The sequence below is a fragment of the Eubacterium sp. BIOML-A2 genome (genome assembly GCF_009680135.1).
GTDB lineage: Bacteria > Bacillota > Clostridia > Lachnospirales > Lachnospiraceae > Faecalicatena > Faecalicatena contortus_B.
The window spans coordinates 1-57,671 of the sequence record NZ_WKZK01000021.1 but is presented as its reverse complement, the minus strand read 5'-3'; the positions used below and the strand labels follow the sequence as shown (position 1 = coordinate 57,671).

The following is a 57,671-nucleotide window of genomic DNA, read 5'->3' as shown; positions in this document are numbered from 1 at the left end:
CTATGTCAGACGGAAAGAAACTGCAGTTTGCAAGGGGAAGCATCGGATGTGTCATGGACAATTCCCTGGTGCAGATGTACTGCGAGGCACTGCACAGAAGCGGGGAGCTTTACGTCTCTGTGGAGTGGTTTTCAGAATATATCTGCAATATGCATGTGTCAGCCTGCGAAGAGGTGGTATATGTGACGGATCATTCCAATAAGCTGTCGGCAAACATGGCGGATCTGATAAAAGATTTACTGATGGATACGATTGTACCTGATTATTATGACGATATGCTGTAACAGAGTAACAGTTCAGACAGGTCAGCGCAGACCGTACGAAAACATGGTAACTGCAGGCATCCAGCTCTTCGCCGCTGGCGAATTTAGATGAGCTGGATGCGTAACAGATAATCCACAGGAGGGAGAAAAATGGAGAATAAAATAAAAATACTGCCCGGTACGCCGGATGATGACAACAGGGAATATCTGCCGGAGGCGATCAAAGGCTCGGACATCGTTGTGAATGAAAACGGAAACAATTCACAGCCCTATCCAAAGAACCTTCAGGAATTCCATGGGATTATGGGCAATGAAACGGAAGACGAATGGTATGAATATGTCCCACAGTGCTACGATCCGTCCAGGAAGACGCCCCTGGTACTTGCCATGCATGGAGGCCTGATGACAGGCTGGGGGCAGGCGGTCTATACATCGTGGACAATGGTGGCGGACAGAGACAATATTATCGTGGTATTTCCAAATGCCCATACAAGAAGATTATGGACCATGGAGGCTACGGAGGTTGAGCGGAGGGTGGATGAACAAATGCCCGATGATATCAAACAAAATCTGTCGGATAATGAGAACAACCCGGATATAAAAATGGTATTTGCCTTACTGGAATATCTCAAGGAGAAATACAATATTGATGAAGAGCGGATTTTTATGCAGGGCATGTCCAATGGAAATATGTTTACCTCCCAGTTTGCCAGATATTATGGAAACCTACTGACAGCGGCATCCGGGGCCGGAGGGGGCACACCGAACCCACGCCTTCTGTATGAGGATGGGAAGATAAAAAATGAGGCCGGTCCGGTGGGGATGTGGACCTCCATCCCAGAAACAAATGGGTGCCCGCCTTGGTGCGAATTTGATGACCAGACGATTTATAAATACACAAGAGTGTATTGGAATGAAGTAAATGGCTGCCGCCAGGACCCCGAAATCAGTATTATTGGCGAGGATGCTTTCGCTTTTTATAAAGGGGATAAGGCAGACACGGTATTTTTTGAAATTAAAAACCGAGACCATGGACAGACATTGGATGAGGCCGCGATTGTGTGGGACTACTATTTTTCAGGGCTTAGAAGAAAAGCAGACGGAACGATTGTGGATGAAGGATCCAGAATTCCTCGGACCGGAGATGCATTTGCCATAGCTGTTGCAGAAGGCTGCAGGACAGCATGGGTTAGCAACCAGAGAGTCGAAATGAAAACGTCGGCAGTAAAATGGCAGAAGTTAAAATACCATGGCCTGAACGGAGGCCAGAAGGTCAGGGGAGAGTACCTCTGTGTTCCGGTTTCTTTGATCGCACAGGCGTTTGGCGCGGAATATAAATATGAAGCGGACGGGGCAATTGCCTATCTGTATCTGGAAGATAAAAGAGTGCTGCAGTTTGCAAGAGGCAGCATTGGATGTGTGATTGACAATGAGATCAGATGTATGTACTGCGAGGCCCTGCACCGGGATGGAGAATTGTGTGTTTCACTGGAGTGGTTTGCACGTTTTATCATGAATATGTGTGCATCAAAATGCGGTGATGTCCTTTATGTCACGGATCATCACGCAGAATTAGGCGTGAATATGGCGGATCTTATCCGCAATCTCCTGCGCGGCGTGAAAGAGCAGATTGTGATTGATTAAAGGGAAGGGGAGGGAGCGTGAAATAAAAGCTATACTTTCCCCAAAACCCCATGTGAAAGGAAAAGCAATATGGCAGATATCAGAATTCTGCAGGGAACACCGGATGATGATAACCGGGAATACCTGCCGGAAAAAATAAGAAATACAGATATTGTTGTCAATGAAAACGGCAACAATTCGATCGTGTATCCGAAAAGACTTCAGGAATTCAAAGAGGCAGTCATAGACGGGGTGGAAGATGTCTGGTATGAATATGTTCCGGAAAGCTATGATCCATCCAAAAAGGTTCCGCTTATCATCGGGCTGCATGGCGGCCTTATGACGGGATGGGGCCATGCGGTCTATACCTCATGGACATTGGTGGCGGACAGGGAGGGATTTATCTGTCTTTTCCCCAATGCCCATGAAAAAAGAATGTGGGCAAATTACGGAGTATTCGATGATTTTGATCCTGCAGCAGCACCGGATCTTCCGATCGTGCAGCCGCCCAAGGATATTGAGAAAAATCATGATATGAATATGATTCTTGCGCTGATCGACAGGATGAAGGAAAAGTACAGTATTGATGAGGGCAGAATCTTTATGCAGGGCATGTCCATGGGCAATATCATGACCGGGCAGTTTGCAAGGCAGTACGGCGATATCCTGGCAGGCGCGGCGGGGTCAGGCGGTCCCTGCGAGCTCAGGAACATCTTTGACCGGGACGGGAAGATTATCAACAGGGCGGGACATCTTGCAGTCTGGCAGTCAAGACCTGAAAAGAATGGCCTCCCTCCTGGAAAAGAATACGATGAATATACGGTCAATAGGATGAACAGGATCTACTGGATGAAGCTGAATGACTGCGGACTGATCCCACAGATCCGGATAATCGGAGAAAATAATTTTGCATTTTATAAAGGCAGCAAGGCAGACCTGGTTTACCTGGATATTAAGAACAGGGACCATGGACAGACTCTGGATGAAGCATTTTTGTATTGGGATTATCTTTTCTCCGGTACCAGGAGGAATCCAGACGGAACTATCACCCATGAGGAAAGTAAACTTCCAAGAACAGGCGATGAATTCGGGATCGCCGTGGCAGGAGGATATGACAAAGCCTGGTTTAAAAACCAGGTGATGGAGTTGAAGACCAAAGCGGTCCAATGGGATAAGCTGAAGTACCATGGACTGAACGGAGAACAGATTGTCAGAGGATCCTACCTTTGTGTTCCACTGTCGTTTATCGCGGAGGTATTTGAGGCGGACTATGAGGCGGAGGATCATGCGGCATCGGTTGTCCTGATCCTGAAAGACGGAAGAAGGCTGCAGTTTGCAAGGGGAAGCATTGGGTGCGTTATTGATGATACGGTCAGATGTATGTACTGTGAGGCACTGCACCGGGATAACGAGCTGCTGGTATCCATCGAATGGTTTGCTAAATATTTCTACGGCCTTCAGGTCTCAAGCTGTAATGGGGTTACATACATCACAGACCATTTTGCGGATCTGTCGGCGTTTATGGCGGATATCATGAAGGATCTGTTTAAGGGAGAAATGGTTCCGTGCAATTACGGTGACCTTTTGTAAGCGTTTATGCTTTTGCCTGGTACACTATCTATTTGGCAGAGGTGAAAAGAGACAAGATTTGTGCCGCCGGCCAAAGGCGGCGGAATGGAGATGAATATGAAAAAAATCATTGCATATGTGCATATAGGAGATTATGGTCAGGCTGTTGACAACATAAAGTTTATCACCGATAATGAAATAATTATGAGTCATGTATCGGTTGATATAGAAGGACATTTCTGTGATTTGAGCGGAAAAGCCCTTTCCAAAGGCGTATTATCTGTGGAACAAACCGAGGGCTGTGTTGTGGCTGCGTTTGATCCGTTTTTATACAGGTATGATTTTAGAATCACTGGTAAGATCGGCGGGGAAGACATAGAGGTTACAAAAGATAACATTGATGAAGTAGTCGTAAAGGATTTAGACACATTTACTGCCAGGAAGGAAAACGGCGTTATCTACAGGCTATATGAACCGGAGGCGGCTGCGGCAAGACCCCTGGTGCTGTTTCTCCACGGCGGGGGTGAATGCGGGGAAGACAATGTGCTCCAGATGACGGGGACGCTGGGCGCCCTGAGGCTGGCCGAGAAGTGGCCGGATATGTATATTATGGCTCCCCAGGCGCCAGCGGGTTCCCTGACCATGCAGGAGAACTTTGAAGTCATGAGAAAAAGAGGCAACCCATTCCGTGTGGAGATGGGAATGACCCCGTTTGCGCTCAAGGGAGAGAGAGGCTGGAACCGGGACTATCTGGGAAAGGTCACAGATATCATACGCCGGATGATAGAGGAAGGAAAAGTAGACGCAAAAAGAGTCTATGTCATTGGCATGAGCATGGGCGGAGGCGGAACGATCAATGCCGTTTCCACGGCTCCGGATCTGTTTGCGGCAGCGCTGCCGATTTGTCCGAGCATGAATGGGGAGAGCTATCCCCAGCTGCTGCACTGGCCTAAGGTGCCCGTATGGATCTCAACGGCTTATATGGATCATCAGCATGGCCGGCATGCATACATCTTAAATGCCTGCAACAAGCTTTGGGGCGAGGGCAGGACGGATGTGAAGTATACCATGTATCTTCCGGAAGAACTGGAAAAGTACGGAATTGGCAGCACGGAAGGGATTAATGATAAAGAATTGGATGCAGAAAATCATAACAGCTGGATCCTTACCCTGCACAACGAAAATGGGATTCTGGACTGGATGATTTCACATGTAAAGGAATGAGTTACTATGCGCGGCCCATAGGCCGTGAATCGTAACAGGAATGTGGATAAAAGAAGGAAAAAGGGGATTGACAAGATGCCGACAATCAAAGATGTGGCGAAACATGCAGAGGTCTCTATAGCAACGGTTTCGAGAATAATCAACAATAAAGGGCCAATCAGCGAGAAAACGCGGAAAAAGGTTTATGAGTCCATGAAGGAGCTGAATTACCTGCCAAATGAAATGGCCAGGGCGCTGCAAAAGAAAAAAAGCAATATAATCGGCCTGATTGTGCCGTCAATTCAGTATGAGTTCTTTGGCAGACTGGCCGAAGCGGTAGAAGAGACATGCCATGCAAATGGCTATAAGTTAATGCTCTGCCGCTCCGACGAGAATGAAGACCGGGAAATCGAGATGGTATCCATGCTGGAGGGAAATAAGGTAGACGGGATTATCCTTTGCAGCAGGCTGGGAGACACCCGAATATATGCAGGGAAAACCACGATGCCGATCGTCAGCATAGACAGAGAGATTGAGGGCTTTTCCACAGTGATGTCAGATAACTATCAGGGGGGAACGCTGGCGGCCAGAGTATTAATTGAATCAGGCTGTTCGCATCCGGTCCTCTTTGGAGATCATATTCCAAAATATATGCCTATGAACGACAGGAATACCGGATTTTTTGAGGAGTGCAGAAGACTGGGGAAAGAACCGGGGCATATCCTGGCTTCCGAGCGCCGAAATGATGAAGGCGCGGCAGCAGCAGAGTTTTTACGCGGTTTTGAGAAGCACCGGAATATGGATGGATTATTTGTAACCAGTGATGCGCTGGCCTCGAGTATTATCTGCAGCCCTGAGGTACAGGAAACAGGGATACTGGATCAGATGCCGGTCATTTCCTACGATGGTCTGGAAATATCCAAACTGCTCCAGATAAGCTCTGTTGCACAGCCTATTGCAGAAATGGGAACGGCTGCTGCAGTCCAGCTTATGAAGGAAATTGAGGAACAGGCAGGCAGCAGGCGTTTTGTCTTTCCGGTAAGCTTGATCGAAAGAAAGAGTACGATAAAATATAAGAGGGAGCTTAAAAAAATGAATTTTGATAAGCTGACAGAATATATGGATTCATTGAATAAAGAATATGGCATTCCGGCAGCAGACTGTAAGATTACAAAAGGCCATGAAGTCATTTACCGCCATATGGTGGGACATGCGGATTATGAAAAGAATAAGCCGATAACGGAACAGACATTTTTCAGATTTTTTTCGGCTACCAAGCTGATTACGATGACAGCCGTGATGCAGCAGATCGAACGGGGGAACCTGGGGCTGTATGACGAAGTAAGAAAGTATCTTCCGGAATACGGGATTATGAAAGTGGCAGATGAGTTTCAGTTTGAGTTTCCCATAAGATGGCCGAAGTCATCAGACCCATGCCACTACGCCCACAATCCCATACGAATTATAGACCTTATGACGATGACAGCGGGGCTGTCCTATGATACCGATTCAGAAGAAATAACGGCGGTCCGGGAAAAGAGCCGCAATCAGGCTTCCACAAGAGAAGTCATTGCTGAGATCGCGAAGATGCCGCTTGTTTATGAACCTGCCGCCAGATATTCCTACGGGCTCGGGCATGATGTTCTGGCTGCGGTAGTCGAGGTTATCACAGGCCAGAAGTACTCAGACTACTTGAAAGAAAATATTTTTGAACCTCTTGGCATACAGGATCTCTATTTTCATAAGAGCCAGGAGCGGAGCCAGGCAGACCGGGTCTGCGCACTGCATATGGGGGTTTTTGGCACGGATGAGATCGTGCCGGATAACGGGGCCTTGTCAGAAGGGTTCCAGATCACAGCCAATTATGAAAGCGGCGGGGCCGGCCTCGCCGGAACGGTGGATGCGTACAGCATATTTATCGATGCACTGTGCAATGGAGGAGAAGGGGCAAATGGGGCCAGAATTCTCTCAAAAGAATCCGTAAAGATGTTCACGGTGCCATATACAACCGGGCAGATGAGCCGGGATTTTGCCATGTGCGGCAAGGCCGGATACGAATACGGCCTGGGGGTAAGAGTACTTGTGGATGGCAGAATGTCAAAATCACCGGTCGGTGAGTTTGGCTGGGATGGGGCGGCAGGAGCATATGTGCTGATTGATACGGTGAATAAGGTCAGTATCTTCTATGCACAGCATGTTGTTGGGTATCCAAAAGCTTATCATGAGATACATCCAAAAATCAGAGATCTTGCATATGAGGGGATGGAGGGGAGGTGACACGCTTTAGACTTGGCGGGGGGATGAGGGGCGCTCCATAAAGGGATAGCCGAAAACCTCCCGGAGAACATCCATGTTCTTTCAAAAACGCGGCCGCGGATCTAAGAAATTCTAGGCGGGAAACAGCCCTGAAAATGGAGCACCACTGACACATCACGAGAAATCCGATGATTTCTCGCGCTGGGTCAGCTGCTTTCTGGATTCGGAATCCAAAAATTTCTCCATTTTCCGGGCTGTTTCCCACCAAGAATTTCTAAGGTCCGCTTTGAGCGCTTTTGAAAGGACATGGATGTTCTCCGGGAGGCTTTCAGCTATCCCTTCATGGAGCTGGCGCATCCAACCGGCAGGAAAGAGTGTCAACTGGGGAGGGGATCTTTAACGGGGGCGGCGTATTGAGTCGTTTGGGGGAAGTTATGCAATTGATTAACATTCAGAATGAAAAAAGTGAATAAAATGCCAAACCTATACACACGGCCGTCCGATCATGATCAAGGGCGGCTCTTTTGTATAGATGCTTTGATGCTGTCTTTCGTTAGTAAAATTAGGATTTACCTTTCCGGTCATTAAAGATATAATAAATCTATGAGTTGGAAAAAGTCTCCACTACTCAGACTTTTATTTTTAGGAAGGAAGACAGATATGGAAAAAGCAAAAGTATATTTTACCGATTTTCACACAGTAGCATTCGGAGACGGCCTGCCTGCGAAGTTGAAAAAGCTGATTAAAAAAGCAGGAGTTCAAGATCTGGATATGGAGGAGAAATTCGTCGCCATTAAGATGCATTTTGGCGAGATGGGTAATATCAGTTATCTCCGCCCTAACTATGCAAAAGCAGTGGCGGATGTTGTAAGAGAATTCGGCGGCAAACCCTTTCTGACGGATTGCAATACTCTGTATCCGGGCAGCCGCAAGAATGCCCTGGAGCATCTTTACTGTGCCTGGGAAAACGGATTTACTCCTATGACCGTCGGGTGCCCGATTATGATAGGAGATGGGCTGAAGGGGACGGATGATGTCGATGTGCCTGTCAGGGGAGGCGAGTACATAAAAGAAGCTAAGATTGGGCGCGCCATTATGGATGCGGATATATTTATCAGCCTGACGCATTTTAAAGGGCATGAACTGACAGGGTTTGGCGGGACAATTAAGAATATTGGCATGGGGTGTGGCTCTCGTGCCGGGAAGAAGGACCAGCATTATAACGGGAAGCCGCATATAGATGCAGAAGCCTGCAGAGGATGCGGCTGCTGCCAGGCGCAGTGCGCTAACAATGGACTGGTGTTCGATAAGGCTGCGAATAAGATGCATGTGGATACAGAGCATTGCGTTGGATGTGGGAGATGTATCGGAGCGTGTAATTTTGATGCGATCGAATTCACAAATGGATCGGCGGTGAGTGAGCTAAACTGCCGGATGGCTGAGTATACGAAAGCGGTTGTGGATGGGCGGCCGAATTTCCATATCTCCCTGGTGGTGGATGTTTCACCGAACTGTGACTGCCATGGAGAGAACGATGTGGCGATATTGCCGAATATTGGAATGTTTGCTTCTTTTGACCCTCTTGCATTGGACCAGGCGTGTGCAGATGCCTGCCTAAAGGCAGCGCCAATTCCAGGAAGCCAGCTTGCGCATAATATGGAAAGCCCGGATTTCGTGGATCATCATGACCATTTCAAGAATTCTACGCCGGAATCCGAGTGGCGTGTCTGTCTGGAACATGCAGAGAAGATTGGGCTTGGGACACGTAAGTATGATTTGATTGAGCTTTAGGGGGATAGAAGAGCTGCGGACTATATCGGGAGTTAGTTAACGAGCTTTAGACTCATTGACGGATGGCGGACACGAATGACGAGGTGAGTCCGGGAGCTGGCGGGGCAATGTCTGCTGGTGAAATGTCCTGACACTTCGCGAAGAAGCTGTAGAAGAAAACGGAACGGGAAGGGAGGTACATGCCGCATTTGGCCCGAATGCCGATGCATTCGCGCCGCAGGCGGCATCAGAATTTGCCTGGTAAGGCAAATTCTGCCCTCCCTTCCCGTTCCGTTTTCTTCAACAGCTTCTAATCGCTCGCTTTATGGACTTTTCACCAGCAGACATTGCCCCGCCAGCTCCCGGACTCACCTCGTCATTCGCTGTTGCATCCAAACGGTAGTTAAGAGCTCATTCCCCAGACGGTCCCTCGTACGGTAGCAACGGATGGAACAGAATTGGTGATTCGTTTATATAAGTGTAAGTGTTAGATCGCCTTGTTACCCGTAAATATACTGGATTTAAAAAATTGTATGGTTCATGAATAAAAAAAATATGGAGTTACACACGATAATCGTTACTAAATAAATATTATTTTTTCAAAAACAGTCCCAAAGCTCCCATACATAAAAGCCTTAAAATCCATTTAATCAAGATGCATGATACGCATAGCCAATTCCATCCGCCTCCCCCGTCTCGGGCTCCACCTTAGGAACGAGTCTTTGCCTACCGGTCGGATGAACCAGCCAAGCGGACTGTAAGCGGCAAGCCCTACGACCTGTATGGTCGGTTTAAAACGCCTTATAGCGGACGATTAGAAGCTCTTAGAGAGCCGGAGGCATCCGGAAGGGATGAAAATTGATTCTCCGAAATCAATTTTCAATCCGGCCTGTGCTGAAAAAATATCAATTTTTTCAGCGCATGCCGGATGTGCCCTTCCGGGTGCCTCCGGGTCTCTTAGAGCTTCTTCGTTAAGCGGTCAGGATTTTAAACCGACCATACAGGCCGGAGGGCTTGCCGCTTACAGTCCGCTTGGCGTCCCCCCATCCGCACCCAGACTAAATCTCGTCACTATCCCCCGATTCATTTAAGAATTTCATAATATTTTTTCGATTTCTTTAATATTTATAACATACTTTGGACACATTTTTCTTTTATACTAAAGTCAGATAGTTGATAAACAACTATCTCCCCCCTCATAAAGTAAAGACATCTTGGGGCAACCCAGGATGTCGCACTTTACTCTCATTCCTTTAGATAACTATAAAAACAACCAGAGGCCCGGACAGCCGATACTGTCCGGGCCTTCTGCTTTTCCTTTTTCTCCGGCCTTGCCTACACCTGTCTCATCTTCACGTCGAAGGCTTCTTTACGGGCATTGTGTTCCTGGTTTTGATTCTCCGGTTTCTTCTTTTCCGTAACGCTGTTGAACTTATTTCTGTTCTTCTGCCCATTGATTTCTTCCTGTTTCTTCTTATCCATATCGTCACCTCACAGTTAGTATGTTCACTAGACACAGTCATATACACACTTAATGCATTTGCTGTAAAAGAAAAAAGAGCCGGTATGATTTCCGACTCTTCTGAAATACACTTTCATGATATCTAAAAAATGAAAAATTATATTTTACTTTCCAGCCACTCGTACAGATCTTCATACACCTGATTCCTGTCAGTCTCATTAAGCAGTTCATGCCTGTCTCCGGCATATAAGCGCAGTGTAACATCCTTTATTCCTGCTGCCTTGTACTTCTCATAAATCTTTCTGACGCCCTTGCCGAAATCTCCGACCGGATCTTCTGATCCTGCGGCTATCATCATGGGAAGCGTCTTAGGAATCATGTAGATGCTCTCTTTCTTCTGCATCTTCAACATACCGCAGAACATATGATAATAAGCATTTACGGTAAATACAAAAGAGCAGAGAGGATCCGCCACATATGCATCCGCCATCTTCGTATCGCTTGTTACCCAGTCCGCCCTGGTTCTCGGCGGCTTATAGCCCTTGTTGTATCCTCCGATCGCCAGATTATCAATCAGTTTACTGCGGTAATGCCATCCTTTGAAAGCAGCTATAATACGACAAAGCCTCTTGGCAGTCTTCAAAGTGACCCGTTTCTTATCCGCGACCACACCAATGATAATCACACCATTCAGGCCATTGCCATACATCTGGATATACTGGCGCACAAGGGCTGATCCCATACTGTGCCCCAACAAGAAATACGGAACCCCGGGGTACTTCGCTGCAGTCTTCTGACGCAGCGTATGCATGTCCCCCAGTACACAGGCATTGCCGTACTTCTCGTTGAAATAGCCATATTCTGTTTTTCCCTGTATGGACTTTCCGTGGCCAAGATGATCATTGCCCACCACGTAATAGCCCTTGCTGCACAGGAAGTCCGCAAACTCATCATAACGGTTAATATACTCAACCATTCCATGGCTGAGCTGCAGAACTGCTTTTACTTCGCCTTCCGGCTTCCATTCAATTGTATGGATCTCTGTATTACCATCTTTTGATGGGAAGTAAAATTCATCTTTCATCTTATCCTCTACCTGTCCTCTAATTTTATGTAATCACGGTGAGGCGCGAGTGGTTTATACGCCGGTCGGATAATCTTATCCACGTTCTTAAGCTCTTCCAGTCTGTGCGCACTCCAGCCGACGATACGCGCTGCTGCAAAGATCGGAGTATACAGTGCAGCCGGAAGATCCAGCATACTGTAAACAAGTCCGCTGTAAAAGTCAACATTGGCGTTAACACCCTTATACATCTTACGCTTCTCACTGATAATCTCAGGCGCCATATGTTCTACCTTCTCATAAAGAGCATACTCTGCATCATAGCCCTTTTCAGTAGCCAGCTGCTTAACAAACTTCTTGAAAATGTCAGCTCTTGGGTCGGAAACAGAGTAAATTGCATGCCCCATTCCATAGATCAGACCCTTTTGGTCAAATGCTTTCTTGTCCAGAAGGTCTGTCAGGTACTGGCGGATCTGATCATCGTCATTCCAGTCTGTCAGATTCTGTTTCATATCATCAAACATCTGCGTAACCTTTACGTTCGCACCGCCGTGCTTCGGCCCCTTCAGGGAAGCCATCGCCGCAGCGATCGTGGAGTAAGTATCCGTTCCGGAAGATGTAACAACATGTGTTGTAAATGTTGAGTTATTACCGCCGCCGTGATCCATATGAAGCACGAGGGCCATATCAAGGATCTTGGCCTCCAGTTCGGTATACTTTCTGTCCTCACGCAGCATCATCAGAATGTTCTCCGCTGTTGAAAGTTCCGGATACGGTGCATAGATATAAAGGTCTTCGCCTCTTCGGTAATTATATGCATGGTAACCGTAAACCATTAACATCGGGAACTGGCTGATCAGATTCAGGCACTGGCGGAGTACATTCGGTATGGATGTATCGTCCGCTTTCTTATCGTACGTATACAAATTCAGTATGCACCGGGAAATCATGTTCATCATGTCCTTGCTCGGCGCCTTCATAATAACGTCCCTTACAAAATTCGGAGGAAGCATTCTTCTCTCCGCGATCATTGCCTGAAATTCATTCAGCTGCGCCTCTGTCGGCAGACTTCCAAATAACAGCAGGTAGGCAGTCTCTTCAAATCCAGAATGCTTTGCTTCTAAAAAGCCTCTTACAAGGTCTTTGATGTTGTAACCACGGTAATAGAGGTTGCCTGCACAAGGGACTTCCTTTCCGTCCACGATCTTAGTAGCGCAAACATCGGAGATATTCGTTAAGCCTGCCAGTACCCCTTTACCATTTACATCACGGAGGCCTCTTTTCACCTCGTACTGTGTGTAAAGTTCTTTCTCAATTGCATTGTTGTCCTCACAAATCCGGGCTAACTCTTCAATCTTCGGGGTGTTTTCAAAAAAGATGTTATCAATGTCTTTAGGTATTCTTGCCATAAAACCTCTCCCTTCCTCTTAAATATTCACTTGTCTGATCCCTCTATTATACTAAAAAAGTGGGTTTTATACAATGAAATGTCTATTAAATATTTATGAACTGCCTAAAAAGAGTGTGATACAGACATGTGTGTCCTGTTGAACTTTGGGAGACCGGCACCGGCGGGCACTGCCCTGCCAGATACCGGTCTCACCGTCATTTGCAACCCTGATCCGCAGCATTCTAATTACTTTCCCTGATCAGCGAATTCGTAAGCGCCGCGAATTCTTCCAGGTTCAGCACTTCCCCCCGCACACCGGCCCCTTTTCCGAGGCTTTCTATCGCCGCTTCGATCTGTTCTTTTGTGTAATCCAGCTCGGGAGAATTTTTCATGCCGTTTGCAAGTGTTTTTCTCCTCTGGTTAAAGGATGCACGGATAATCCGAAACATCAGCTTCTCATCCTCCACCCATACCGGCGGTTCCCCGTACCGCTCCAGCCGGATCACGGCGGAGCCTACCTTTGGTCTCGGCATAAAACAGTTCGGCGGTACATTTGCCACGATATAAGGCTTTGCATAATACTGCACTGCCAGCGACAGGGCGCCGTAGTCCTTTGTCCCCGGTCCTACCTGCATACGCTCGGCCACTTCCTTCTGCACCATGACTGTAATGCTCTTTACGGGCACATGCTTCTCAAATAACCCCATAATGATTGGTGTTGTAATGTAGTACGGCAGATTTGCAACCACCTTAATCGGGCGTCCACCGTTCTCACGCTCTGCCAGCTCTGCAATATCCACCTTCAGTATATCCTCATTGAGCACGGTCACATTGTCAAAGCCATTGAGGGTTTCCTCCAGGATAGGGATCAGCGCCTTATCAATCTCCACCGCAATCACTTTTCCTGCCGCACACGCAAGATACTGCGTCATGGTTCCGATTCCCGGACCGATCTCCAGCACCATATCTTCCGGCGTGATCTCTGCCGAGCGGATAATCTTATCCAGCACATGCGTATCTATCAAAAAATTCTGTCCGAACTTTTTCTGAAAAGCAAAGTTATATTTTTGTAAAACAGCAATTGTATTCTGCGGGCTGCCTAGTGTCGGCTCCTTCATAAGCTCCTCCTCGTTCATGTTGTTGAACTTTTCCTCTAAACAGTATAATATACTTTCCCATGACCGGCAACGATTATCAAAAACTTTCTCTTCCTGTCGGATTAGCAGAGTAACCGTCCCGGCCGTCCTCATCCCGCAGAGACAGCGCACATTCAATCGTGCCGATAGACGAAGCCGACATCGCGATCTGCCGGAACCAGTCGATAATACATGCGCTGTGCGGGCTGGCAAACAACTGTTGGCTGAACTCCTCCGCATACTGTGCCCGGTCCGTCTTGATCTGGCAGATGATCTCATCCACCGCTTCTCTTGTCAGCCCATAAGGAAATCCCGGACGCTGTGTCCAGCATGGAGCCGCGGCGGCCAGCAAAGTTCTATGTCTTCTCGCCCATCTTCCGGAGTCCCATGTATGACCATGCCATCTACAGTAAGTTGTAAAACCTTCTGGCATTTTTTTCCGTCTGTTCTACCACCTCGTCATAAGATAGCTGCTTCAGTTCTGCGATCTGCTCCGCCACATAGACCAGGTTTAAAGAAGAATTTCGTTTGCCCCTGTTCGGAACCGGTGCAAGATACGGACAATCCGTCTCAAGCAGCAGGTATTCCAGCGGAGTCTCCTCCACCACTTCCTTTAGTTTTCTGGAATTCTTAAATGTGACAACGCCCCCCACGCCAATGAAGAACCCCATCTTCACGTATTCCCTTGCCATCTCAGCCGAATAAGAAAAACAGTGGATCACTCCCTTAAGTCCCCTGGCATGTTCCTTCATAATCTGAAGCGTATCCGCAGCCGCTTCCCGACTATGGATAATGACCGGCATTTCCAGCTCCCGGGCCAGTTCCAGCTGGCGGATAAACCATGTCTTCTGAACCTCATGGCTCTCATTGTCCCAGTAATAGTCCAGCCCGATCTCTCCTACAGCAACCATCTTTTCTTCCCGGAGAACCGCCCGGAGCCTCATAAAGTTCTCTTCATTCAGTTCCCCCACATCATCGGGGTGCACTCCTGCCGCCCCGTATATGAAAGGATATCTTGCAGTCAGTGCCCTGACATCCTCCCAGGACGCCACATCGGAACCTGCATTAACAATCGTCCCAACGCCGCCCTCCTGCATGGAACATAAAAGCGCATCCCTGTCCTCATCAAACTGTTCATCATCATAATGTGCATGTGTATCAAAAATCATAGGTGACCTCCCTGGTACATTATATCATATAAAAACCGGACCCTGCATAAGAGGGTCCGGCCCCAATCGCTTCCACGATTATAGCACAATATCATCCACCTTTTCAAATGTATCCATCCGGAAAGATTCTACTGTATTGCCAGCCACAAGATAGAAAGTATCTTTGCTGAACAATCCCCGTCCTTCCGAATATCCACTCAGTTCCCGTTCAAAAATACACTGGAACCCTTTTTCCTTGTCGTAGGAGAACAAGTAATACTTCTGACTCTGTCCGTATGCAGCAAATCCGATCAGATTCCTGTCCGTATTGATCAGAGCCGCTTTGTAGTTGTAAGAAACGTTTGTTGAGTAACAATCCTCCATCACATACTTCTCGATCTCCTTCACATCGGACGGATCCGAGATATCAAACATGGATAGCTTCACGCCCTCCGTAGTGGTTCCTGTCTCATCCACATCCATCCCGATCCCGAGCAGCAGCCCTTCACCATATGGATGAAGATAATCCGAGAATCCCGGGATCTTCAGGGCCCCGATCACCTCCGGCTTCTCCGGATCGGACAAATCTACAGAAAACAGCGGATCAACCTGCTTAAATGTCACAAAATATCCCGTGCTGCCCATAAACCTCGCCGAATATACCTGCTCATCTTCTGCTAGCCCTTCAATTTTTCCCAGTTCATTCAATTTTTCATCCAGGACATAGAGTGAATTGCTGTCTTTCTTTGTGGATTTGGAAGAAAACGGGGACTCTCCAAACGTTACGATCGGAAACGGACTTGCACCGCCTGTAGGGCTGACCGTAGTTACCAGCCGCAGATTTCCCTCATACTCATCAATACTGAACGAATCGTTTAATGTGCCATCGATCCGCGTCTGTCCCACTGCCTCCAGAGTACCGTCCTTATAAGCCACCTTACGGATACATGTCTGTGTTACATCGGACTCCTCGGAATTGTAATAAGACTCACAGACATAGATGCTGCTTCCGCTAACATACACAAGCCCGGAACTTCCGAATACTGCTTTGCTGTCCAGCTTCCTGCCGGGATCCTTCAGAGAAAAAGCAGAGATCACGGTATACTGGTTTCCCCGCACATACTGTGGCAGCAGAATGCTTCCGCTGTCAATGGCCTTTCCCTGCACCTGGGGAATGTATAAATCAATATCATTCCTTGCAGCCGACACCTCGGCGTTAAAATTGCTGAACAGGTATACATAGTCTCCCGTTACACGTACCGTATAAAAGCTGCCGCTCTGTGTAATCTTTCCCACAGATTTGGGCTTCTCCGGGTTGCTCACATCATATGTCTCCGCCACAGTGTACTGCTTGTAAGTACCGTCATATCCCTCGTTGCCGTCATTGTACTCGGTCTTCGTGTACACAATAAGCAGTTTATCGCCTTTTATATAGATCTCAGAGATGTACTGGTCATCCTCCAGTCTGATGGATGCCATCTCCTTCATCTCTTTATCCTCAATGTTGACAATCTGCACCTTCTGCCCATTCAGAATATAAAGGTTTTTACCGTCCGTCTTAACGATATCCCCTTCCTCAACGCCCTCTTCCCTGATATTTGTATCCGAATAGGACGCACCGCTGTCGGCAGCCCCCGCCGCAGATGTATCGGCTTTGCTCTCGGCAGATTCCGTGCGTGCGAAATTCGATGCACTGCCGTCGGCGGCACTGTCCACGCTATACTGCTTCTGGAGCTCCTCCTGGCTCTCCTTCTCCGCCTCGATATATTTATAAATTTCATCATAGTCCCCGGCGGAAGCTATAACCGTATCGGTCGTGCCCGAGGACTCCGTATCCGCCTTCGCTTCATTCGTTCCTCCCGCATCGGCGGCAGAAGTACTCTCAGTATTTGACGTATCTTTATGTCCCCCAAGGCCGCCGAAAGCGGCAATCCCCACTACGATCACACAGCAGGCAGCTGCAGCCACCGCACTATACGCTGCCTTCCACCGGAAAGGTTTCTTCCCGCCTTTTTCAGTCAGCATCTTTTCTATATTCTCCGGTTTCAAAGATTCGGGGATCTCCACATCATCTGCCATCTCCCGGATCTGCTCCTCCACAGCCTGTTTTTCCACCCGTTCTTCTATTCTATGCTCATCGGTCTTCTGTTCTTCTGTTTTGTTTCCCTCCGGATTCTCTCTCCCATTCTTCCCTTTTAAATCTTTCCCATCCAAACTCATATCTACACCCCTTTCTACTGCAGCACACGGCGCATCTTATCCAGCGCCCGCGTCTTCTTCGAGCGGACTGTGGCCGGGTTCATCTCCATCATGCCGCCGATCTCGTCGCTCTGATACCCGCCAAACACGGAAAATGCCACAATCATCCTCTCGTCTTCATTCAATATCCGGAATGCTTCACGCACATCATGAGCGCCTGCATAATCCCTCTCTGTCGCCGGCATCTCCGCTTCCAACTCTTCTGTGCGCCCCGTATCCCTTAACTTTTTCCTGCACCGGTTACTCAAAATCTTAAAAATCCAGCTCCGGAAAGACTCCTCTTTCCTCAGGCTCCCAATATTCTCATAGGCAGCTATCACAGCCTCGCTGACCGCATCCTCCGCATCCTGCGGATGTTTCAGCATATAAAGTGAAAATTTATACAGATCCACATAAATTCTCGCATACAGTTCAGAGAAAGCTTTCACATCACCTCTGCGGGCCTTCCTGATCAAGATCAGTTCCGAACAGCTCTCATAATCATACATCTGCACCCCTCCTCTCCTGCTCCGCATCGCAGGAGCAGTCATAAACATTCATGAATGAGAACGAAATGAATTTATATTCCGTTCATACATATAAGAGTATCATAAACCATGGTTTGTTGCATTGGAAATGTTTTTTTTGCTGCGGGCGGTGAACGAAAGGGGGACGCCTGTGGGGAGCGGGAGTTCCGGACGGCAGGGATTGTATTTCCATTGAGGGGATTCTTACGGTGGCGGCGGATTGAGTTGGTTATACGTATTAGCCTGGAAGAAGCAAGTATTTAAGCCATCACCAGACAGGATTTTTACGTGCCGCCGTTACAAATCCGCAGCTCCCGTTTAAGGACCGCCTCCGGGAGGAGCGGAGTTTTTACTGCCGGCCGGATGCAACAGCTGTCTGGAATCGTGGCAGGGGTCTTTTGGATGCGTCTTTCGGGGATTACTGCCGCTTCATCAAAATGGAAGCCAACATATGAACTTCCAACAGGACTTCCAGTCCTGTTGGAAAGACGACTCAGCGAGAATGCATCCTGCATTCTCGTGTTTGTCGTCGGTGTTCATCATGTTGGCTTCCATTTTGATTAGCGGCAGTTATCCTCGAAACCCGTATCCAAAAGACCCCTGCCACGATTCCAGACAGCGTCCCCCTGCCACCAGCAGCACCCCATCCGCTCCCTCTCCTTATCCTTTATAGTAGTTGATGAGGCAGCCTTTTAGGATGATTTCGCGTTCTGCGTCTGTGAGTTCTCCCAGGCGGAATTCTGTTTCTTTGAGGCTGTCGCCTACTACGTATGCTTTTATGGTGTCTTGTTTTTCTTCTACGGCTTTTCTGACATCAGGGATGAAGATGTAATCTCCGTTCCCAAATGGCAGGGACTCGTGATTTTCTTTGGTCAGAAGCGGGAGCATTCCCCAGTTGATCAGGTTGGAACGGTAGCGCTTTGTGGCATACTCATTCGCAATGTTTGCCCAGCCACCCAATACTTTCTGGCAGGATGCCGCCTGCTCGCGGGCAGAACCGTCTCCTGGTTTTACTGCAAATATGGCGCTTCCTACACCCAGGTTTCCTTCGCCTGCTGAGGGGTAGGATTCCTGGATCTTTGCCATCACCGGTTTCAGCTCCTCGAGAACGTCCAGCGGGCATGTGCCTGCCTCGATTGCCTTCTGGGCTGCCTGTACTTCTTTGGCGCGGGCTACGTATGCAGGGTCTTTTCTGGACAGTGTAAACTCAGCAAGGCCCAGCGGATTGGAACGGTAGGAAGATGTCTCGCCCGATGGGATCAGCTCGTCTGTCGTGGTTACCGGGTCATGGATCTCGGAAACGATCTTTATGACCAAGTTCTGCGGTAAGGCTGACATCGCCGGCCAGTCCTTGATGTTCGGGCCGAACTTGATCTCAACATCCGGGTCCGCCTCACCTTTGCTGTCGAATACCCGGTTCTCATATATGCTCTTGTCAAAATGATATTTCTGTCCTGTATATTCTACATCCAGTGCAGTGGCCGGTGTCAGGAAGCCCTTATTGGCAGCTGTTGCAGCAATGGAACGCGCGTCCATAAGCGCCACGGAGGCAATCTGACCGCTCTGAAGCTTGGAGCCCTCCCGGTTCGGGAAGTTTCTGGTAGAGTGGCGGATGGAGAATGCATTATTGGCCGGCGTATCTCCCGCTCCGAAGCATGGGCCGCAGAAGGCTGTCTTTACGATGGTTCCTGCTGCCATTAAGTCTGCAACCGCCCCGTTTTTAACAAGTTCCATGTAGATCGGAGTACTTGCGGGATAGACGCTGAATGTAAATTCATCATTTCCGATGTTTCTGCCTTTGATAATGTCTGCAGCCGCACAGATATTTTCAAATCCGCCGCCCGCACATCCTGCGATAATTCCCTGCTCTACATATAATTTACCGTCAATCACCTTATCCTGGAGCGTATAGTCTACTGCACCGTCCAGGCTTACAAGGGCCTTCTGCTCCACATCGTGCAGAATATCCTTCAGGTTGGCGTTCAGTTCATCGATTGTGTACACATTGCTGGGATGGAACGGCATGGCGATCATCGGCTTGATCTCGCTTAAGTTCACATAAACCATACCGTCATAATATGCCGCTGCGCCAGGGTTCAGCTCCTTGTAATCCCCGGCTCTGCCGTGGATCTCATAGAATTCACGGATCTTATCGTCTGTTTTCCAGATGGAGGACAGACAGGTTGTCTCCGTTGTCATAACGTCAATACCGATTCTGAAGTCTGCGCTCAGCTTGCTGACTCCCGGTCCGACGAATTCCATCACTTTATTGTTAACATAGCCATTTCCAAATGTCGCGCCTATAATTGCCAGCGCCACATCCTGAGGGCCAACGCCCTTCATCGGCTCGCCATCCAGGTAAATCCCAATGACTCCCGGCATCTTAATATCATAGGTCTTGTTCAGAAGCTGTTTTACAAGCTCCGGACCGCCCTCTCCCATAGCCATCGTCCCGAGGGCTCCGTAGCGGGTATGGCTGTCTGATCCAAGGATCATCTTACCGCCGCCTGCCAGCATCTCACGTGCATACTGATGAATGACTGCCTGATGAGGCGGTACATAGACTCCGCCGTATTTCTTTGCACAGGTCAGTCCAAACATATGGTCATCCTCGTTGATCGTTCCGCCAACAGCACACAGGCTGTTGTGGCAGTTCGTCAGCACATAAGGGATCGGGAACTTCTCAAGTCCTGAAGCCCTCGCCGTCTGGATAATACCTACAAATGTGATATCGTGGGAAGTCAGTTTATCAAACTTAATCTGAAGATGTTCCATGTCAGATGATGTGTTATGCTCTTTCAAAATGCCGTAAGCCATCGTATTCTGAGCTGCTTCGTCTTTTGAAACCGGGACAGTAACACTGCCTGTATCTTCAACTATTTCAGTGCCGTTCAGCAAATAGACACCATTATCGTATAGCTTTATCATGTTCGCTCCTCCTAAACATACTTGATTTTACTCGTTACTGTTAATCATTTTAGCATGTTAAAGAATGGATGTAAATAACGGAAGCGGCAAAAAAGAGCGATGCCGCCGATGGCACCGCCCTTTTAAACCTAATTGGTTTCCCGGAGAATCTTCACTACCTCAAGATCAGTTTCTCCCATTGATATAATATCTTCTTTCTGAATCACGATCGGTTTCTGAACTTTCTTGCCATTCAGGAACGTATGGTTCTTAGAACCTTCATCCCTGAGAAACAGCTTATCTTTGCTCCTCACAATCGCGCAGTGAACCTTGGAAATCTTCCTGTCACCGGGCAGGGAAAGAAATTCCTCAAAAGCAACATCCTTCGTCGTTCTTCCAATCCCGATACTGTCATAGAAAACGAAGCTGTAACGCTCTCCCGTATCCGGATCCTCCAGAATGATCTTCCAGCGCCTTTTTTTGCCCGCACCCGCTGCTGGCGTCTTCGGCGGATGTCCGGCAGACTGTTTTTTCTTTCTCACCGGGGGCCTGTCATCGTAATCATCGTCGTCATAATCATCACTTTCTCCGCCGTAAGCCTCATCAAGCTCATAATGCCTATATTCTTTTCTCTCTTTTACTATGGTCACTATGGTAACAATTATAGTGACAGCTATCAAAGCAGCTAAAACTATCAGAATAATCCAGTACATCATATGTATATCCACTCCTTCAAGAGTTTATAGTACTATATTTTTCCCTTACAGGCAACCCAATCCGCCATTTTTTATCGCCTGAGCCTGAAATTTACTTAACAAATTATCTTTGGATATTCACAGAAACGAAATAAATTAACCGTTCTTGCCATCCCGAATTCTATTCATATTCGCAGATATACCCCAGGAAACCGGAATATGACGATTCTGCCGCCAGCATATCGTCCGGCACATCATTCCATACAAACCGCTTTTCGCCGTCAAAGAAAAATAAATCCATATACTGCTCTTCCAGGCTGCCGTCCTGGAAACTTGGCTCCCCGCTTTTCCATTCGTCAGAACACCAGCTGTCCTCAGAATTCAACTTCTCCCCAAACAGCTTATTATTCTCATTCACCCAATAATAATCTTCGGAATTGCCGTCTCTTCTTCCCCCAATCCGGAAAAAGATATTGGTCATCCCTGCCTTGCTGATTTCTTTCCGTATGTACTCATATTCTTCTGAACTGTTAATTCTGGCAAGATAACCGCCCCTGTTTAAGCAGTCCTGAAACGCCTCTGTCCAGGTGCAGTCGCTTTTTATATACTCGTATCTGTGGATAGCCGTATCATCGGCAGGAGCAGAAGCATCATAGGTGCTTGCGTTTTGATCCGCAGCATTTCCATCCTGAGAATTGTCCTTAGAGCTGTCAGTTCCTTCCCCGGCATGATCCCCTGCATTGTCCCCCGTATTATTATTTGCGGGATCCTTTGTGCCATTATCCTTATCGGTGTTGACAGCGTCCCCCTTTTGTGCCGCTGAATTCTTATCCTGTTCCTCCTTCCCTGCGGCATCATTTGAAGTTACCTTCTGGCTGTCCTGCACCTTTTTTCTGGTTACAATCCCCAGCCCAATTCCCGCTGCAAATACCACGATAACTCCGATAATGACAATCGCCAGTATCTTTCCGTTGCGTCTTGGCTTTTTCATCTTTTGTCTCCTACCTTTTCTTCATACTGAAATATTTTCCCAATAGTTACTTATACCCAAGGAGCACCTCGTATTTCATGTCCCTGCGGGGCGGATTTGCAGCACGCTGCAAAATAATGTATACCCAAAGGGCACCCCGTATTTCATGCCCCTGCGGGGCGGATTTGCAGCACGCTGCAAAATAATGTATACCCAAAGAGCACCCCGTATTTCATGCCCCTGCAGGGCGGATTTGCAGCAAGCTGCAAAATAATGTATAGAAAAGACAGAAGCCTCTGATTCTAAGGCTTCTGTCCTGCTAGAACTTCCTACAATCTATCCGTATCCTGCGTATGCGCGTCCTTTGCCTCAGAAGCTCCCGCAGCGATACTATTTTATAATCTCTTTAATAATTCTTCTCTTTCTTCTTCATAACCCGGTTTGCCCAGAAGTGCGAACATATTCTTTTTATAGCTTTCCACGCCTGGCTGGTTAAATGGATTCACGCCGAGTAAATATCCACTAACGCCGCATGCAAACTCAAAGAAATAGAACAGCTGTCCGAGATAGAACTCGTTCTGCTGTGGAACTGTCACCATCAGGTTCGGCACGTTGCCGTCCGTGTGTGCAAGAATCGTTCCGTTCATAGCACTTTTATTGATAAAGTCTACGGTCTTGCCTGCCAGATAATTCAGTCCGTCCAGGTCAACCGGTTCTTCGTTGATAATCAGCTCTTCTCTGGACGTCTCCACATTCAGAACTGTCTCAAATAATATTCTGTTTCCATCCTGGATAAACTGTCCCATGGAGTGCAGATCGGTCGTCAAATCTACTGATGCCGGGAAGATGCCCCGCTGGTCTTTACCTTCGCTCTCTCCATATAACTGTTTCCACCATTCGGATACATAATGCAGGCTTGGCTCATAATTAGCCAGAACCTCTATTGCTTTGCCCTTTCTCAGCAGGATATTGCGTACTGCCGCATACTGCAGGGCCCCATTATCTTTAAAATCATTTTCCAAAGCTTCTTTTCTTCCTGCCTGTGCGCCTTCCATCAGTTTATCGATGTCTGCGCCGCTCACTGCGATCGGCAGAAGGCCTACGGCCGTCAGTACGGAGAAACGTCCCCCGACATCGTCCGGCACTACAAAGCTCTCATATCCCTCTTCTGTAGCAAGGTTCTTCAAAGCTCCTCTGGCTTTGTCGGTCGTAGCATATATTCTCTTTGCTGCGCCCTCTTTTCCATATTTATTTTCCAAAATCTCTTTAAATACACGGAAGGCAATGGCTGCCTCTGTAGTAGTTCCTGATTTTGAAATCATGTTGATGGAAAAATCCCTGTCGCCGACTACGTCAATCAGATCCTTAAGATAAGTACTGCTGATACTGTTACCTACATAGTAGATCTCCGGAGACTTTCTGAGTTCTTTGGATACCACATTGGCAAATGAATGTCCAAGGAAGTCAATTGCAGCTCTTGCTCCCAAATAAGAGCCGCCGATTCCGATTACCAACAACACCTCAGAATCACTGCGGATCTGCTCTGCCGCTTTCTTGATCCGTGCAAATTCTTCTTTATCATAATCAACCGGAAGGTCAATCCATCCAAGGAAATCATTTCCCGCGCCTGTCTTTGCAACAAGCTTGTCCTTTGCCTGGGCTGCCAGTTCGCTCATATATTCCATTTCATGTTCCTGAATAAAACTACTTGCTTTTGAATAATCAAATGTAACTTTGTTAGCCATTGTTTACCCTTCCTCTCTAATATCGTCTTTTACAAGCTAATTCTACCAAATATGCCCACCTTAATCAAGCTAAAAACTCCTCTAAAATTTGGCGAATTGCCTCTTCTTTTAGTGCAGGCTGCTCATCATCTTCCTCCATTTTTTCTTTTACTGTCCGGCGGATCACCTGTCTCGCCGCTTCCCCTTTTTCTACCCTGCGCGGTTCTCCTTCAATATTGATCGACAGTGCAGGTTCCTCCCGCTGTGCCGCCGCCCTGGATGCCCCCGCAGTTTCGGGGCTGATAACATCTATATTCTCCTTCTCGGTCTGTTTCACCTTCTTATAACGGTGAGCGCAGACATTTTCAAGGTAATCAACCATATAATTCTTTGCTGCTTTTACTTTATAAGATTCATCGGACAGCTGGCTGATTACAAACAACGCAACCATTTCCGCCGCCCCTACTGCAATATACTGGTACATCTCCTCACACAGCCCATGTGCCAGGTAGTGCCCTGCCGCTCCCAGCGCCGCCAGGATTCCGGAAAACCAAATACTCTGTATTTCCAATTGTCTCCACGTATGTACTTTAAAAAGAAATCCCCGGTATTCATATATGTACTTCTCCACAAATGCTCCCACATTGTCTACCTTATCGTGTATCATACACGCGTGCTCATATTTTGCCCGCACGAGCTTCATCAGTTTGTGTGTGCTCTTTGACATATTGCCTGACGCCTTTACCAGACGGCGGAGGGTAACCTGGTTCACGAGCTTGGCCAGTACCCCAATGACACCCACCGCAATCATCAGATAGAAGATTACGTTCGTGTCGGCTGCTACATTTTTAAACATAATAAGACCTCCTGTTTTTATGGTTGTGCCACAACTACCATTTTTTGGTGTGAGCCTATTATAGCCCAACTTTTCCGTACTTGCCGCAAAAACCGTTCTACATAATTCGCCATTTCAGAGTGTTTTTAAGGAAAAACAGGAATATCTCAGGGTTAAGAAACATAGAATTTAAGAACGGCCTCAATCCTTCAATTTAACACATCATTTATCTTCACAGTGCATTCTCTGCCTTAAGAAAACTCCTGTCATTTAATCGGGGAAAAACTCGAAAATTGGCACACGAAAATGTACTGGTAATTTCCCCTTCATTTTGCTATAATCAACATATCTGATAAATGCTGGTAAAATACGGGTTATAGTGCCGCCATAACACCCCAATGCCAGATTAAAATCATTATTTGCAGGAGGATAAAAACATGCAGTATAAGACAAGCGGAGTCTGTTCGCAAATGATCAACTTCGATATCGAAGACAATAAGGTAAGAAATGTAGCCTTTGTTGGAGGGTGCGCCGGCAATCTGCAGGGCATAGCCCGCCTGATAGAAGGCATGGATGTGGATGAGGCTATCTCCAGAATAGAAGGTATCCGCTGTGGTTTCAAAAGTACATCCTGTCCCGATCAACTCGCACTAGCATTAAAAAAAGCAACCGGAAGATAATCCGATTGCTTTTTCTATGTTTAGTACATGAACCATATAATAAAAGATCCCCCTCCTTGAACAATTGAAGCAGCTGTCATGCGGCGCGCATAAAAAAATTTGTGGTGTTTTCTCGGTACAGGTCTTTTCTATAATCAATTAATGGTTAATAGTTTCTCCTGTATGCGGTACACTTGACAGCTGCTTCAATTGCTCAAAGAGAGGGGGTGAGGTGCTGGGCGTAAAATTAGTTTATGAAGATTCCATCGGTAAGCGATGTGGCCTCTTCGTATGGATAATCCGCATCCATTCCCGCTACATGGTCAGCATGAACACGGTAATAGTAACCTCTATCTACCATCATCATCTTGTTCGTACTTACATAATATGTATTTACATCTTGAACCTGCCAACAATCAATTTGTTCCCAAATACCGGTTTCTGCATTATACTGATCAACATAAATAACTGTTGATATATAATCAACATCATGATTTGCTGTGGTTGATGCATATACATAAATACGTCCAACTCCTGATTTTGTAATGGAACACTCTCCATCCATTAGATGAGTGCCACGTGTAATGATCCCAGAATTAGTTGTCCCCTTTGAAGTCGTTGCGTCTGTTAGGTATGACCCATCTACTTGAATGTACTGATTTTCAGCCGCTTTAACAGGTAGTACAAGCATTAAAAATGCAAAACATACTATAATAAATGAACTTAGTCTTCTTTTCATTACTTCCTCCTATCATGTTATCTATTAAGTAAACATCTTAGTGCCTAATAACTTACGTCTCTTTTTCAAAATATATGAGATTTTTTATAATACTTTCTAGTTCTTCTCTCTTCAAAATTCCTTTTAGCTGGTAATGTATGCCCTTATAAGTAAAATTCGCAATGTATCTAGAATCTGCATAACCTTTTACATAATATTCTTCTACCGCAATATCCTGATCTAACGAATGCACTTTGAATTCTCCGGTTTTTATATCCTCTTCTTTTTGACCTAATGATGAATCCGAATTATTTAAATAAATAGTATATCTTATTACCTCATCCCCATACTTATAAAATAATTGTGCCATTCTTTGCTCTTCATCTATCTTATACTCACTCAAGTACATTCCTTTAGGTTTTGTTCCTATTCTTACTGCTAATATGTTTATTTTTTCTCTAATTTCCCTGTAGGCGGTTACTTCCATTCCATCTTCAGAATCCTGTGTATCCATGTCTTCAACATTCATAATTTGCATTGCCTGTCCACCATGAATCTTCTCCCATAGTATTTTCAAATATGACTTACTCCCCACGCTAGTCACACTCGTTCCAACCACCAAAACAAGTACCGCCGCAAATGCAATTATAAACCTCCTTCCACGCGGCATACGTAATACACTGGTCTTCCTCCCTTCTTTTTTCTTCCCCTTTTTCTCATCACTGTTAAGATGTTTGTGGTATTCTGTATTGACTTCAAACAGCTTTGGTTCGTCCTCTTTCTTTTTCAGGAGTTCTCTGCCAAGGCGTAATGCTTCTCTGTCTTCTTCTGAAAGAAAACTTTCCGGATTATCTTTTGTACGTTCGGTAAAATTTGGAGCAAGTTCCTCCCCAAACTCTGCTGTATTTTCTCCAGTGCTGTGCTCTTGTCCACGTCTCTTCTCGTATGCCTGAATTTCAGCTAGAAGTGCAGCTTCCATCCTGCCAGATACCTGGATATCTTTAAGATCAGGATTTTCCGCTATTTTCCTTTCCACCCTCTCAGCTGCATTCTCCACTTCTTCTTGCAGTGATAATTTTTTGTTTTGTTTCATGCTTATTCCCCTTATTTTGGCTACTACTTTTTCTTGACTTTTTACTAAATAAGTTTAATATGAAATTATATGTGTTTTATCGGTTATATGCAAGTATAACTTTTAAATTTTTAAGCATAATATGAACATTTCAAATCTGGAGGTTTTCATTATGAAAAGAATCATACTCACCGGTGGAGGAACTGCCGGGCATGTCACCCCCAATATTGCACTGATTCCCCGGCTGAGGGAACTGGGTTACGATATCCAATACATAGGATCTTACAAAGGGATTGAGAAGGAACTCATTGAGCCTTTTGGTATCCCTTATCATGGTATTTCTTCCGGAAAGCTGCGGCGCTATTTCAGCGTTCAGAACTTTACAGATCCTTTTCGAGTAATAAAAGGGTTTGGGGAGGCTCATTCCATTATAAAGGAATTGAAACCTGATGTTATCTTTTCCAAAGGGGGATTCGTTTCTGTTCCCGTTGTACTGGCCGGCAAGCGGTGCAAGGTACCGACCATTATCCACGAGTCTGATATGACACCGGGACTTGCCAACAAGCTAGCCATCCCATCGGCAACCAAAATCTGCTGTAATTTCCCGGAGACCCTTGAGTCTCTTCCGCTGGAAAAGTCTATCCTTACCGGTTCCCCGATCCGGCAGGAGCTGCTGTCTGGCAACAAAATTGCTGCACTGGATCTATGCGGCTTCGCGGCGGATAAGCCCGTCATCCTTGTAATCGGAGGAAGCCTTGGCTCAGTGGCCGTCAACAATGCAGTACGCCTTGCTCTCCCTGAGCTTCTGGAGTATTTCCAGATCGTTCACCTCTGCGGCAAAGGCAAAGTTGATAATTCCCTTAATGGCCTGAGAGGCTACGCACAGTTTGAATATATCAAAAATGAGCTTCGGGATATATTCGCCCTGGCAGATATCGTTATTTCAAGGGCCGGTGCAAATGCAATCTGCGAGCTGTTAGCACTTAGAAAGCCGAATCTTTTGATCCCACTTTCGGCCAATGCCAGCCGCGGCGACCAGATTCTAAATGCCCGCTCATTTGAAAGGCAGGGCTTTAGTATGATCCTTGAAGAAGAGGAGCTTACAAAAGAGTCTCTCCTCGAAGCTGTCCGGAGGCTTTACGATAACCGCAATTCTTATATGGACGCTATGCGGGATTCCAGACAGCAGGATTCCATTGATACAATTATAGGACTTGTAGAAGAGATAAGTTTAAAGTAATTGTCGGATTGCAACACAACCAGGAAAACAGGTGGCGTAAAGACACCTGTTTTCTTATACTCGGTTCAATTCGTCATATTCTACACCAAACTCTTTCTTTATCCAGCTTTTGGCTCTGTGCAATACACTATGCAGCACTTCAACACGGACTCCCATTTGTTCAGCAACTTTTGCCTGTGGTATTTCCAGATAATATACCAGCGTAATCGCCTCGTACCATCTGGGATTTTTCTCAAGCAGTGCCTCAAAGATACGCTCGTGAAGTTCGGAACGATCTAAATCTTTCAACTCTTCCATAAACGTTTCTTCAGCACTCTCTACAGTTTCCCGAACAAAGTCTTCCTCTGTAAAATCTTCTCCAAGTATCTCCCGACTGGCCTTCTTGTTATAATTCAACGCGTAATTCTTAGCAGTCGTATACAACCACGATTTAATATTGCTGTGATTCATGTCGTTGTAATAAATATACAATTGGAGAAACGTATTCTGAGTAATATCTTCCGCCACATCATAATTGCCCGAATATGTATATGCTGCTTTTAAAACGAGATTCTTATAATCTTCATAGATCTCATCAAACTCACGATTATCAGTCAACATTTTTATCCCCGGTTATTAAATCACTTTACTTAATATTTCTTCTTTGTCCTCATCTGAAAGTTCGCCCATCTTCCAGCCCAATCCTACTTTATCGCCCTCATATCTAGGAATCATATGCATATGAAAATGAAATACTGTCTGGCCTGCGGGCTCCTCATTGTTCTGAACAATGTTATAGCCGTCACACCCCAGCACGTCTTTGAGCTTAAGTACCATCTTTTTAGCCAGAACCAATACCTTAGCTGCAAGCTCATCATCCAGGTCATACAAATTGCTATAATGCTCCTTCGGTATAATCAGAGCATGTCCCCTGGACGCAGGATTCAGGTCTAAAATCACACGAAAGTCATTGTCTTCATACAGCGTTGCTGATGGTATCTCACCCGATGCCAGCTTACAAAAAATGCAATTTTCGTCTTTCATAGCTTTTCCTCATTTCTTCTTTTAGAATGTTTTAACTTTAGTATATCCCATTTTCAGCTAAATGAGAAGCTCTTTTATCAGCATTATTCTGTCGAAACTTGTCAATCTGATTTTGTTGAACACTGCCCACCATCGTGCTAGACTACAAATATAACGTACTATAAGGAGGGCATAAAATATGTTACATAATGTTGACATCAATAAAATGAACACTCTCATGGAGGAAAACCATGATGCAAAACAGATCATTAGTCAGCTGTTAGAAAATCATCATGAAACGGTGTCCGCAATTGCTCATGAAATACGAAATCCTCTGACACTTGTTTCCTCGTCCTTGCAGGTTATGGAAATCCAGCATCCTGAAGTACGTGATTTTCCACACTGGCGTCAGACGATCGATGATGTAGAATTTATGTGTCAGTTGTTAAACGAGCTTTCTACTTTTAATAATGGCGATACTCTGCACTATTCTGTCTTTTCTATCGAACGTCTCCTAAAGAACATTGCCGTCTCATTTGCGATTTCTATCGACAGCGAAGATTCCGATATCGAATTCACATCCTCTATTCCTACCGGTCTGGGCGATTACACTGGTGACAAGGTCAAGCTGGAAGAGGTTTTCTTAAACCTTCTTCGAAATGCAAAAGAATCCATAACAGGTGAAGGCCGTATTCATTTTTCGGCCAGCCGTCATAATGACGCTCTGACAATTCAATGCAAGGATACCGGATGCGGTATTGCGGAAGAAATCATAGACTACATCTTTGAACCGTTTAAAACCTACAAAGAGGGTGGGACAGGCCTTGGGCTGTCACTGTCCAAACGAATCATCGAATCCCATGGTGGTTCCATATCGGTAGACTCCAAAGTGGACGAAGGTTCCACGTTTACAATCATTCTTCCCATATAGTACAGTATTGCTGAATTAATCATAGAATACTGTACCAGCCGCGCCACGCTGCCTGCGGTACAGAACCGCCGCCATCACAAACCCGCAGACAAGACCGCCAACATGGGCCGCATTATCTACTCCTGAGCTTGTAAAGCCAAAATACAGGCTCAGGACTACCATAACCAAAAGTCCACGGTTTGTCAGCCTTCCCACTCTTCCATGATTTTTCAAGACTACGCACAGCAGCGCTCCCATGAGACCGAATATGGCTCCTGAGGCCCCTGCCGATACCACCATCTTATCTGTACTCATATTCATCCACAATGAAAGCAGATTCCCCCCAAGCCCTGATATAAAATAAATAATCAGAAACTTGATCCGGCCGGTCTCCAGCTCCAGGTTCCAGCCGAGCGCTCCCAGCAGTACCATATTGTTCAGCAGATGTTCGATACCAAAATGCAGGAACAAACAGGTAAAGATCCGGTAATACTGATGCCCTTCCACAACATAAGGCCCGTACATAGCCCCATGCTCCAGCATAAACAGCGTATCTTCCGTAGCTCCCATAACAGAAAGCACCAGAAATACTCCAATATTAATTACAATCAATGCGGTGGTGCACACTGCTTTTTGATTTCTCTCCAAGATGGTTCTCCTTTTCTTAACTGCTCTTCTATATTATAATAGCTCTCTGCGCTTCTGTCTATGAAAGAATCAAGCACCTGATACAAAATTGTCAATTTTTTACTCCGAATGAGATGCTTTTGTATATTACCATGTATCCTTTACTTATTGTTTTAGATTTTATAACCTCACATATCCTCTTCTTCCTTCCCGTCTGTTTCCAGAATCAGGTCCTTCCAGCTGCCCCATTTTGTCTTTTTTAAACGGTCTGCAGTTTTCTTCCATGGGCTCCAATGCCCTCCTATCTCCCGGATTGTCTCCACATCGGCAACCGGTTCATATTCTTCTTCCTCAAGAGAAAACAGGTTTTCCGGGGACAGCTGCTCCCCGTCCTCCGGGGTATCCGCATTTTCAGGTTCTGGTCCGCGTCTTTTTTCTTCGTGAATCCTGTATTCATCCATAATTTTCTCAAGATCATAATTCTCCTGCAGCGTTGCTTTATGAAGCTCATAAGCCAGCATAATGCCTTCCGTATCCTCATAATCAAGCTTCCGGACAAAATATTCGGTTATTACATGGAAAGCCTCACAGAGGGATTTTTTTCGGCCCGGCAGATAACAGAAATACCATGTATCTTCACCATAAAACATAAATTCAGGGTAGAGTAAGAGGCCGTCCGGGCTCAGCATAAAGCGCCGGAGTGCCTTAACCACTTCCATCAGCCGGTTCACAAATCCCAGCATATCTTCCTTTTTAATTGCAGATGCCTCAAATAACGATTTCATCGACAATAAACCCGTCACCGTGTAACTGTATCTGCTCTTCCCATCCATTCCGCACCCTGCTATTTCGAGCAGGCCGGGTATTTTATTTTCCCGAAGCATATGTATCTGATAATCCTCCTCATACAAACGTGGGATATCTATGTGCAGGCTTACCCTATTCAGTTCTTTTTCATAACCTGTCTTCATAATTGTCTATTCCTCCTGGTCTGCCAAAGACTCTAAGTGTCTTTTCTTTCTTATCTTTTTCTCCGGTTCCGGTATCCTGGTGATCTGTACTGCCTGTACACGCATCCTGCCCCTGCCTGCACGGGCCGTAACTCTGGCCCGGGTTCTATCCAGCTCAACTTCAACGTCTGTCAGCCTCAGCCAGATCAGCTTTCCCGCAGTGCGCTCCTGGTAAAAACTCTGCAGATCTGGTTCTTTGCCTCCCTGCTGCCTGTCCGACTGGGCCGCCAGCACCGCCGTTTCCGCTGCCGCCCCCAGCAATATGTTTTTGTCATGCCAGTAGAATACGATATATATTGTAAAAATAATCATAAAAATTACAATCGGAAGAATATATGCCATTTCCACTGTCACACTTCCATTCAGCTCTCTTTTCTTCTTTATTACGTCTTCCATTTTAAGTCTCATTGTACGCCACACATCCATAGAAAATAGGATACCAGCAAAAACGGGATAAACGGATATCCCGCCTTTCTGTCAAATCCTTTATATAACAAAAGGGCGGCTGCAAACAGCGCCGAAAAGAGGAAAGCACCGGACAAGACACCCAGCAGATTCCAGAAGCCTAGATATACCCCCAGAATAAGTATAAGCAGGCTGTCCCCATATCCAAAACCTTCCCTTGTTACCCTGCTCACCACTATAAATACCGCACCTGTAACAGCGCCTGCCAATGCAGAAAAATCAAGAGGCCCCGTCTGGCAGATACGGACAGCGGCAGCCGCAGCCCCTCCCGCCGCAAGAAACCACAGAGGAATCCTTCTGGTCCAAATATCTATAATTGACAAGATGCACAAGTATACGCCGCATCCTATTCTGCTTACTTCGAGCATCTGCTGCATCCTCCTTTCAAGCCAACTTCTGACTTTTTTACTGCATGTATGGTTCTTTTGAGTCCACTGCAGCTTAATGAATTGTGATACTTTCCTCCTGTATTCGTAATATAAACTCCGGCAAAAGCATCTCCATGTACGCATTTTTCGCATCGGTAATACCTGCCGCCGTCCTCGTTGCGGATTCCGGAAAGTCCTGAGTACGGCACAAACCGGACAGACAGCTGCAGATATGTACATTGATAGTCCTCGTGATAAACCAAAGCCGTATCCGTGATATATACAATCTCCTCTCCGTCGGAATTTCCATCCCTTTTAGAATAACCGGTCCAGGCCTTTATTCTCATTTCTTCCCTGAATTTTGCTTTCATATTCGTGAACTGCGGAAGCGGAATCCTTACGGCATATTCCACAGAGACATGAATCTCCCCCGTAAGTACAGACATATATGTCCTGCTTAAGTTCAGCCCGGAACTGCCTCCTGCCAGAATGCTCCGGTCCAGGCGCTCAGCTCCCGCGGCTTCTACGATATCCTGCCGGAATTTGACCAGATTCACGACAGGCAGCATAACCGTATCCTCCGCGGCTGTCTTAGCTGCGCTCTGTACAGCGCTTCGGATACATGTTCTTACAGATTGTATTTCCAGCAAATAAACCAGGCTCAATACCGCGAATAAAAATACGGGAACCGCCAGTGCCGCTTCTATAGTAACGCTTGCTTTTGAACCCAATGCAGATGCCCTTTCTATGTTCGAGTTGGGTGGGTTTTCATTTGATTGTGTCATCGCAGTTTTTCCTTTCTTTATATTTTTTTCGGTTGGGATATATTTACCTGCCGGAAGGGATGCGCCGGCAGGGTTTGAAGAAAGGGCATCTGCATTGGGTTCAAAATTTTATCTGTATCCAAAATATAGCGGAAACTGGTAGGTCAGCCCCTCACGAATAACTGCTTTATTCTGGACTCTCAGCCGGACGATACAGGCGTCTGCACAGAAAGACAAATCTCCCTTTTCCGTTCTCATGTTTTGTTCAACACGGTCCAGCGCCTTCATAACCAAAACGTCCTCCGCTTTTAAAAAAAGAAGGATTCTGAGGTAATCGGTATAGGAGATCCCTCCCTCGGCATCCGCCCCCTCCTGCAGGTCCTCCCCAGTTCCCAGCGTCAAAAGAGACGAGAGCGACAGCTGCCAGTTTGTGCTGTCTTTCACCAGAGCAGCTTTTTTCCCCGTCATTAAAGAACGCAGATCCAACAGGCTTTCTCCAAATGCCCAGGCTGCAAGGAGCGCCTGTTTCACAATTCCTGATACAGCCGGAAGCGCTGCAAGCGTCGAAAGACTAAGCGCCAGCGCTTCTGCCTCCGCCTGCTTTGCAGTATCTGTCTGCAGATAAAGATAATTCATCCCAAACCGGATTCCAAGAAGCTTCTTCACGACTGCTTCCAGATTCTCTCGGTCCGAGGCACAACCCGAAAGTATGTATTCCAGTTCATAGCTCAGACTGCGTTTTTCACTTACTTGATTTACCGCGTTGCCAAACTTTTTGATCAGATATTCATGAAACAGCAGCCGCTCTTCTACGCCTTCCATCCCCTGCCTTGTATAGAAGCTGCCCCTGCCAAACCGCAGATTCCTACCACTTGGCTGTTCCCCCGGAGCAATCTGCCTGTCTGAGAGTTGGTAATCCTGCGGCAGTACAAGCTGAAGGATTCCTGATTTTTTCAGTTCGGCTACATGCGGCAGGGGATTTTCCTCATCGGGCAGCGCATTGCCGCTGTCTGCCAAGATCTCTTCCAGTTCCGTATTGATCTCCGAATCCTGCCTGTCTGCTTCTTCTCCCTGCATCTTTTGTACCTCCCATATGCCAGTCCGCCCAGCCAGTTCACGTATGGCGGCTATTCCGTATGTCTCTTCCATGTAGGCAAGCGCCTGCTCTTTGAATGCGCTTCCGTTTCTGTCAGTCAGGTACTGAATCCCCTGGATATCATGTTCCATACCGCTTGTGCCATAGTAGTGCATACGGTCTGTAAGATATTTCTCTTCATAAGAATCCGTACCATAGCTTCCATCAATTGCCAGAATCTCATATTCTTCCAGAAGTTCTCTGCTATATTCGCCGAATACAGAGAACACAGCGCGGTCGGCGTCCAGACGTTTTAGATTTTTTGCCACCTGGATAGACGTACTCTCCAGAATCGCTGTGATAAATGAGATAAGAAGAACAAAAATAAGACTCAAAAATGCCGTTATCTCACCCCGCTTCCCCATTAAATACCTGAGCTTTCACTTGTTATTTTCTCAAAAATTGAGTTCACCAGGCTGATCAGCTGTGTTTTAAATATTAAAACTAACGCGATAATTACAACCAATATTAAAATCAGCTCTACTACAGAAAGCCCCGTAGAGTCACATAAAACTTCTTTTCCCCTGTACAATCTCTGTTTTAATCTCCGTACAATTCTCTTCATCTGTTTCCTCCTCTCAGATCTGTATCGTAAAAAATGCCGGAACTACAATGATAATCAGTACTACCGCCAGCATCAGGAACATCGGCCCCAGCATCTTTGTTCCGGCTTCTTCCCCCAGCCTCCTGGCCTGTTTTTTTCTGTCTTCCAAAGCATCCGCGGCTTCCCTTTTGAGCAGTTCATTCATCCCTCTGCCCCCTTTCCTCAGGTTTTGTGACAGGAGTGCGCCGAACCTTCGATACGCCGGCAGACCGCACCTGCTGCCAAACCTTTCATAGCATTCACCTTCTGTGACGCCGCCCTGAATCTCGTGCATCGTATAGGACATTTCCTCATAGGCAATCCGGAGACCTTTTCTGTCCCTTCTTTTTTCATACTCTTCCACCATCTTGAACCATGCTTTGCGAACGCTCATGCCCGCTCCCAGGAACAGGGTGAACTGGCTGATCAGCTGTGGGTAGTCTGTGGACAACTGTTTCTTCCGCTCCTCTACTATCTGTTTCTGTTTCTGCCTGTCCAGAAAAAAGACTGCCGCTGCCGCTACGATTCCCAGAACGAATAGTCCGGCTGCCCGGGACTCTCCCGGATATTTCCATGTTATTTTACTCCCATCCACGCTGCCCGGCAGAATCAGATATTTTTCTTCCGGAGCGGCCAGCTCTGCCTCCCGCAGTGCCTTCTGCACTTTTTGCATCTTTTGTTCTTTTTCGTTTAGCCTGGGGGGAAAGACGTTTACGTAAAAGGTATGTACAGCCTCCTCCCCGCCATATGTAAGAACTGCATGCAGCTCAACCAACGTACCTTCTTCCTGCAGATGTTCCTGCTGCAGCTCCCCCAGCAGATTTACGATTTCGTAATTTCCGGACTCCCACGACACATTGATTCCCATACCCGGCACCTGATCCACCAGTGTCAGATCATGCCTGACTTCATCCAGGTTCTTATTTTCCCCCAGCACAGCCTTTTCCAGACGTTCTCCGGCCTTCTCGAATATCTCCGGAAGTTCCTCTTTCTGATACTGCTGCTCTACGACCTGTACAATCAACGGCGCCTTATCTCCGTCTACCCGGGCCTCCAGTTCCACCTTTTTACTTCCCTCACCGTGGCTACCACGGGCAAGTACGCTTTTTCCTTCTGCATTTTGCTCCGGCCTCCGGCGGCTGTCAGCAGCCAGCATCAGAAGTGATATTGCGCTTGCAGCCAAAAAGATAAGTCCCATTCTTCCATACACTGTATTTCGCTTCTTCATAATCTACACCTCTATATCCACCAGCTTTTCCCCCATCCGGTAAGCGGCCGCATATATCAGCAGACATCCCGTCATTAGGGCGGCTCCCGCCAGATTTCCGTAAAGCACTTTCATAAAATCCGGAAAAGCCAATCTCATATAAAACAGAATCCCAAATGGTATGATACACATCACCTGAAATTCCAGCTTTTTAGAAGCCAGAAGCGTCTGTATCTCCTTTTCCGCTTCGATCTTATCACTGATATCCCTGACCGCGCTTTTGAGTATCGCTATGCTGTCCCCTCCGGTCCGCTTTGCCGCAGCAAATACCGTTACGAAGTTCTCTACATCCTCCTGGCTGACCCTGGCCGCCAGATCATTCATGACCTGTTCAACCGGCTGGTTCATATCCAGCTGATGGATCATCCGCTCAAATTCTTTCCGTATTCTGCTATCCTTCCGAAACAACGGCTTCAGATCCCGGGCAGTCTCGCGCACCGCATTCTCCACGGAATACCCCACGTTGAGAGCGGAAGCCATGGTCTGAATACTTACCCGAAATTGTTCTCTGAACTCCTGCTCTTTTTTCCGGCACTGCCTGGCCTTCCAGTACAGCAGATAGACATATAAAGAGGGCACAAGCGCCAGCGCCGCAATCCACGTATCGTAGAAAAGATATGCGGTCATGCACAGGAGTAAAATCCCCTTTATCAATGCCTGTATATATTCCTTACAGCGTATATCCTGCTGCCAGCAGCTTTTCCCGGTTGACAAGCTCTTCCACTTTCACAAGCCGTCCTTTAACTTTGCCATCTTCTGATCCCTCCTCCTGATACGCAAAAAGTGTCTTTATCTGTACCTCACCATCTTCATAGCCCAATACTTCTGCTATCTCCAATACTTTTCTGCTTCGATCCCTCAGCCGTCCCAGGTGAATAATAATATCAAGGGCCGAAGCCACCTGGCGCTGAATTGCGGTAAAAGGCATATCAATCCCCATCATCATCATCGTCTCCAGACGGTGCAGCATATCCACACAATTATTCGCGTGGCCGGTAGACATAGAACCGCTGTGCCCATTCAGCATGGCCGAGGAAATCATATCCACGGTTTCCTCCCCCCGGACCTCTCCGACCAGGATTCTGTCCGGACGCATCCGCAGCGCCGACTTGATCAGATCCCGGATGGTCACCGCCCCGGATCCCTCCAGGTTGGCGTTCCTTGCTTCCAGCCTGACCAGATTGGGAACGCCTTGAATCTGCAGCTCTGCATTGTCCTCAATGGTGATCAACCGCTCATCTTTTGGTATATAATCAGACAGAGCATTCAGAAATGTGGTCTTCCCGGCCCCGGTTCCTCCGCTGACAAATATGTTGTACCTGGAACGCACCAGGAGTTTGAGAAACTCCACCGCTTCACTGCTTATGCTGCCCCACGCAATGAGCTGCTCCATTGTTACCTTTTCCTTCGGAAACTTCCGGATCGTCATGATGGGACCGTTCAATGCCACAGGTTTTAATACCACATTCACACGGGATCCGTCCTCCAGCCTTGCGTCAACAATGGGGGAGGCTTCGTTCACATACCGGTTCGTTCCGGATACAATCTGCTGTATGACATCCTCCAGCTTTTCCGGAGAGAGGAAGTGCCTGTCCGATTCGAATATCTGTCCTCCTTTCTCCAGAAAAATGTGATCTGTGCCGTTGATCATAATCTCCGTAATATCATCGTCCTCGATCAGATCCTGAAGAATATCCAGCTTTCTGAATGCATGAAACAGTTCTCTGCTCAGCTTAATTTTTTCCTGCAGTGGTATGTAAGTTTCTCCTCCCGCCTGGTTGAGTACGGAGTGTATGAGATCCAGCAGTTCATCATCCTCCATCTCCCTGCCCATATCCATTTCCTGCAACACTCTGTCGTATAACTGTTCTAACTGCTCTATGCCTCCTCACCAGCCTTTCTCCCAACCCGTTTCTGTACGGTATGTTCCAGCACATCCTCATAGCCCGTCCGCCTCAGGTTCTCAACATACTGCTTCAGCTTAGCCAAAGAGACCGGCTCATCCGTATACAGCGTATAAACTGTGCGGCATTCCCTCAGTATGCGGTACAGACCGTTTACACCGTCCCCCAGATCCAGGACCACAGATTTATAAATGGACTGATCAAAAATGGCTTCAAACAGTCTGAGCCACTCTGCCTCTTCAACCGCCCTCAGATCCTGTATAACCGGCATCGGCGAAATATAATCCAGCGCTCCCGACCTGCCGGCCATGGCGCTTATTCTCAGTCCGATATTCGCCTTATCCTGCCTCAGATAATACAAAAGATCCGTCAGGTTATGTTCCGTTTCCTCCTGAAAGTAATAGCTTGTCCCGGAATACTCCTCCAGATTCAGGTACAGAACCGGCCCTTCTTTGGAGAGTTCCCTGCCAAGCTCCAGCGCATACTTAGTCTTTCCGATCCGGTGCACCGGAGAATAAACACCAATCAGCTGACCCTCTCCCCTGCCTTTGTATCTCCCCTGCATGAACTCACCGTCCAAAGCCTCCTCCAGGATAAGGCTGAGGATCCTATCTGCGGATTGATACTTAAAGATCCCCCTTTCTTCCGGAAGAAGCCCGCTGTCTTCCCCCTTAATCAATACATAACGCCTGTCAGCGTTCATCTGCTGCCTCTGTTCGGGCGGGCAGTCTTCCCCCAGCAGCAGGATGTGGACTTGTTTCTGCTGTGAAAATGCCTCCAAATGCTCTGTGTCCTGAAAAAGGTGCATCTGAAACCCCAGCTCCCTGTGAGAGCTTACGGCCTGCATAAGATTCTTTGCGTACTCCTGCTCCGCATCCCATATTACAAAATTCTTTGGATGCAACTTGTCCCTCCTTTTTTCATTTTTAATACAACAACGTTTGAAAATACCGCTGCGAATATGCAGCATGATTCTTACATGATGGTTAGTTCATCGTCCCAACCCAAGATACATCCGGCACCACGATCCGGCGCCTGAATGAAGACAGCAGCTCGAACAACTGCTGTGTGAATCGTATTATAAACACAGATTTTTAAAATGTCCATACTTCTTTTCAAATAAATTACTTTTTGTGAAAACCTCACAAATTTTGATAGAACAAAATTCCATAAAGCAGACACACGCCAGGAATACCAAGGCTTCCGGTTGTCAAAAAGGACACTGCATTCAGCCCCACATTCAAAGCATTATCCCCAGGGAGCAGATATTGATTAATAAAATAAATCAGCCCCATGCCCAAAATAGCACGGATCACAAAGTTCACAACCATATTCCCCCATTTATTTCCTTCCATACTCACACATCCTCCGGATCAGCATATATGATATCCTATTCAAATCCGTGACAAAATATTCCCCCGCGCCGCGCAGTCCGTAAAATAATACGTTCTGCACGACCCGGGGGATAACATGGGGACAATTCTCCGGAGCCTGTCTACAGCTTAATCTTCACCTCGCGGCTGGTCCTATGGTATTGATGGTACCGCACCCCCGCCGCGTCCATCATCCGCTTGGATGCCAGCACACCGGGAGTGTCGGCGTATTTGTCACAGTCATAGATGACTTCCTTTATCCCGGACTGAATGATCGCTTTCGCGCATTCATTGCACGGAAAAAGGGAGACATACAGCTTGGCCCCCGCCAGGCTGCCGCCATTGTAATTCAGGATGGCATTTAACTCGCTGTGCGTAGAATATACGTACTTTGTCTCCAGGGGATCATCCCCTTCTCTTGCCCAAGGAAATTCATCGTCTGAACATCCGATCGGAAACCCATTGTATCCCATGGACAATATCTTATTATCCTGACTGACAATACAGCATCCTACCTGCGTATTCGGATCTTTGGAACGCATGCCCGAAAGCATTGCCACCCCCATAAAGTATTCATCCCAGGAAAGATAATCCTTTCTTTTGTCAGACATATCTATCCTCTCCTTTCGTTTTTGCACTTATTACTTCGTTCCGAAAATACGGTCTCCCGCGTCCCCCAGTCCGGGTACGATATATTTATGCTCATTCAAATGGTCATCCAGAGCGCCGATATACAAATCCACATCCGGGTGTTCCTTCTGCATCCTCTCCACACCTTCAGGCGCTGCTATAATACACATGAAGCGGATTCTTTTCACTCCTTTGTCCTTCAGCATCTGAATCGCTGCCGTACTGGAGCCGCCCGTTGCCAGCATCGGATCAACGACAAAGACCTGCCTTTCATCGCAATCCGCCGGAAGCTTACAGTAATACTCCACCGGATCAAAAGTCTCCGGATCACGGTAAAGCCCGATATGTCCTACTTTTGCAGCGGGTATCAGAGAGAGCATCCCGTCCACCATCCCAAGGCCTGCGCGCAGAATCGGCACCACGGCAAGTTTCTTACCGGTCAGTTCCTTACCGATCGTCTCACAGATAGGTGTATTAATCTTCACGTCCCGGAGCTTCAGGTCACGCGTAGCCTCATAGCACATCAGGCCGGCAATCTCCCCGACTACCTCCCGGAACTCCTTGGTCCCCACCTCTTCCCTGCGGATATAGCTGATTTTGTGCTGAATCAATGGATGATCCATAATGTGTACTTCTGACATCATTCTCCTCCTTTAGTAAGTGTATTAAGTTTATTTGTTAATTTTTTTATTAACATCGATATTATTTCGTAGCATTCTCCGTATGCTGTCAATGGTTGTCCATAAGGATTTGGTATTTCTGTATCATCCTCTGCGAACTCATTTAGAGTATAGACATTTTTTATGTTCTCATACTCGGATACCACCTTCCACTTCTGGTTCTCATCCATTGTCAGAACCAGCGTATCCTCCTGCAGATCCTCCTCAGAGAAAGCAATGGATGAATGGCCTTCCAAGCTCATCTGGCCGCTTTTCATAATTGCCTCGGCTTTCTGATTGGCAGGCTCAGGAAACAGGACGATGAGCCCTCTGGAATCTATGGCGTACTCCTGTTCCAGATCCTGGCAGCGCAGAAGTTCCGCTGCCATGGGGCCTCTGCTTGTATCGGTATTGCTTAAGAATACGATGCGTCTGTATTTCTGCTGTTTCACAATTGCGGCGGCAGGCAGCATCACATGCCCGGCCGCTTTTTCCAGCCGGTTCATGATTGCCTTGCCGATCCCCTGCGCGGCAAAGGACTCACTGAAGATTACGCTGACATCCTCCTCATCAAATTCCCGGAGAATCGCATAGAGATTCCTTGCAATGGCCTTCTCATTTTCCCGTGATCCCAGATTCTTTACCAGTCCATAGGTATAAAAGGGCATCGTCTCGTTGGTCGCAATGATCCCGGCCTTTTGCCCTTTGCGGTGTGCCTCATAGGCCAACTGCCGGATCGCAAGCACTTCCTCTCTCAGAGTGCCCTCCATGATCATCAGCCTGGCTCTGGGCGCATAATGGCGGTACTTCATTCCCGGAGCTTTGGGCGCCTGTGTGCTCTCGCTTCCAAGTATGGTCTCATCTACGCTGACCGCACCGATGACTTCCTCCAGCATATCTGCCGTAATGGCGCCGGGGCGCAGAATCATTGGCGGCGTCACTGTCATATCCAGAATGGTGGATTCCAGCCCGATATCCACGCTACCGCCGTCCAAAATCATATCGATCTTACCGTCCAGATCCTCTGCCACATGCTGTGCCGTTGTGGGACTCGGACGGCCGGACGTATTTGCGCTGGGCGCAGACACGTACCCTCCTGCTGCAAGTATCAGCTCTCTTGCGATCAGGTCGCTCGGCATACGCACAGCAACCGTCTCAAGGCCGCCGGTCGTTCCCATTGGTACAATATTGCTTTTTTCAAAAATCATAGTCAGAGGCCCCGGCCAGAAATGGAATGCCAGTTCCTCTGTTACAGGGGGAATGTTCACCGCGATCTCATCAAGTGCCTGCACATCTGCAATATGCACGATCAGCGGATTGTCTGACGGACGCCCTTTTGCTGCATAAGTTTTTTTTGCTGCCTCCTCATCCAGTGCATTTGCTCCCAGTCCATAGACTGTCTCCGTGGGAAATGCAACAAGTCCGCCTCTTTTCAGTATTTCTCCTGCTTCCTGTATCACGTCTTCGTCTATCTGATTCTTATCCACTTTTTTTATTATAGTTTTCATAGGCTTCATTATACCATTAATCAACCTAAAAAAAAACTCTCTTTCACAAAATAAGATGCAGTCCTAATCCAGACATTGTAAAATCCCCGCGCAGACGGCCTCTGCCAGAGCATCCTGGTATGCTCCATCCACCAGTTTTTCCGCCTCCTCATAATTACTCAGAAAACCGCATTCTACAATAATGACAGGCACCTCGGTCTTTTTCAGCATATAATATGTATCATTCGCCTTTGCCTGTCTTTTATTGTCCGGATCAACAGCCAGGAGGGCCTCCTGCATGATGCCGGCCGCCTTCTCTCCGCCCTTAGAATGCGTGTAGTAGAATACCTGGGCGCCATGTATACTTTCTCCTTCATAGCTGTTTTGATGTATACTGACCGCAAGAGCCGGCTTTTCCCGGTTGATAATCGCCACCCGTTCCTTCATGTCTTCTGCTTTTGAATCAGCAATTCCGTTTTCGTCCTCACGTGTCATGATCACCTTCACTCCCTGTTTCTCCAAAAGTGTCTTTACCTTGCCTGCAATCGCCAGGTTAATATCCTTTTCCAGTGCTTTATTGACGCCTACTTTGCCCGGGTCAGAACCGCCGTGTCCGGCATCTATGACAATCAACGGCTTATCACCCTTTTTAGCCGCTGCCGCAGTCGCTTTGCCCTCGCTTCCCATATAATTCTTGTACAGGAATTCTCCTGCCTTCTGACTCCCTATTACTGCACACAAAAGCAGCACGATCAGTCCCAGTATTCCTATTTTACGGCGCAAAAAAACATCCCCTTTCTCATATACTATTCCTAAGTATATGCAGAAAAAGGATGTTTCTTTCATATTTCTGGAATGCGGCGTATCATCACGCGCACTCTGGTACATCGGCAAAATGCTCTAGTTCACATATTGCAGGATCAGATCCCAAATACCTGAATTCTCCCAGCCGAGCCGCCACTCAGCCACTCCGGCCAGATTATTGCTCTTGATCAGCTTCAGCTTCTCCTCAATGGACTGGTTGTCCTCAAGCCAAATCTTATAAGTTCCGCCATCGGTATCCCACTGTGCATAATTCTGCTTCGTCTTATCATCCCATTCGGCCTGAACGCCTGCCGACTGTAATGTCTGATTTGCCTCGTCCATGCCCATGGCCGTACTCGTCACTTTGTTCGGATACTGCGCCGCCTCTGTGCCTGCTTCCTCCTCCAGTTCTGCCGTTGTCTTAGGAGTCTCCAGCCACAGCCTTGTGTAAAATGGAATTGCATTGACTAGTTTTGTATTCGGAACAACTTTGAGTGCGTTTTCTATTCCGTCCTTCACATAATTGTAAGATGCCACAGGGCCTGCTTCATAGGATCCCTCCGTGTGCTCGTCATAACCCATAATAATAATATAATCCGCCATAACCGCCTGTTCCTTCAGGTTATAGTGCTCGTTATACGGCATGGGGACATAATTATCCACGGAAAATACAAGGCCGTTCTGCCTGCATTTAACGGACATCTCACGTACAAACTGAATGTAATGCTCTCCGCATTCAGCGGATATAAGCTCAAAGTCCAGATTGATGCCGTCAATGCCTGACTGCAGCGCAGCTCCGATTACCTGGTTGATCAGGTTCTCTCTCTTTGAGGTATAGCTTAAGACTGCATAGGTCTCATCGTAAGAGCTTATACCTCCATGAAAATCTCTCAGCACAGCCCACACATCGAGATTTGACTGATGCGCATAGTTCACGTACTCGGAATTAGCCAGAGACGAGATATTCCCGTCCGTGTCGCTTATGTTGAACCAGGTCGGTGCAATCGTTGTCAAACCCTTGGTATTGGCAATTGTCTCCAGCACATAGCTGTTCGCCGTGTCATTCTCCACATTGTGCCAGGCCATATTAATTGTATAACCGGTAGAAATATTCGTATAATCCGGCTCCTGGAACTCCCTGGACCGGGTCTCTTTTGTGATCTTCTTCAGCGAACTTGTCTTGACATAACCAATGAATCCATCGCTGGTACGGACCTTCATCCAGTCATTCTCATCTTCCAGTATCCTGAGCTGTTCTGACTTTTTCACCTCTGTCAGAATCGGGCTCTTTACACCGCCCTGGTATCTGACCTGAGTGTCCCTTTTCAGCTCAGATACGCTTTGTTCTCCCCAATTGCAGTCGATAACCGCCCTGTCAGGGTTCTCATATACTTTATATTCCATATTGGTATACTGCTGTATAAATGCAAGTGCAATATATGCAGTCTTACCTTCTGTCTTCAGAATTACATAGTCTTCACTTTTCTTTTCCTTAATATCGGTGTACTCTTTGCTGCCGACGCTTACAGATACGCTGCCGTTCGGAAGGGTATAGAGCAGGATATTCTCATTAGAATCCCAGTAAAATCTTTCATTGATATAATTACGGACCACGGAATACTCCACATAGGGTATGCCATCGTAAAACTTTCCGCCTGCAGAACTGCTCTCCTGCGTTCCTGCATCCAGGGCGCCCATGATCTGGTCATCCACTACCACCGCAAGATCATCGTTATTCTGTATCCCATAATATTGTTTCAAATCAGCCTTCTCTTTTGATGAGCCGTATTTTTTCCAGAATACGAATCCGCCTAATGCTATAATAACCAGAACAACTAAAAGAATCATCCTTATGATGAGATTGCGTCTTCTTCTCCTTGCCCGGCTGCTCTTTCTCCTTGGTCCCTGGCCATTCGGCCCCGTACTCACTGGTCTTGAACTCCCCGGTCTCTGGTCACTGCTGGCTGGGCGTCTTCTCTGTGCATTCTGCTGGCTGCGCCTTCGGGCATACTCAGCTCTTCTTTCTCTTTCGTCCATGCCGCACCTCCTATCAGACCTTATTATACCATATTTTTTTCATACGTCATTAGTATTTTGTCTTTTTACAAAGTTTTTAGACGTATGCCCGCGGCAGCCTGTATTGCCGGCTGTCCGGCAGAATGAGGGGATTCTCTGCCTAATTGCTTCCATTAATATTTACAAAAGCGAGTGATTCTATGTATCCTTTGGGATCCAGAACGTAATCCCGCATATAGCACCCTTCCTCACGGATCATATGCGCCGTCACAATCTGCAGCGGGCTGGCCTGACAGCCGTCCATGAGCATATTCACACCGTGCTTTTCATAATTCTCCAGCTCTGTGTATAAATCTCTGTATAAATGAGCTGTGTCACCAATTTCCATGGCTCACTCCTTTCCCTGCGGATTCGGATAAATAACAGCCGCTGCCTGCTTCTTTCATACCGAAGGCCTCGTGACGTACCGCCGGACTGGTGCAGCATGGAAGATAGTATGAACCCGCAGTTCCCTCCTCTTTAAGAATATCTGATGATTGCGTCCCTGAATGGGACATGTGATTTTCCTGAAATATATTCCACGGCCTTCCTGTGATCATGAAAAGATGCATGAGTAAAGATGTCCGGAAATATATTTAGATAGGATTTCCTTTATGAATTCAAAAATCCGAATGAAATTCTGTACCTCCTTTCGTATAGACATATATTTATCCTGGAATACTATCTTCTGTAACTGCCATTATAGAGAGCGTGTCCGGCTATTTCAATGTGTTTATTGTTTATAAGCCTTCCACATTTGTTGATAACTGGAAAATATGCCGTCCGAATGTTCCTGCGGCGGGCATGGTACCAAAGTAGTATAAACTCTCTATAAACTCTTTACAGTTTTTCTTTACATATTTTTTAATTTTGTTTATACTAATAGTGAGAAGATATATTTTTTTTAAAATCCCAATCGTAAGGATGTGATAATATGAAGATCGAAAAACTGAATGACAATCAGATTCGCTGTACCCTGACACACGCCGACCTGGCAGCCAGGCATCTCAAGCTGAGCGAGCTGGCCTACGGCACGGAAAAAGCAAAGTCTTTATTCAGAGACATGATGCAGCAGGCGTCTTTCGACTTTGGCTTTGAGGCAGAAGACATCCCTTTGATGATAGAAGCTATACCTGCTTCTGCGGACTCTATCGTATTGATCATTACAAAAGTAGAGGACCCGGAGGAATTAGACACGAGATTTTCCAAGTTCACTCCGTTTGGCGAGGCTGGTATGACCAGCACCGCTGAAGCCTTGGAAAAATTGGAAGGGGCGGAAGAATTTCTAAATCTGCTGAATAAGGTAAAAGAAGCCGCGTCCGAAACAGGCAATGCGGCGACCGTACCGGACGCGCCAGCACTTTTCAATGTTCGCCTGTTTTCTTTCGACAGTATGGACCGGGTAATCCAGGTTGCCCATCTTCTTGAACCTGTATACCATGGTTCTAATACGCTGTACCATGACACGGAGAATTCATCTTATATACTTGCGCTGACTCAATCAGACCATTCAAATAATGAATTCAACAAGATATGCAATATGCTTTCCGAATATGGTACGATCGAAAAGGCATCCGGCGCTGCGCTTGCATTTCTGGAAGAGCACTGCGATATTATGGTATCTGCAGATGCAGTACAGAATCTGGCCGTAATCTGATTATATGCCCTGGGGCAACGTGTACATCCCCCAGAGGGTTTTATATAATAGGAAGTGCCTGTCACTTTACTATTATATAAAAAAGCCCCTGCAGGTTTCTATTGATCCCTGCAGGGGTTTTTTATGCAGAATCTTCCGCACATGGCCCTTTTTTATTAACCGTTTGCTTTCATGGAAGCGTTAATCTTTTCCACAAGCAAATCAGAATCAATGCCATGTACCATTGCAGCCTCTTCCAGAGATTCCATCTGTGCTGACGGGCATCCAAGGCAGTGCATTCCTATCTCCATTAAAATAGGTGCTGCATCCGGGTAAATATTTAATAATTCACCTATTGTGGTACTTTTAGAAATCTGTCCCATTTCTATTTCCTCCTTTATTATTCAGTGCCTTTTATTATAATCCCAATTTTTATAATAATCAACCGCCTAAAATGTAAAATCCTTATAAAACACCGACACACTTCCGGTCTATTTTCTGAATTGTTCGAACAATTATTTTCAATTTTTGACTACTCAAAAGTCAATCATTTTGCTGATTTTTTTCGACAAAAAATTAAATTCATCATAACTTAACAAAACGTTCGTTCTTTTTTTTATAAAAGTAATCCACCAAAAACACATGTTTTTATGTGGATAATGTGTATAACTTTTATAAAAACTAGATTTTTCCACGTTTTTTTGAGTTTTGAGTGTGGATAAGTTGAAAACTACCTTTCCCAAAGTTTCGACATGTTTTTACATTTTTGTGCATTTTGTATATGCCATCCTTTTCACATTTATCACATTATTCGCGTTTTTTAGATATCCTGTGTCAAGATGTCTAACAAAAAACTACACTTCAAATGCAGTTTTTTTTGAAGTGTAGTTTTTTTTGTCAAATCTTTAAATTTAATACTTTTTATATTACCCTTCGTATTGTAATGATCGGTGTGTAGGTAGCACTGCAGATTCCAATGCCGTCGGCTTCATTCATTGCATTGACGATATTGCCGTCACCCATATATAATCCCACGTGCCCGTCATATAATACGATATCTCCCGGGATCGCTTCTTCTAAGCTGACCGGTGTTCCGACGGACTCCATATCCCACGTCGTACGCGGAAGGCTGACTCCAAAATGTGCATATACGGATTGTACAAACCCGGAACAGTCAGCGCCTTCTGTCAGGCTCGTGCCGCCCCATACATAGGGGTTGCCGATGAACTGGCAGGCATAATCAATAACGGCCTGTCCACTTGACGCCTGAACCTGCATTGCAGCCGCCTCCTGGACTTCCTGCTGCTTTGCCGCCTCTTCAGCGGCTATGCGTTCGTTTTCTTCATCTTTTGACTCCGCATAGCTGTACTGCTTCTCTACGCTTACATAATCGCCGCATACCCAGCCTGACGTACCGTTGACATAGACCGGATACCAGCCGTTTACTGCTTCGCCGGTCACCTCGTACTGCTGGCCGGCCAGAATCCTCGTCAGAATATTGGCCTCCGTACTCTGTCCGTCTCTTACGTTCAGCACGTCTGCTGTTACCGTTGCATGCTGCTGTTCGTAATTTCCTGCATTTTCCTGGGCTGCTTTGCCTGTATACAGGCACTCTGCGGGTACATAACCTTCTACGGAACCGGACCGTATCCTTGTCCAGTCTCCATTATATTCAAGTACTTCTGCCGACGAATCGCTGTACAGCTTGCCGACCCAGTCACTTGCTTCATCTGGGGCATTTCTAATGTAAGCATAATCACTCACATTAGAAAATGCCATATTCAAATACTCACCCTCGTTATTAGGTACCAGATACAGGTCGATGTTTTCTTTGACCTCTGACTGGTAACATTCTTTTACTGCCGATTCGATTCCTGCAACTGGTATGACCGGCGTATTCTCAGTAGAATTGTCTGCCGCTCGGACCGTGATTGCACTCCCCGGAACCAAAATCGCTCCTGCTAAAGCAGAAAGAATCAATTTCTGCTTCATACGTATTGCTTTCATATAAAACCTCCTTGTAAGTGTCTTTATCTTTTGTAGGAAGTTCTAAATGTTACACAATTGTTAAATTTGTTACGATGCTATTATAGCAACCCCTTAGCATTGTGTCAACCGTTTTTACCCTATTTTCAATTTACACACTTCGACATAAGTCCTAAAATTCTGTTATTTTGCAATATTATTTTTTTATATCCGTTAACTATTTTGTAACACTTTATCGGCTCTATTCCTTCTATTATAATGTTTAACAGAATTTTTAGGATACAGGAAATCATTTCTATACGCTGCTGAAAAACTTTTTTTATTAATTTACAAAATACTGTTGACATTTTTAGGAAAATGTATTATATTTTAATCACAGTAACAATTACTATTATTAATATATAAATTGAAAGGAGGTCTATATTGGCAGCTCTGAAGTATAGTCGGCAACGTGAATCCATCAAGCGGTATCTGATGATGACGAAGGATCACCCCACTGCCGATACGGTCTACCTGCATGTAAAGGAAGAATTCCCCAACATCAGCCTGGGTACCGTATACCGGAATCTGAATTTGCTAACTGATATTGGCGAAGCGATCAAGATTCCCACACCAGACGGCGGTGACAGATTTGATGGTAATGTCATGCCGCACAATCATTTTTTCTGCACAAGCTGCAGAAGGGTTCTGGATCTGGACCTGGATATGAAGAATATCGAAGAGGTCAACAAGGCAGCTGCCGAGAACTTTGACGGCATGATAGAATCCAGCACCACAATTTTCTACGGTAAATGTGGAGACTGCATACACAAGCCGTAATCAGGAACACAGAAAGTTCCTGAATATACACATGTGATTAATATAGGAAGTGTAATCTGCTTCCTATATTAAAAATAAATTACCGGCAGGCATAAAACCTCCGGAAGCAACTATACTTATAAAATATTAAAAAGAAAAGGAGATTTTTATTATGAAAAAATTTGTATGTACAGTATGTGGTTATGTTCACGAGGGAGACGCAGCACCGGCAGAATGTCCGATCTGTAAAGCACCGGCTGATAAATTCAAAGAGCAGACAGGTGAAAGAGAATGGGCTGCAGAGCACGTTGTAGGCGTAGCGCAGGGTGTCAGCGAAGACATCATCGCTGATTTAAGAGCAAACTTCGAGGGAGAATGCTCAGAAGTAGGTATGTACCTTGCAATGGCAAGAGTTGCCCACAGAGAAGGTTATCCGGAGATCGGACTGTACTGGGAAAAAGCTGCTTACGAAGAAGCAGAGCACGCTTCTAAGTTTGCTGAGTTATTAGGCGAAGTTGTTACCGACAGCACAAAGAAGAACCTGGAGATGAGAGTTGACGCAGAGAACGGCGCTACAGCTGGTAAGTTTGACCTTGCTAAACGTGCAAAAGCTGCGAACCTGGATGCAATCCACGACACAGTTCATGAGATGGCAAGAGACGAAGCTCGTCACGGAAAAGCTTTCGAAGGCCTGTTAAAGAGATACTTCGGTTAATCACATACCCGTTAGATATACATTTTACTCCAACATTCATATAAGCACCCAATTTATACAGACGGGGCCCTAAAGCTCCGCGGTAAAACGTAAATGCCTGCATAGGAACTACCTCTCCTCTGCAGGTAATTTACTCTTACCGGAATGGGATATTTATCCATTTTTTATTTTTATTTCATTGAATCAGAAAAACAGCATGTTATAATATAGATATTAGAAAAAACAAGGAGATTTACTATGTCAAAGTACGCAGGAACAAAAACAGAAAAGAATCTTATGGAAGCATTTTCAGGTGAGTCACAGGCACGCAACAAATATACATACTATGCATCCGCAGCAAGAAAAGCCGGCTATGTACAGATGTCCAATATTTTCTTAGAGACAGCTGACCAGGAAAAAGAACACGCAAAAATGTGGTTCAAAGAATTCCACGGAATCGGGGATGTAGAGGCCAATCTGGAAGATGCTGCAGCAGGCGAGAACTTCGAATGGACAGATATGTATGCCCGCATGGCAAAGGAAGCTGAGGAAGAAGGATTCACAGAACTGGCAGCCAAATTCAGAGGCGTTGCCGAAGTAGAAGCTGCACATGAGAAACGTTATCAGAGACTTCTCGACCATTTCCGTGCAGGACAGACCTTCAAAGACGAAGCGCCGCTTGGCTGGAAATGCGGAAACTGCGGTTATATCTACCAGGGCGACGAAGCTCCGGAAGTATGCCCGGTATGTGCACATCCACGTGCTTACTTCGAAAGAAAAGCTGAGAATTACTAAAATATTATACTATTTTACTTCTAAAATCGAGTAGGAGCCTAACCATTAGTCGGTGAACCGTCCTCTCAGTCGAGTAAGTAAGTGGAATTTCACCCAAAGCTTTTCACAAGACGGTACATGAAAGACTCCCTTAACACGTCTCTTACTATTCAACAATACAGATAAAGACTGCTCCAACGAGTAAACAGCTATGGCTCTCGCTTTCTTACAGCGCAGAGCCATTTTTTTCTATTTAATTCTGATTCAATTCTTTAGGCGTCCTGCCTTCAAAAACGGTTGACAAAATGATGAAACTATTGGTTGAACCGTATTTTTTCAAAGAATCAATCAATGTTTCTAATTCTGAGGTATCGTGAAGCGCCGCTAGGAGCATTGCATTATAAATTCCGATTACTCTGTAGTGCTCCAATATGCAGGAAGAAGAGCTACAGAAAGAAGAAAAGGTAGCATATCGCTCGGGAGTGACATCCACTCCGATAAATACCATCAAATTTCTTGACAGCTTCAGTGGATTAACCTTTGCATGGTAACCCAGGATCGCTCCCGATTCTTCCAGGCGCCGAATTCTTTCTGTTACGGAAGGCGGTGAAAGGTTCACTTCACTGCTAATCTGTTTGATCGTAGTTCTTGCATTCTGCTGTAATATACTTAAAATCTGTAAATCCGTTCTGTCCATTGATGCCTCCTTAAAATCGTAGTTTTCTTCCTGTTTTTCCTATTTTTTTAAAGAGGAAGATGCTTTTTTACTTTTTTAAATTATATATCAAAAGTAGGCAAAAATATATAATAAAAGAAAAAAAAGGAGATAAAATATGGACAAAATTAACATGCCAATAACGGGGATTTGCTCTTTTGCAAAATATCCGGTCTGTACGGATCTGGATGAGTTGGATGCGGACATTGCAGTACTTGGAGTTCCCTATGATCTGGGAGTCGGTTTTTTGTCAGGGGCAAGACTTGGGCCCAGGCGTATACGGGAGGTATCAACACATTATGCCAGAGGCGACGAGGGTTTTTACGACCCGGAGACACAGGAACAATTTTTAGCAGCTCCTATTAAGATTGTAGATTGCGGAGACGCTGATGTGCTTCATGGTGATATCGAGTATTCTTTCGAAAGCATAGAAAAATCTGTTCGGAAAATACTGAAAAAAGGAGCGATTCCAGCTGTCATGGGAGGCGATCATTCTATCACGATTCCAATAGGAAGAGCGTTGGAATGTCTGGACAGTGAGATCTGTATCGTACATATAGATGCCCATTTGGATTGGACAGACCATGTGGGACCGCTATATTATGGAAATGGAAGTCCGATGAGGCGGCTTTCTGAAATGAATCATATTGGGCAGATGATCCAGATAGGATTGAGAGGGCTTGGTTCCAGTAAATGTACAGATTTTAGAGCTGCTATGGAATACGGAAGCATTCTGGTACCCGCGAAAGAAGTACACAAACTGGGGCCGCAGGAGATACTAAAAAAAGTGCCCAAAGCAGAAAAGTATTTCATTTCCCTCGACATCGATGGGTATGATATTTCTCTTGCACCAGGTGTAGGATCACCGTCACCGGGCGGCCTGTATTATGACGAAGTCGCAGAAATGCTGGAGGGCATTTGCCGGATGGGAGAAATTGTTGGCTTCGACCTTGTGGAAGTAGCACCTCAGTATGATCCGGCGGGAATTACACCCCGCATAGCGGCTATGACGATGCTGAATCTGATGGGACAGATCATGAAAAACAAGAAAAAGTGAAAATGGCAGAAAACAGATAGTTATTGAGGGAATCATCATGTAAAGAAAGGATGCGGAATATGGAAAAATTGAATAACCTGGTACTTGATCTGGGTGGCAATGCGTGGAATCTGGTTTTGGTATTAGCTATATTTCTGGGAGTTTTTTATGGCATTCGGACAAAATTTATTCAGATTCGGCTTTTCCCAGAGGCCTTGCGGCTTGTAAAAAACCGTGCAAAAGAGGGGAAAGATGAAAAAGGTGTATCCAGTTTTCAAGCGTTGTGTATCACTTTAGGCGGCTGTATCGGGACCGGAAACGTGGCCGGTGTGGCAATGGCAATCGTAGTGGGAGGTCCCGGAGCTGTGTTCTGGATGTGGCTGATCGCAATACTCGGAATGGTTACGTCTTTTATGGAAAATACACTGGCACAGGTATATAAGGTGCAGGAGGGTGAGGTATACCGAGGCGGACCGTCCTACTATATGGAAAAGGGGCTGGGCAAACGGTGGCTTGGAATTTTGTATGCGTTCAGTATGATCGTATCCCTGGGATTTGCACTTGCAGCATTGCAGTCAAATACAATCTCTTTATCCGTAGGACAGGCCCTTGGAATTCCTGCTCTGTTGACTTCGATCTTGGTAGCAGTACTTATTGCGCTTGTTATATTTGGCGGAGTCCGCCGTATTGCAAAGGTTGCGGAACGCGGAGTTCCTATCATGACACTGGTTTACTTTGCACTTGCATTGCTGGTACTTATCGTAAATATTCAGAAAGTTCCGGAAATGTTTGCACTGATTTTCTCGAGAGCATTTGATTTTAAGGCAGTTGGCGGAGCAGCAATTGGCACTGTGATTTATCAGGGGCTGAAACGAGGCGTATTTTCAAATGGAGCCGGGCAGGGAGATGCACCGACTGCGGGTGCGTCGGCAGAAGTTTCCCATCCGGCGAAACAGGGATTGTTCGGAGTGTTTTCTGTATTTATTGACACAATTCTTGTATGTACACTGACCGCATTCGTCATTATTATATCAGGTGTCCATGAGTACAGCGATAGAGTAGGAATTGAGCTTTCCCAGCTTGCATTTTCTTCCTCTCTGGGAAAATGGGCAGGAGTAGTTCTGATGCTTTGCATTTTTATGTTCTGCTTTACTTCCATTATGTCAAATTATTATTGCGGCGAATCTTGCCTTGCATTTATGGCGAAGGGCATGAAAGGAAGGAACACTTACCGTATCATTTTTGTTACCGCAATTTTTCTGGGAGGAATTACCGGCGTTGATCTGATGTGGAACATCGCAGATTTATTCTGTGCGATCATTGTTATTTTAAATATGATTTCCCTGATTTTCCTCGGTAAAAAAGCCATCAAGGTTGCCGATGATTACATTCGGCAGAAAAAAGAAGGGAAAGATCCTGTATTCTGTTCAAAAGGAATCAAAGGACTGGAAGGGGCCGAATGTTGGGGCCGGGAGCGATGATATAAGAAAAATAGCCAAAAATAAAGAAAGGGTGAGTGCATGAAAAAGTTGCTATTAATTGCAACAGGCGGAACCATTGCTTGTCAGGACAGTGGCCGCGGACTGACATCAAAAATCGGAGCGAAAGCTCTGCTACAGTATATTCCCGATATAGCAAGGCGCTACGAACTTAAAATAATGCAGATTTATAATATTGACAGCCCGGATATCCAACCGCATCACTGGGAAAAGCTCGTACGAGAAATCAGGGAAAATTATGATGAGTATATTGGTTTTGTTATTATACATGGAACGGATACCCTTGCGTTTACTTCTTCTGCATTATCTTATATGATACAAAATAGCAGAAAGCCTATTGTTGTGACAGGTTCTCAATATCCCATCGATCATGAGAAAACGGACGGTGTTAAAAATCTGGCCGACAGCTGTATTTTTGCAGCGGAAAGTGGGATGCCCGGGGTCTACGTTGTATTTAACGGGAAAGTCATGTTTGGAAACCATGTTAAAAAAATAAAAAGCAAGAGCTATGATGCCTTTTACAGCGTGAATTATCCCGATATTGCCACAGTGGAAGATGGGATGGTAGTGAAACATAAAAGAATTGCTGATCCCTGTATGCCTGTAAATTTTACAGAGTGCGTAGAAGATAAAATTTTTATTTTGAAATTTTACCCTGGAATCCGTCCGGCCTATTTTTCTTTTATAAAGGATACCTTTAAGGCTGTGGTTATAGAGGGATACGGTGTTGCAGGCATTCCCGCGGAGTTTATCCCGCTTCTTCAGGAATGGAATGAATATGGTATAGAGATGGTCGTAACGTCCCAGTCTATGTATGAGGGGACAGACTTGGAAGTTTATTCCGTTGGGAGGGCCATAACAAACAAATTCCATGTGATGCAGGGATGCGATATGACATTGGAGGCAGTTTGGACAAAATTGATGTATATCCTGAGTTCTACAACAAAAACTGAAGAGATAAGAAAAAAATTTTATGCTTCTGTACAAGAAGATTGGAGTGCGAACATATCAAACTGAGCAAATAAACATGCATAATTAGTGCACTGCCGTACTAGGGCTTTCCTGTATGAAATTCAATGGAAAGTCCTAGTTGCCTTCACTGTTGCAATAACTTCCAACAAAAGCCCCGCCACAATACAGATTGTCTTATTTCCACAACCCCATCACCTGCCGCCAAGCAGCTCCAGCTTCTTCCTGCGCGGCAGCCGCTTAATAGCATACTCCCGTCGCATAGCCTCCTCCTTCGTCTCAAAAGCCTCAAAATAAGCCAGCTCCACAGGCCTGCGTGCCCGCGTATACTTAGCTCCCTTCCCCGCATTATGGTCACTCACCCGTTTCTCCAGGTCATTCGTCCACCCCGTATACAAACTCCCGTCCCTGCACCTCAAAATATATGTATAATTCATCCATCAAACACACCTTTCCATACCTATCACTATACCACATATCCACATTCTGATCAAAAAAAACTCCCCCCACTGTGGATAACTCCAGCAATTTTCCACCACAGCCCGAAATTTTGTGGATAACTAAAATGTTTTTTTATAACCAGATAACCAAATCCCCACAGCCCCTATAAAGTCTTTAATCTTTATTGTCCGCGTCTCCCATCCGCCTCTCCCGCCTCCCGTCCGGATGCACCCAGCCTGCCCGGCGCATGGAGCAGCCACCCGCCGGGAAGACATCTGGTGTTTTCCTGCGCATCCAGCGTGTGATTAGAAACACTTACAACAAAACAGGAGAATCTTATGGCCAAATCTTGATTTTCAAAATCAAGATTTGAGGCGGCTGAGCTGAGAAAGCATCAAGCTTTCTCAGTGAATCCGCCTGTAGCCATAAGATTCTCCTGTTTTGTTGTTAGTGTTTCTTTCACAAAGCGCCAGCGCTAGAGCGTGTCTAAAAATTCATTGCCGCAATATGCTGCCCCACTTCACGGTCTATTTACTGCCAAATCCAGTCAACGTAGCCCACTACGCCTCCTGTATTTGGCAGTAAATACCCCGCAAACTGGGACAACATCTTGCAACAAGCAATTTTCAGACACGCTCAAGAAAACACCAGATATCTTCCCGGCGGGTGGCTGCTCCATGCGCCGGGCAGGCGTCCCTTTAAGACTCCATAAAGTCCATAGGATTCACAGGAGCCCCATCTTTGAGCACCTCGAAATAAAGGTTCGGCCCTTCCACGCTATAATATTTTGTTGGTTCGCTCAGATATCCGACTGTCTGGCCAGCATCTACATAATCTCCGACCTCCAGCGGCACTTCCTTAAGCTGCCCGTATACTGCGCTGTATCCGTTTCCCATATCCAGGGTAACTGTAGTACCTGTCTGGGCGGACTGTTCTACATTCGTAACAACGCCCGGTGCGGATGCACCGATCATTTCTCCAACCTGGCCCCCGATAATCAGTGCCGGATTGTACTTATACTGTTCCAATGTTGAAAAGTATACCGTTTTGTCCATACTGTAGTTAATCAGTACTGCGCCGCTTGCCGGCCATGTGAGCAGGCTCTCCTCGCTGAAATATACTTGCGCGGTATTTCCTGCTGTCTCCGCATTTCCTGCGGAATTGTCCTGTGCGCTTTCATTCTCTTCTGTGTCATTTTCTGTTGATGTATTACCTTCTGCTTCCGGCAGGACAATATCATTGGTTGTCGTTGCCTCGCTCTTTTCTTTTGTTAGCTGTTCAGTCTGTTCCTCGGCTTTAGCCAGCTGCTGGTTCAATTTTTTATTATAATTGTTGAATGTATATGCTCCAACCATTACAATGACAGCAACAAAGCAGATCACGATTCCGACTGCTGCGCCCTTTCCTTTTAATAAAGATGGCTTTTCATTCTTATTCATATTCATCACCTCTGGCTATATTTTTGCCAGAAAAATGACGCCTTATTCTATTTTTGTAAATATTTCTCCGCCATCTGCCAGATTTGTTCCTTCAAAAAAATTTTGCAGAATTTCTTCACAGCTTTTTCCCTCTTTTGCCATCTCGTTTGCCGGCCACTGGCTCATCCCCCGGC

General features: G+C 46.1%; 56 protein-coding genes (1 of these 56 running past the window's edge). 16 read left to right on the top strand and 40 right to left on the bottom strand.

Annotated elements, in window-relative coordinates:
• From GKG43_RS09660 to GKG43_RS09635, 6 genes are all read left to right on the top strand, one after another.
• Positions 1 to 284: the end of a stalk domain-containing protein gene (locus GKG43_RS09660; protein WP_129879041.1), read on the top strand. 1,234 nt of this gene lie to the left of the window's left edge; the window shows 284 of its 1,518 coding nt (coding positions 1,235-1,518); its start codon lies off the left edge, out of view; the stop codon is at positions 282 to 284.
• A gap of 129 nt (positions 285 to 413) precedes the next feature.
• Positions 414 to 1,907 carry a hypothetical protein gene (locus tag GKG43_RS09655; protein WP_129879040.1) on the top strand — a complete coding sequence of 498 codons (1,494 nt, stop codon included), beginning with the start codon at positions 414 to 416 and terminating at the stop codon, positions 1,905 to 1,907.
• A gap of 69 nt (positions 1,908 to 1,976) precedes the next feature.
• Positions 1,977 to 3,476, top strand: coding sequence for a hypothetical protein (locus tag GKG43_RS09650; protein ID WP_129879039.1), 1,500 nt, complete (start codon positions 1,977 to 1,979; stop codon positions 3,474 to 3,476).
• A gap of 96 nt (positions 3,477 to 3,572) precedes the next feature.
• Positions 3,573 to 4,679 (top strand): prolyl oligopeptidase family serine peptidase, encoded by a 1,107-nt coding sequence (locus tag GKG43_RS09645; protein ID WP_173020094.1) that lies wholly within the window; start codon positions 3,573 to 3,575, stop codon positions 4,677 to 4,679.
• Positions 4,680 to 4,754: 75 nt separating this feature from the next.
• Positions 4,755 to 6,935, top strand: a complete 2,181-nt coding sequence (locus tag GKG43_RS09640) for a serine hydrolase (RefSeq protein ID WP_129879037.1) — start codon at positions 4,755 to 4,757, stop codon at positions 6,933 to 6,935.
• 639 nt (positions 6,936 to 7,574) lie between these two features.
• Complete coding sequence (locus tag GKG43_RS09635; RefSeq protein ID WP_129879036.1) at positions 7,575 to 8,705, top strand: DUF362 domain-containing protein; 1,131 nt, start codon at positions 7,575 to 7,577, stop codon at positions 8,703 to 8,705.
• Between the two features lie 1,314 nt (positions 8,706 to 10,019).
• Here GKG43_RS09635 and GKG43_RS22920 read toward each other — a convergent pair.
• The 13 genes from GKG43_RS22920 to GKG43_RS09575 all read right to left on the bottom strand — a co-directional run bounded on the left by GKG43_RS22920 (position 10,020) and on the right by GKG43_RS09575 (position 24,800).
• Complete coding sequence (locus tag GKG43_RS22920; RefSeq protein ID WP_167702508.1) at positions 10,020 to 10,166, bottom strand: hypothetical protein; 147 nt, start codon at positions 10,164 to 10,166, stop codon at positions 10,020 to 10,022.
• Positions 10,167 to 10,303: 137 nt separating this feature from the next.
• Positions 10,304 to 11,230: an alpha/beta hydrolase gene (locus GKG43_RS09630; protein ID WP_055154394.1), complete on the bottom strand. Its 927-nt coding sequence runs from the start codon at positions 11,228 to 11,230 to the stop codon at positions 10,304 to 10,306.
• Positions 11,231 to 11,238: 8 nt separating this feature from the next.
• Positions 11,239 to 12,618 carry a citrate/2-methylcitrate synthase gene (locus GKG43_RS09625; protein ID WP_154253283.1) on the bottom strand — a complete coding sequence of 460 codons (1,380 nt, stop codon included), beginning with the start codon at positions 12,616 to 12,618 and terminating at the stop codon, positions 11,239 to 11,241.
• Positions 12,619 to 12,841: 223 nt separating this feature from the next.
• Entirely contained in the window at positions 12,842 to 13,717 is an 876-nt protein-coding gene (rsmA, locus tag GKG43_RS09620; protein WP_055154395.1) for a 16S rRNA (adenine(1518)-N(6)/adenine(1519)-N(6))-dimethyltransferase RsmA, read from the bottom strand.
• A 76-nt stretch (positions 13,718 to 13,793) separates the two neighbouring features.
• Positions 13,794 to 14,168 carry a hypothetical protein gene (locus tag GKG43_RS09615; protein WP_174518413.1) on the bottom strand — a complete coding sequence of 125 codons (375 nt, stop codon included), beginning with the start codon at positions 14,166 to 14,168 and terminating at the stop codon, positions 13,794 to 13,796.
• Positions 14,140 to 14,904 carry a TatD family hydrolase gene (locus tag GKG43_RS09610; protein ID WP_055154397.1) on the bottom strand — a complete coding sequence of 255 codons (765 nt, stop codon included), beginning with the start codon at positions 14,902 to 14,904 and terminating at the stop codon, positions 14,140 to 14,142. The genes GKG43_RS09615 and GKG43_RS09610 overlap by 29 nt, the downstream gene beginning before the upstream one ends.
• 78 nt (positions 14,905 to 14,982) lie before the next feature.
• Positions 14,983 to 17,103 carry a beta-propeller domain-containing protein gene (locus tag GKG43_RS09605; RefSeq protein ID WP_083487130.1) on the bottom strand — a complete coding sequence of 707 codons (2,121 nt, stop codon included), beginning with the start codon at positions 17,101 to 17,103 and terminating at the stop codon, positions 14,983 to 14,985.
• A 14-nt stretch (positions 17,104 to 17,117) separates the two neighbouring features.
• Positions 17,118 to 17,630, bottom strand: coding sequence for a sigma-70 family RNA polymerase sigma factor (locus GKG43_RS09600; RefSeq protein ID WP_055154398.1), 513 nt, complete (start codon positions 17,628 to 17,630; stop codon positions 17,118 to 17,120).
• Positions 17,631 to 18,308: 678 nt separating this feature from the next.
• Positions 18,309 to 20,576: a hydratase gene (locus GKG43_RS09595; RefSeq protein WP_055154400.1), complete on the bottom strand. Its 2,268-nt coding sequence runs from the start codon at positions 20,574 to 20,576 to the stop codon at positions 18,309 to 18,311.
• Between the two features lie 128 nt (positions 20,577 to 20,704).
• Positions 20,705 to 21,271, bottom strand: a complete 567-nt coding sequence (locus GKG43_RS09590) for an FHA domain-containing protein (protein WP_055154401.1) — start codon at positions 21,269 to 21,271, stop codon at positions 20,705 to 20,707.
• Positions 21,272 to 21,431: 160 nt separating this feature from the next.
• A complete protein-coding gene (locus GKG43_RS09585; RefSeq protein ID WP_055154402.1) occupies positions 21,432 to 22,241 on the bottom strand; it encodes a C-type lectin domain-containing protein in 810 nt (269 codons plus the stop codon).
• A 374-nt stretch (positions 22,242 to 22,615) separates the two neighbouring features.
• Positions 22,616 to 23,965 (bottom strand): glucose-6-phosphate isomerase, encoded by a 1,350-nt coding sequence (locus GKG43_RS09580; protein WP_129879035.1) that lies wholly within the window; start codon positions 23,963 to 23,965, stop codon positions 22,616 to 22,618.
• A 64-nt stretch (positions 23,966 to 24,029) separates the two neighbouring features.
• Complete coding sequence (locus tag GKG43_RS09575; RefSeq protein ID WP_055154404.1) at positions 24,030 to 24,800, bottom strand: hypothetical protein; 771 nt, start codon at positions 24,798 to 24,800, stop codon at positions 24,030 to 24,032.
• A gap of 416 nt (positions 24,801 to 25,216) precedes the next feature.
• Here GKG43_RS09575 and GKG43_RS09570 point away from each other — a divergent pair, with 416 nt between their 5' ends.
• Positions 25,217 to 25,459, top strand: a complete 243-nt coding sequence (locus GKG43_RS09570) for a TIGR03905 family TSCPD domain-containing protein (RefSeq protein ID WP_025653757.1) — start codon at positions 25,217 to 25,219, stop codon at positions 25,457 to 25,459.
• 226 nt (positions 25,460 to 25,685) lie between these two features.
• Here GKG43_RS09570 and GKG43_RS09565 read toward each other — a convergent pair whose 3' ends face one another.
• Complete coding sequence (locus GKG43_RS09565) at positions 25,686 to 26,177, bottom strand: DUF6147 family protein (RefSeq protein WP_055154405.1); 492 nt, start codon at positions 26,175 to 26,177, stop codon at positions 25,686 to 25,688.
• 52 nt (positions 26,178 to 26,229) lie between these two features.
• The gene (locus GKG43_RS09560; protein ID WP_055154406.1) at positions 26,230 to 27,249 is read right to left on the bottom strand and encodes a DUF4367 domain-containing protein; all 1,020 of its coding nucleotides are present in this window, start codon (positions 27,247 to 27,249) and stop codon (positions 26,230 to 26,232) included.
• 151 nt (positions 27,250 to 27,400) lie between these two features.
• Here GKG43_RS09560 and GKG43_RS09555 point away from each other — a divergent pair, with 151 nt between their 5' ends.
• Complete coding sequence (locus GKG43_RS09555; RefSeq protein ID WP_055154407.1) at positions 27,401 to 28,468, top strand: undecaprenyldiphospho-muramoylpentapeptide beta-N-acetylglucosaminyltransferase; 1,068 nt, start codon at positions 27,401 to 27,403, stop codon at positions 28,466 to 28,468.
• Positions 28,469 to 28,522: 54 nt separating this feature from the next.
• Here GKG43_RS09555 and GKG43_RS09550 read toward each other — a convergent pair whose 3' ends face one another.
• Positions 28,523 to 29,068, bottom strand: coding sequence for a sigma-70 family RNA polymerase sigma factor (locus GKG43_RS09550; protein WP_055154408.1), 546 nt, complete (start codon positions 29,066 to 29,068; stop codon positions 28,523 to 28,525).
• Between the two features lie 15 nt (positions 29,069 to 29,083).
• Positions 29,084 to 29,491, bottom strand: coding sequence for an HIT family protein (locus GKG43_RS09545; protein WP_055154409.1), 408 nt, complete (start codon positions 29,489 to 29,491; stop codon positions 29,084 to 29,086).
• Between the two features lie 178 nt (positions 29,492 to 29,669).
• On the opposite strand from GKG43_RS09545, the gene GKG43_RS09540 reads away from it, so the two are divergent.
• Positions 29,670 to 30,401 (top strand): HAMP domain-containing sensor histidine kinase, encoded by a 732-nt coding sequence (locus GKG43_RS09540; protein ID WP_055154410.1) that lies wholly within the window; start codon positions 29,670 to 29,672, stop codon positions 30,399 to 30,401.
• Between the two features lie 15 nt (positions 30,402 to 30,416).
• On the opposite strand, the gene GKG43_RS09535 is transcribed toward GKG43_RS09540, so the two are convergent.
• The 18 genes from GKG43_RS09535 to GKG43_RS09450 form a co-directional block, all read right to left on the bottom strand.
• The gene (locus GKG43_RS09535; protein WP_055154411.1) at positions 30,417 to 31,028 is read right to left on the bottom strand and encodes a rhomboid family intramembrane serine protease; all 612 of its coding nucleotides are present in this window, start codon (positions 31,026 to 31,028) and stop codon (positions 30,417 to 30,419) included.
• A gap of 167 nt (positions 31,029 to 31,195) precedes the next feature.
• Positions 31,196 to 31,978 carry a DUF6382 domain-containing protein gene (locus GKG43_RS09530; protein ID WP_055154412.1) on the bottom strand — a complete coding sequence of 261 codons (783 nt, stop codon included), beginning with the start codon at positions 31,976 to 31,978 and terminating at the stop codon, positions 31,196 to 31,198.
• Positions 31,979 to 31,984: 6 nt separating this feature from the next.
• On the bottom strand, positions 31,985 to 32,413 hold the full coding sequence (locus tag GKG43_RS09525) for a TadE family protein (protein WP_055154413.1): 429 nt from the start codon (positions 32,411 to 32,413) through the stop codon (positions 31,985 to 31,987).
• An 8-nt stretch (positions 32,414 to 32,421) separates the two neighbouring features.
• Positions 32,422 to 32,850, bottom strand: a complete 429-nt coding sequence (locus tag GKG43_RS09520) for a prepilin peptidase (RefSeq protein ID WP_055154414.1) — start codon at positions 32,848 to 32,850, stop codon at positions 32,422 to 32,424.
• Positions 32,838 to 33,635, bottom strand: a complete 798-nt coding sequence (locus tag GKG43_RS09515) for a hypothetical protein (protein WP_055154415.1) — start codon at positions 33,633 to 33,635, stop codon at positions 32,838 to 32,840. The genes GKG43_RS09520 and GKG43_RS09515 overlap by 13 nt, the downstream gene beginning before the upstream one ends.
• 108 nt (positions 33,636 to 33,743) lie before the next feature.
• On the bottom strand, positions 33,744 to 35,114 hold the full coding sequence (locus GKG43_RS09510) for a DUF5702 domain-containing protein (protein WP_055154416.1): 1,371 nt from the start codon (positions 35,112 to 35,114) through the stop codon (positions 33,744 to 33,746).
• Positions 35,114 to 35,314 (bottom strand): Flp1 family type IVb pilin, encoded by a 201-nt coding sequence (locus tag GKG43_RS09505; RefSeq protein ID WP_055154417.1) that lies wholly within the window; start codon positions 35,312 to 35,314, stop codon positions 35,114 to 35,116. The genes GKG43_RS09510 and GKG43_RS09505 overlap by 1 nt, the downstream gene beginning before the upstream one ends.
• 13 nt (positions 35,315 to 35,327) lie before the next feature.
• Positions 35,328 to 36,560, bottom strand: coding sequence for an immunoglobulin-like domain-containing protein (locus GKG43_RS09500; protein WP_055154418.1), 1,233 nt, complete (start codon positions 36,558 to 36,560; stop codon positions 35,328 to 35,330).
• 3 nt (positions 36,561 to 36,563) lie between these two features.
• On the bottom strand, positions 36,564 to 37,226 hold the full coding sequence (locus GKG43_RS09495; protein ID WP_154253282.1) for a type II secretion system F family protein: 663 nt from the start codon (positions 37,224 to 37,226) through the stop codon (positions 36,564 to 36,566).
• 43 nt (positions 37,227 to 37,269) lie between these two features.
• A complete protein-coding gene (locus GKG43_RS09490) occupies positions 37,270 to 38,433 on the bottom strand; it encodes a CpaF family protein (protein ID WP_243143823.1) in 1,164 nt (387 codons plus the stop codon).
• 44 nt (positions 38,434 to 38,477) lie between these two features.
• Positions 38,478 to 39,407, bottom strand: a complete 930-nt coding sequence (locus tag GKG43_RS09485; RefSeq protein ID WP_055154419.1) for a hypothetical protein — start codon at positions 39,405 to 39,407, stop codon at positions 38,478 to 38,480.
• Between the two features lie 238 nt (positions 39,408 to 39,645).
• The gene (locus tag GKG43_RS09480) at positions 39,646 to 39,858 is read right to left on the bottom strand and encodes a pro-sigmaK processing inhibitor BofA family protein (RefSeq protein WP_009004566.1); all 213 of its coding nucleotides are present in this window, start codon (positions 39,856 to 39,858) and stop codon (positions 39,646 to 39,648) included.
• Positions 39,859 to 39,998: 140 nt separating this feature from the next.
• On the bottom strand, positions 39,999 to 40,487 hold the full coding sequence (locus GKG43_RS09475) for a dCMP deaminase family protein (protein WP_050639136.1): 489 nt from the start codon (positions 40,485 to 40,487) through the stop codon (positions 39,999 to 40,001).
• A 30-nt stretch (positions 40,488 to 40,517) separates the two neighbouring features.
• Positions 40,518 to 41,147 carry a uracil phosphoribosyltransferase gene (upp, locus tag GKG43_RS09470; protein WP_055154420.1) on the bottom strand — a complete coding sequence of 210 codons (630 nt, stop codon included), beginning with the start codon at positions 41,145 to 41,147 and terminating at the stop codon, positions 40,518 to 40,520.
• The gene (locus tag GKG43_RS09465) at positions 41,147 to 42,673 is read right to left on the bottom strand and encodes an L-threonylcarbamoyladenylate synthase (RefSeq protein WP_055154437.1); all 1,527 of its coding nucleotides are present in this window, start codon (positions 42,671 to 42,673) and stop codon (positions 41,147 to 41,149) included. Before GKG43_RS09465 ends, upp begins: the two co-directional genes overlap by 1 nt.
• A gap of 63 nt (positions 42,674 to 42,736) precedes the next feature.
• Positions 42,737 to 43,435 carry an N-acetylmuramoyl-L-alanine amidase gene (locus GKG43_RS09460; protein WP_055154438.1) on the bottom strand — a complete coding sequence of 233 codons (699 nt, stop codon included), beginning with the start codon at positions 43,433 to 43,435 and terminating at the stop codon, positions 42,737 to 42,739.
• 117 nt (positions 43,436 to 43,552) lie between these two features.
• Positions 43,553 to 45,493, bottom strand: coding sequence for a glycosyl hydrolase family 18 protein (locus GKG43_RS09455; protein ID WP_055154421.1), 1,941 nt, complete (start codon positions 45,491 to 45,493; stop codon positions 43,553 to 43,555).
• Between the two features lie 139 nt (positions 45,494 to 45,632).
• Positions 45,633 to 45,860 (bottom strand): hypothetical protein, encoded by a 228-nt coding sequence (locus tag GKG43_RS09450; protein WP_025653779.1) that lies wholly within the window; start codon positions 45,858 to 45,860, stop codon positions 45,633 to 45,635.
• 585 nt (positions 45,861 to 46,445) lie between these two features.
• Here GKG43_RS09450 and GKG43_RS09445 point away from each other — a divergent pair.
• Positions 46,446 to 47,168, top strand: a complete 723-nt coding sequence (locus tag GKG43_RS09445; protein ID WP_050639140.1) for an adaptor protein MecA — start codon at positions 46,446 to 46,448, stop codon at positions 47,166 to 47,168.
• 155 nt (positions 47,169 to 47,323) lie between these two features.
• Here GKG43_RS09445 and GKG43_RS09440 read toward each other — a convergent pair whose 3' ends face one another.
• Both GKG43_RS09440 and GKG43_RS09435 read right to left on the bottom strand, forming a co-directional pair.
• Positions 47,324 to 47,530 (bottom strand): DUF1858 domain-containing protein, encoded by a 207-nt coding sequence (locus GKG43_RS09440; protein ID WP_025653782.1) that lies wholly within the window; start codon positions 47,528 to 47,530, stop codon positions 47,324 to 47,326.
• A 538-nt stretch (positions 47,531 to 48,068) separates the two neighbouring features.
• Positions 48,069 to 49,154 (bottom strand): SH3 domain-containing protein, encoded by a 1,086-nt coding sequence (locus GKG43_RS09435; protein WP_050639141.1) that lies wholly within the window; start codon positions 49,152 to 49,154, stop codon positions 48,069 to 48,071.
• A gap of 402 nt (positions 49,155 to 49,556) precedes the next feature.
• On the opposite strand from GKG43_RS09435, the gene GKG43_RS09430 reads away from it, so the two are divergent.
• The 3 genes from GKG43_RS09430 (at position 49,557) to rbr (ending at position 51,420) form a co-directional block, all read left to right on the top strand.
• Positions 49,557 to 49,952 (top strand): transcriptional repressor, encoded by a 396-nt coding sequence (locus GKG43_RS09430; protein ID WP_050639142.1) that lies wholly within the window; start codon positions 49,557 to 49,559, stop codon positions 49,950 to 49,952.
• Between the two features lie 151 nt (positions 49,953 to 50,103).
• Entirely contained in the window at positions 50,104 to 50,646 is a 543-nt protein-coding gene (locus tag GKG43_RS09425) for an NADH peroxidase (protein ID WP_025653785.1), read from the top strand.
• A gap of 237 nt (positions 50,647 to 50,883) precedes the next feature.
• Positions 50,884 to 51,420 carry a rubrerythrin gene (gene rbr / locus GKG43_RS09420; RefSeq protein ID WP_050639143.1) on the top strand — a complete coding sequence of 179 codons (537 nt, stop codon included), beginning with the start codon at positions 50,884 to 50,886 and terminating at the stop codon, positions 51,418 to 51,420.
• 232 nt (positions 51,421 to 51,652) lie between these two features.
• On the opposite strand, the gene GKG43_RS09415 is transcribed toward rbr, so the two are convergent.
• Positions 51,653 to 52,096 (bottom strand): Lrp/AsnC family transcriptional regulator, encoded by a 444-nt coding sequence (locus GKG43_RS09415; RefSeq protein WP_055154423.1) that lies wholly within the window; start codon positions 52,094 to 52,096, stop codon positions 51,653 to 51,655.
• A 136-nt stretch (positions 52,097 to 52,232) separates the two neighbouring features.
• Here GKG43_RS09415 and GKG43_RS09410 point away from each other — a divergent pair, with 136 nt between their 5' ends.
• The 3 genes from GKG43_RS09410 to GKG43_RS09400 are packed head-to-tail and all read left to right on the top strand — an operon-like array spanning position 52,233 to position 55,666.
• The gene (locus GKG43_RS09410) at positions 52,233 to 53,171 is read left to right on the top strand and encodes an agmatinase (RefSeq protein WP_055154424.1); all 939 of its coding nucleotides are present in this window, start codon (positions 52,233 to 52,235) and stop codon (positions 53,169 to 53,171) included.
• A gap of 59 nt (positions 53,172 to 53,230) precedes the next feature.
• Positions 53,231 to 54,631 carry an alanine/glycine:cation symporter family protein gene (locus tag GKG43_RS09405; protein ID WP_055154425.1) on the top strand — a complete coding sequence of 467 codons (1,401 nt, stop codon included), beginning with the start codon at positions 53,231 to 53,233 and terminating at the stop codon, positions 54,629 to 54,631.
• Between the two features lie 39 nt (positions 54,632 to 54,670).
• A complete protein-coding gene (locus tag GKG43_RS09400) occupies positions 54,671 to 55,666 on the top strand; it encodes an asparaginase (RefSeq protein ID WP_055154426.1) in 996 nt (331 codons plus the stop codon).
• A gap of 146 nt (positions 55,667 to 55,812) precedes the next feature.
• On the opposite strand, the gene GKG43_RS09395 is transcribed toward GKG43_RS09400, so the two are convergent.
• Together GKG43_RS09395 and GKG43_RS09390 are read right to left on the bottom strand one after the other, a co-directional pair.
• Positions 55,813 to 56,055: a GIY-YIG nuclease family protein gene (locus GKG43_RS09395; protein ID WP_055154427.1), complete on the bottom strand. Its 243-nt coding sequence runs from the start codon at positions 56,053 to 56,055 to the stop codon at positions 55,813 to 55,815.
• A 702-nt stretch (positions 56,056 to 56,757) separates the two neighbouring features.
• Positions 56,758 to 57,498: a M23 family metallopeptidase gene (locus GKG43_RS09390; RefSeq protein ID WP_055154428.1), complete on the bottom strand. Its 741-nt coding sequence runs from the start codon at positions 57,496 to 57,498 to the stop codon at positions 56,758 to 56,760.
• Positions 57,499 to 57,671: the final 173 nt, after the last annotated feature.

Bases quoted from the DNA above. Each gene is read 5' to 3' on its own strand.
- GKG43_RS09655 (WP_129879040.1), top strand. From the start codon at position 414: ATGGAGAATAAAATAAAAATACTGCCCGGTACGCCGGATGATGACAAC.
- GKG43_RS09650 (WP_129879039.1), top strand. From the start codon at position 1,977: ATGGCAGATATCAGAATTCTGCAGGGAACACCGGATGATGATAACCGG.
- GKG43_RS09645 (WP_173020094.1), top strand. From the start codon at position 3,573: ATGAAAAAAATCATTGCATATGTGCATATAGGAGATTATGGTCAGGCT.
- GKG43_RS09640 (WP_129879037.1), top strand. From the start codon at position 4,755: ATGCCGACAATCAAAGATGTGGCGAAACATGCAGAGGTCTCTATAGCA.
- GKG43_RS09635 (WP_129879036.1), top strand. From the start codon at position 7,575: ATGGAAAAAGCAAAAGTATATTTTACCGATTTTCACACAGTAGCATTC.
- GKG43_RS22920 (WP_167702508.1), bottom strand. From the start codon at position 10,166: ATGGATAAGAAGAAACAGGAAGAAATCAATGGGCAGAAGAACAGAAAT.
- GKG43_RS09630 (WP_055154394.1), bottom strand. From the start codon at position 11,230: ATGAAAGATGAATTTTACTTCCCATCAAAAGATGGTAATACAGAGATC.
- GKG43_RS09625 (WP_154253283.1), bottom strand. From the start codon at position 12,618: ATGGCAAGAATACCTAAAGACATTGATAACATCTTTTTTGAAAACACC.
- rsmA (WP_055154395.1), bottom strand. From the start codon at position 13,717: ATGAAGGAGCCGACACTAGGCAGCCCGCAGAATACAATTGCTGTTTTA.
- GKG43_RS09615 (WP_174518413.1), bottom strand. From the start codon at position 14,168: ATGCCAGAAGGTTTTACAACTTACTGTAGATGGCATGGTCATACATGG.
- GKG43_RS09610 (WP_055154397.1), bottom strand. From the start codon at position 14,904: ATGATTTTTGATACACATGCACATTATGATGATGAACAGTTTGATGAG.
- GKG43_RS09605 (WP_083487130.1), bottom strand. From the start codon at position 17,103: ATGAGTTTGGATGGGAAAGATTTAAAAGGGAAGAATGGGAGAGAGAAT.
- GKG43_RS09600 (WP_055154398.1), bottom strand. From the start codon at position 17,630: ATGTATGATTATGAGAGCTGTTCGGAACTGATCTTGATCAGGAAGGCC.
- GKG43_RS09595 (WP_055154400.1), bottom strand. From the start codon at position 20,576: ATGATAAAGCTATACGATAATGGTGTCTATTTGCTGAACGGCACTGAA.
- GKG43_RS09590 (WP_055154401.1), bottom strand. From the start codon at position 21,271: ATGATGTACTGGATTATTCTGATAGTTTTAGCTGCTTTGATAGCTGTC.
- GKG43_RS09585 (WP_055154402.1), bottom strand. From the start codon at position 22,241: ATGAAAAAGCCAAGACGCAACGGAAAGATACTGGCGATTGTCATTATC.
- GKG43_RS09580 (WP_129879035.1), bottom strand. From the start codon at position 23,965: ATGGCTAACAAAGTTACATTTGATTATTCAAAAGCAAGTAGTTTTATT.
- GKG43_RS09575 (WP_055154404.1), bottom strand. From the start codon at position 24,800: ATGTTTAAAAATGTAGCAGCCGACACGAACGTAATCTTCTATCTGATG.
- GKG43_RS09570 (WP_025653757.1), top strand. From the start codon at position 25,217: ATGCAGTATAAGACAAGCGGAGTCTGTTCGCAAATGATCAACTTCGAT.
- GKG43_RS09565 (WP_055154405.1), bottom strand. From the start codon at position 26,177: ATGAAAAGAAGACTAAGTTCATTTATTATAGTATGTTTTGCATTTTTA.
- GKG43_RS09560 (WP_055154406.1), bottom strand. From the start codon at position 27,249: ATGAAACAAAACAAAAAATTATCACTGCAAGAAGAAGTGGAGAATGCA.
- GKG43_RS09555 (WP_055154407.1), top strand. From the start codon at position 27,401: ATGAAAAGAATCATACTCACCGGTGGAGGAACTGCCGGGCATGTCACC.
- GKG43_RS09550 (WP_055154408.1), bottom strand. From the start codon at position 29,068: ATGTTGACTGATAATCGTGAGTTTGATGAGATCTATGAAGATTATAAG.
- GKG43_RS09545 (WP_055154409.1), bottom strand. From the start codon at position 29,491: ATGAAAGACGAAAATTGCATTTTTTGTAAGCTGGCATCGGGTGAGATA.
- GKG43_RS09540 (WP_055154410.1), top strand. From the start codon at position 29,670: ATGTTACATAATGTTGACATCAATAAAATGAACACTCTCATGGAGGAA.
- GKG43_RS09530 (WP_055154412.1), bottom strand. From the start codon at position 31,978: ATGAAGACAGGTTATGAAAAAGAACTGAATAGGGTAAGCCTGCACATA.
- GKG43_RS09525 (WP_055154413.1), bottom strand. From the start codon at position 32,413: ATGGAAGACGTAATAAAGAAGAAAAGAGAGCTGAATGGAAGTGTGACA.
- GKG43_RS09520 (WP_055154414.1), bottom strand. From the start codon at position 32,850: ATGCTCGAAGTAAGCAGAATAGGATGCGGCGTATACTTGTGCATCTTG.
- GKG43_RS09515 (WP_055154415.1), bottom strand. From the start codon at position 33,635: ATGACACAATCAAATGAAAACCCACCCAACTCGAACATAGAAAGGGCA.
- GKG43_RS09510 (WP_055154416.1), bottom strand. From the start codon at position 35,114: ATGGGGAAGCGGGGTGAGATAACGGCATTTTTGAGTCTTATTTTTGTT.
- GKG43_RS09505 (WP_055154417.1), bottom strand. From the start codon at position 35,314: ATGAAGAGAATTGTACGGAGATTAAAACAGAGATTGTACAGGGGAAAA.
- GKG43_RS09500 (WP_055154418.1), bottom strand. From the start codon at position 36,560: ATGAAGAAGCGAAATACAGTGTATGGAAGAATGGGACTTATCTTTTTG.
- GKG43_RS09495 (WP_154253282.1), bottom strand. From the start codon at position 37,226: ATGACCGCATATCTTTTCTACGATACGTGGATTGCGGCGCTGGCGCTT.
- GKG43_RS09490 (WP_243143823.1), bottom strand. From the start codon at position 38,433: ATGGGCAGGGAGATGGAGGATGATGAACTGCTGGATCTCATACACTCC.
- GKG43_RS09480 (WP_009004566.1), bottom strand. From the start codon at position 39,858: ATGGAAGGAAATAAATGGGGGAATATGGTTGTGAACTTTGTGATCCGT.
- GKG43_RS09475 (WP_050639136.1), bottom strand. From the start codon at position 40,487: ATGTCTGACAAAAGAAAGGATTATCTTTCCTGGGATGAATACTTTATG.
- upp (WP_055154420.1), bottom strand. From the start codon at position 41,147: ATGTCAGAAGTACACATTATGGATCATCCATTGATTCAGCACAAAATC.
- GKG43_RS09465 (WP_055154437.1), bottom strand. From the start codon at position 42,673: ATGAAAACTATAATAAAAAAAGTGGATAAGAATCAGATAGACGAAGAC.
- GKG43_RS09455 (WP_055154421.1), bottom strand. From the start codon at position 45,493: ATGGACGAAAGAGAAAGAAGAGCTGAGTATGCCCGAAGGCGCAGCCAG.
- GKG43_RS09450 (WP_025653779.1), bottom strand. From the start codon at position 45,860: ATGGAAATTGGTGACACAGCTCATTTATACAGAGATTTATACACAGAG.
- GKG43_RS09445 (WP_050639140.1), top strand. From the start codon at position 46,446: ATGAAGATCGAAAAACTGAATGACAATCAGATTCGCTGTACCCTGACA.
- GKG43_RS09440 (WP_025653782.1), bottom strand. From the start codon at position 47,530: ATGGGACAGATTTCTAAAAGTACCACAATAGGTGAATTATTAAATATT.
- GKG43_RS09435 (WP_050639141.1), bottom strand. From the start codon at position 49,154: ATGAAAGCAATACGTATGAAGCAGAAATTGATTCTTTCTGCTTTAGCA.
- GKG43_RS09425 (WP_025653785.1), top strand. From the start codon at position 50,104: ATGAAAAAATTTGTATGTACAGTATGTGGTTATGTTCACGAGGGAGAC.
- rbr (WP_050639143.1), top strand. From the start codon at position 50,884: ATGTCAAAGTACGCAGGAACAAAAACAGAAAAGAATCTTATGGAAGCA.
- GKG43_RS09415 (WP_055154423.1), bottom strand. From the start codon at position 52,096: ATGGACAGAACGGATTTACAGATTTTAAGTATATTACAGCAGAATGCA.
- GKG43_RS09410 (WP_055154424.1), top strand. From the start codon at position 52,233: ATGGACAAAATTAACATGCCAATAACGGGGATTTGCTCTTTTGCAAAA.
- GKG43_RS09405 (WP_055154425.1), top strand. From the start codon at position 53,231: ATGGAAAAATTGAATAACCTGGTACTTGATCTGGGTGGCAATGCGTGG.
- GKG43_RS09400 (WP_055154426.1), top strand. From the start codon at position 54,671: ATGAAAAAGTTGCTATTAATTGCAACAGGCGGAACCATTGCTTGTCAG.
- GKG43_RS09395 (WP_055154427.1), bottom strand. From the start codon at position 56,055: ATGAATTATACATATATTTTGAGGTGCAGGGACGGGAGTTTGTATACG.
- GKG43_RS09390 (WP_055154428.1), bottom strand. From the start codon at position 57,498: ATGAATAAGAATGAAAAGCCATCTTTATTAAAAGGAAAGGGCGCAGCA.